General features: G+C 68.1%; 55 protein-coding genes and 1 pseudogene (2 of these 56 running past the window's edge). 14 read left to right on the top strand and 42 right to left on the bottom strand.

What is annotated here, in order from left to right; all coding sequences use genetic code 11:
* The 15 genes and pseudogenes from bioF to EPAKOI_RS00460 all read right to left on the bottom strand — a co-directional run.
* A protein-coding gene (bioF, locus tag EPAKOI_RS00530; RefSeq protein ID WP_423192708.1) for an 8-amino-7-oxononanoate synthase crosses the window boundary here: on the bottom strand, positions 1–416 show its beginning. It extends 805 nt beyond the left edge of the window; 416 of the gene's 1,221 nt are visible here — the first part of the coding sequence; its start codon is at positions 414–416; the stop codon falls past the left edge of the window.
* The gene (gene bioA, locus EPAKOI_RS00525; protein ID WP_423192707.1) at positions 406–1,812 is read right to left on the bottom strand and encodes an adenosylmethionine--8-amino-7-oxononanoate transaminase; all 1,407 of its coding nucleotides are present in this window, start codon (positions 1,810–1,812) and stop codon (positions 406–408) included. The genes bioF and bioA overlap by 11 nt, the downstream gene beginning before the upstream one ends.
* 326 nt (positions 1,813–2,138) lie before the next feature.
* On the bottom strand, positions 2,139–2,924 hold the full coding sequence (locus tag EPAKOI_RS00520; RefSeq protein ID WP_124682703.1) for an enoyl-CoA hydratase/isomerase family protein: 786 nt from the start codon (positions 2,922–2,924) through the stop codon (positions 2,139–2,141).
* A 28-nt stretch (positions 2,925–2,952) separates the two neighbouring features.
* The gene (locus tag EPAKOI_RS00515; protein WP_313838874.1) at positions 2,953–3,879 is read right to left on the bottom strand and encodes a dienelactone hydrolase family protein; all 927 of its coding nucleotides are present in this window, start codon (positions 3,877–3,879) and stop codon (positions 2,953–2,955) included.
* A 58-nt stretch (positions 3,880–3,937) separates the two neighbouring features.
* Complete coding sequence (locus tag EPAKOI_RS00510; RefSeq protein ID WP_124682705.1) at positions 3,938–5,545, bottom strand: carboxyl transferase domain-containing protein; 1,608 nt, start codon at positions 5,543–5,545, stop codon at positions 3,938–3,940.
* A 63-nt stretch (positions 5,546–5,608) separates the two neighbouring features.
* On the bottom strand, positions 5,609–6,034 hold the full coding sequence (locus EPAKOI_RS00505) for a YchJ family metal-binding protein (RefSeq protein WP_423192706.1): 426 nt from the start codon (positions 6,032–6,034) through the stop codon (positions 5,609–5,611).
* Entirely contained in the window at positions 6,031–6,711 is a 681-nt protein-coding gene (locus EPAKOI_RS00500; protein ID WP_423192705.1) for an HAD family hydrolase, read from the bottom strand. Before EPAKOI_RS00500 ends, EPAKOI_RS00505 begins: the two co-directional genes overlap by 4 nt.
* Positions 6,708–7,367 (bottom strand): 2-hydroxychromene-2-carboxylate isomerase, encoded by a 660-nt coding sequence (locus tag EPAKOI_RS00495; protein ID WP_124682708.1) that lies wholly within the window; start codon positions 7,365–7,367, stop codon positions 6,708–6,710. The genes EPAKOI_RS00500 and EPAKOI_RS00495 overlap by 4 nt, the downstream gene beginning before the upstream one ends.
* A gap of 66 nt (positions 7,368–7,433) precedes the next feature.
* Complete coding sequence (locus EPAKOI_RS00490) at positions 7,434–8,564, bottom strand: acyl-CoA dehydrogenase family protein (protein ID WP_124682709.1); 1,131 nt, start codon at positions 8,562–8,564, stop codon at positions 7,434–7,436.
* A gap of 12 nt (positions 8,565–8,576) precedes the next feature.
* Positions 8,577–9,257, bottom strand: coding sequence for an SDR family oxidoreductase (locus EPAKOI_RS00485; protein ID WP_313838867.1), 681 nt, complete (start codon positions 9,255–9,257; stop codon positions 8,577–8,579).
* Positions 9,258–9,291: 34 nt separating this feature from the next.
* Positions 9,292–10,500, bottom strand: coding sequence for an acetyl-CoA C-acetyltransferase (locus EPAKOI_RS00480; protein WP_124682711.1), 1,209 nt, complete (start codon positions 10,498–10,500; stop codon positions 9,292–9,294).
* Positions 10,501–10,608: 108 nt separating this feature from the next.
* Positions 10,609–11,217, bottom strand: a pseudogene (gene can / locus EPAKOI_RS00475) (carbonate dehydratase); the annotation flags it as partial.
* Entirely contained in the window at positions 11,214–13,025 is a 1,812-nt protein-coding gene (aceK, locus tag EPAKOI_RS00470; RefSeq protein WP_423192704.1) for a bifunctional isocitrate dehydrogenase kinase/phosphatase, read from the bottom strand. The gene aceK and the pseudogene can, both read right to left, overlap by 4 nt.
* A gap of 109 nt (positions 13,026–13,134) precedes the next feature.
* The gene (locus EPAKOI_RS00465; protein ID WP_124682714.1) at positions 13,135–14,316 is read right to left on the bottom strand and encodes an isovaleryl-CoA dehydrogenase; all 1,182 of its coding nucleotides are present in this window, start codon (positions 14,314–14,316) and stop codon (positions 13,135–13,137) included.
* A gap of 90 nt (positions 14,317–14,406) precedes the next feature.
* The gene (locus EPAKOI_RS00460; RefSeq protein WP_124682715.1) at positions 14,407–14,832 is read right to left on the bottom strand and encodes a MerR family transcriptional regulator; all 426 of its coding nucleotides are present in this window, start codon (positions 14,830–14,832) and stop codon (positions 14,407–14,409) included.
* 175 nt (positions 14,833–15,007) lie between these two features.
* On the opposite strand from EPAKOI_RS00460, the gene EPAKOI_RS00455 reads away from it, so the two are divergent.
* Entirely contained in the window at positions 15,008–16,084 is a 1,077-nt protein-coding gene (locus tag EPAKOI_RS00455) for an MBL fold metallo-hydrolase (protein WP_423192703.1), read from the top strand.
* A 6-nt stretch (positions 16,085–16,090) separates the two neighbouring features.
* On the opposite strand, the gene EPAKOI_RS00450 is transcribed toward EPAKOI_RS00455, so the two are convergent.
* The 4 genes from EPAKOI_RS00450 to argS form a co-directional block, all read right to left on the bottom strand.
* Positions 16,091–16,921: a helical backbone metal receptor gene (locus tag EPAKOI_RS00450; protein WP_423192702.1), complete on the bottom strand. Its 831-nt coding sequence runs from the start codon at positions 16,919–16,921 to the stop codon at positions 16,091–16,093.
* A 165-nt stretch (positions 16,922–17,086) separates the two neighbouring features.
* Positions 17,087–17,725, bottom strand: coding sequence for a thiol:disulfide interchange protein DsbA/DsbL (locus EPAKOI_RS00445; protein WP_124682718.1), 639 nt, complete (start codon positions 17,723–17,725; stop codon positions 17,087–17,089).
* Between the two features lie 113 nt (positions 17,726–17,838).
* A complete protein-coding gene (locus EPAKOI_RS00440; protein ID WP_423192701.1) occupies positions 17,839–18,567 on the bottom strand; it encodes an SPOR domain-containing protein in 729 nt (242 codons plus the stop codon).
* Positions 18,568–18,621: 54 nt separating this feature from the next.
* Positions 18,622–20,442 (bottom strand): arginine--tRNA ligase, encoded by a 1,821-nt coding sequence (gene argS, locus EPAKOI_RS00435; RefSeq protein ID WP_124682720.1) that lies wholly within the window; start codon positions 20,440–20,442, stop codon positions 18,622–18,624.
* 184 nt (positions 20,443–20,626) lie between these two features.
* On the opposite strand from argS, the gene EPAKOI_RS00430 reads away from it, so the two are divergent.
* Positions 20,627–20,947 carry a DUF1840 domain-containing protein gene (locus EPAKOI_RS00430; protein WP_423192700.1) on the top strand — a complete coding sequence of 107 codons (321 nt, stop codon included), beginning with the start codon at positions 20,627–20,629 and terminating at the stop codon, positions 20,945–20,947.
* Positions 20,948–21,233: 286 nt separating this feature from the next.
* Here EPAKOI_RS00430 and EPAKOI_RS00425 read toward each other — a convergent pair whose 3' ends face one another.
* Both EPAKOI_RS00425 and EPAKOI_RS00420 read right to left on the bottom strand, forming a co-directional pair.
* The gene (locus tag EPAKOI_RS00425) at positions 21,234–21,656 is read right to left on the bottom strand and encodes a DUF883 family protein (protein WP_124682722.1); all 423 of its coding nucleotides are present in this window, start codon (positions 21,654–21,656) and stop codon (positions 21,234–21,236) included.
* 72 nt (positions 21,657–21,728) lie between these two features.
* Positions 21,729–21,893 carry a DUF1328 domain-containing protein gene (locus EPAKOI_RS00420; protein ID WP_124682723.1) on the bottom strand — a complete coding sequence of 55 codons (165 nt, stop codon included), beginning with the start codon at positions 21,891–21,893 and terminating at the stop codon, positions 21,729–21,731.
* A 270-nt stretch (positions 21,894–22,163) separates the two neighbouring features.
* Here EPAKOI_RS00420 and EPAKOI_RS00415 point away from each other — a divergent pair, with 270 nt between their 5' ends.
* Positions 22,164–23,555, top strand: coding sequence for a CHASE3 domain-containing protein (locus EPAKOI_RS00415; protein ID WP_124682724.1), 1,392 nt, complete (start codon positions 22,164–22,166; stop codon positions 23,553–23,555).
* Between the two features lie 86 nt (positions 23,556–23,641).
* Here EPAKOI_RS00415 and EPAKOI_RS00410 read toward each other — a convergent pair whose 3' ends face one another.
* The 5 genes from EPAKOI_RS00410 to EPAKOI_RS00390 all read right to left on the bottom strand — a co-directional run bounded on the left by EPAKOI_RS00410 (position 23,642) and on the right by EPAKOI_RS00390 (position 29,615).
* Complete coding sequence (locus EPAKOI_RS00410; protein ID WP_124682725.1) at positions 23,642–24,046, bottom strand: response regulator; 405 nt, start codon at positions 24,044–24,046, stop codon at positions 23,642–23,644.
* Positions 24,047–24,115: 69 nt separating this feature from the next.
* Positions 24,116–24,748, bottom strand: a complete 633-nt coding sequence (locus tag EPAKOI_RS00405) for a response regulator (protein ID WP_061956399.1) — start codon at positions 24,746–24,748, stop codon at positions 24,116–24,118.
* Between the two features lie 325 nt (positions 24,749–25,073).
* A complete protein-coding gene (locus tag EPAKOI_RS00400) occupies positions 25,074–25,463 on the bottom strand; it encodes a hypothetical protein (RefSeq protein WP_313838858.1) in 390 nt (129 codons plus the stop codon).
* 308 nt (positions 25,464–25,771) lie between these two features.
* Positions 25,772–28,519 carry a methionine synthase gene (gene metH, locus EPAKOI_RS00395; protein WP_423192699.1) on the bottom strand — a complete coding sequence of 916 codons (2,748 nt, stop codon included), beginning with the start codon at positions 28,517–28,519 and terminating at the stop codon, positions 25,772–25,774.
* Between the two features lie 34 nt (positions 28,520–28,553).
* Positions 28,554–29,615 (bottom strand): homocysteine S-methyltransferase family protein, encoded by a 1,062-nt coding sequence (locus tag EPAKOI_RS00390; RefSeq protein ID WP_423192698.1) that lies wholly within the window; start codon positions 29,613–29,615, stop codon positions 28,554–28,556.
* A 207-nt stretch (positions 29,616–29,822) separates the two neighbouring features.
* On the opposite strand from EPAKOI_RS00390, the gene EPAKOI_RS00385 reads away from it, so the two are divergent.
* A complete protein-coding gene (locus EPAKOI_RS00385) occupies positions 29,823–30,215 on the top strand; it encodes a rhodanese-like domain-containing protein (protein WP_124682729.1) in 393 nt (130 codons plus the stop codon).
* Between the two features lie 107 nt (positions 30,216–30,322).
* Here the strand turns inward: EPAKOI_RS00385 and EPAKOI_RS00380 are convergent, their stop codons facing one another.
* The 4 genes from EPAKOI_RS00380 to EPAKOI_RS00365 form a co-directional block, all read right to left on the bottom strand.
* The gene (locus tag EPAKOI_RS00380; protein ID WP_061956410.1) at positions 30,323–30,580 is read right to left on the bottom strand and encodes a BTH_I0359 family protein; all 258 of its coding nucleotides are present in this window, start codon (positions 30,578–30,580) and stop codon (positions 30,323–30,325) included.
* Positions 30,581–30,793: 213 nt separating this feature from the next.
* Positions 30,794–31,624, bottom strand: coding sequence for an alpha/beta fold hydrolase (locus EPAKOI_RS00375; protein WP_423192697.1), 831 nt, complete (start codon positions 31,622–31,624; stop codon positions 30,794–30,796).
* Between the two features lie 47 nt (positions 31,625–31,671).
* Positions 31,672–32,607 carry a DUF3108 domain-containing protein gene (locus EPAKOI_RS00370; protein WP_423192696.1) on the bottom strand — a complete coding sequence of 312 codons (936 nt, stop codon included), beginning with the start codon at positions 32,605–32,607 and terminating at the stop codon, positions 31,672–31,674.
* A gap of 83 nt (positions 32,608–32,690) precedes the next feature.
* Positions 32,691–33,551, bottom strand: a complete 861-nt coding sequence (locus EPAKOI_RS00365) for an IclR family transcriptional regulator (RefSeq protein WP_423192695.1) — start codon at positions 33,549–33,551, stop codon at positions 32,691–32,693.
* 133 nt (positions 33,552–33,684) lie between these two features.
* Between EPAKOI_RS00365 and EPAKOI_RS00360 the strand changes: the two genes are divergently transcribed.
* The 5 genes from EPAKOI_RS00360 to rfaE2 all read left to right on the top strand — a co-directional run bounded on the left by EPAKOI_RS00360 (position 33,685) and on the right by rfaE2 (position 38,217).
* Positions 33,685–34,665, top strand: a complete 981-nt coding sequence (locus EPAKOI_RS00360; RefSeq protein ID WP_423192694.1) for a fumarylacetoacetate hydrolase family protein — start codon at positions 33,685–33,687, stop codon at positions 34,663–34,665.
* A gap of 165 nt (positions 34,666–34,830) precedes the next feature.
* On the top strand, positions 34,831–35,655 hold the full coding sequence (locus EPAKOI_RS00355; RefSeq protein ID WP_124682733.1) for an enoyl-CoA hydratase/isomerase family protein: 825 nt from the start codon (positions 34,831–34,833) through the stop codon (positions 35,653–35,655).
* A gap of 50 nt (positions 35,656–35,705) precedes the next feature.
* Positions 35,706–36,578, top strand: coding sequence for a PhaM family polyhydroxyalkanoate granule multifunctional regulatory protein (locus EPAKOI_RS00350; RefSeq protein WP_423192693.1), 873 nt, complete (start codon positions 35,706–35,708; stop codon positions 36,576–36,578).
* Between the two features lie 180 nt (positions 36,579–36,758).
* On the top strand, positions 36,759–37,604 hold the full coding sequence (locus EPAKOI_RS00345; protein WP_124682735.1) for a ferritin-like domain-containing protein: 846 nt from the start codon (positions 36,759–36,761) through the stop codon (positions 37,602–37,604).
* A gap of 118 nt (positions 37,605–37,722) precedes the next feature.
* On the top strand, positions 37,723–38,217 hold the full coding sequence (gene rfaE2 / locus EPAKOI_RS00340) for a D-glycero-beta-D-manno-heptose 1-phosphate adenylyltransferase (RefSeq protein ID WP_313838847.1): 495 nt from the start codon (positions 37,723–37,725) through the stop codon (positions 38,215–38,217).
* Positions 38,218–38,401: 184 nt separating this feature from the next.
* Here rfaE2 and EPAKOI_RS00335 read toward each other — a convergent pair whose 3' ends face one another.
* The 3 genes from EPAKOI_RS00335 to EPAKOI_RS00325 form a co-directional block, all read right to left on the bottom strand.
* Positions 38,402–39,133 carry an SPOR domain-containing protein gene (locus tag EPAKOI_RS00335; RefSeq protein WP_423192692.1) on the bottom strand — a complete coding sequence of 244 codons (732 nt, stop codon included), beginning with the start codon at positions 39,131–39,133 and terminating at the stop codon, positions 38,402–38,404.
* 114 nt (positions 39,134–39,247) lie between these two features.
* Positions 39,248–40,078 (bottom strand): type III pantothenate kinase, encoded by an 831-nt coding sequence (locus EPAKOI_RS00330; RefSeq protein WP_423192691.1) that lies wholly within the window; start codon positions 40,076–40,078, stop codon positions 39,248–39,250.
* Positions 40,075–40,977: a biotin--[acetyl-CoA-carboxylase] ligase gene (locus EPAKOI_RS00325; protein ID WP_423192690.1), complete on the bottom strand. Its 903-nt coding sequence runs from the start codon at positions 40,975–40,977 to the stop codon at positions 40,075–40,077. The genes EPAKOI_RS00330 and EPAKOI_RS00325 overlap by 4 nt, the downstream gene beginning before the upstream one ends.
* A 141-nt stretch (positions 40,978–41,118) precedes the next feature.
* Between EPAKOI_RS00325 and EPAKOI_RS00320 the strand changes: the two genes are divergently transcribed.
* Genes EPAKOI_RS00320 through EPAKOI_RS00300 form a run of 5 tightly spaced genes read left to right on the top strand, consistent with a single transcriptional unit; the run spans position 41,119 to position 46,126 of the window.
* Positions 41,119–42,249 carry an MlaE family ABC transporter permease gene (locus EPAKOI_RS00320; protein ID WP_423192689.1) on the top strand — a complete coding sequence of 377 codons (1,131 nt, stop codon included), beginning with the start codon at positions 41,119–41,121 and terminating at the stop codon, positions 42,247–42,249.
* Complete coding sequence (locus tag EPAKOI_RS00315; RefSeq protein WP_423192688.1) at positions 42,246–43,094, top strand: ABC transporter ATP-binding protein; 849 nt, start codon at positions 42,246–42,248, stop codon at positions 43,092–43,094. Before EPAKOI_RS00320 ends, EPAKOI_RS00315 begins: the two co-directional genes overlap by 4 nt.
* On the top strand, positions 43,094–44,035 hold the full coding sequence (locus tag EPAKOI_RS00310) for an MlaD family protein (RefSeq protein ID WP_172966010.1): 942 nt from the start codon (positions 43,094–43,096) through the stop codon (positions 44,033–44,035). Before EPAKOI_RS00315 ends, EPAKOI_RS00310 begins: the two co-directional genes overlap by 1 nt.
* Before the next feature lie 56 nt (positions 44,036–44,091).
* A complete protein-coding gene (locus tag EPAKOI_RS00305) occupies positions 44,092–44,790 on the top strand; it encodes an ABC-type transport auxiliary lipoprotein family protein (RefSeq protein ID WP_423192687.1) in 699 nt (232 codons plus the stop codon).
* 49 nt (positions 44,791–44,839) lie between these two features.
* Positions 44,840–46,126: a VanZ family protein gene (locus tag EPAKOI_RS00300; protein WP_124682742.1), complete on the top strand. Its 1,287-nt coding sequence runs from the start codon at positions 44,840–44,842 to the stop codon at positions 46,124–46,126.
* A 12-nt stretch (positions 46,127–46,138) separates the two neighbouring features.
* Here EPAKOI_RS00300 and EPAKOI_RS00295 read toward each other — a convergent pair whose 3' ends face one another.
* The 9 genes from EPAKOI_RS00295 to pxpA form a co-directional block, all read right to left on the bottom strand.
* Positions 46,139–47,035: a T6SS immunity protein Tli4 family protein gene (locus tag EPAKOI_RS00295; RefSeq protein WP_423192686.1), complete on the bottom strand. Its 897-nt coding sequence runs from the start codon at positions 47,033–47,035 to the stop codon at positions 46,139–46,141.
* A gap of 4 nt (positions 47,036–47,039) precedes the next feature.
* The gene (locus tag EPAKOI_RS00290) at positions 47,040–47,951 is read right to left on the bottom strand and encodes a T6SS immunity protein Tli4 family protein (protein WP_423192685.1); all 912 of its coding nucleotides are present in this window, start codon (positions 47,949–47,951) and stop codon (positions 47,040–47,042) included.
* Positions 47,951–48,859 (bottom strand): T6SS immunity protein Tli4 family protein, encoded by a 909-nt coding sequence (locus tag EPAKOI_RS00285; RefSeq protein WP_423192684.1) that lies wholly within the window; start codon positions 48,857–48,859, stop codon positions 47,951–47,953. Before EPAKOI_RS00285 ends, EPAKOI_RS00290 begins: the two co-directional genes overlap by 1 nt.
* Before the next feature lie 4 nt (positions 48,860–48,863).
* The gene (locus EPAKOI_RS00280) at positions 48,864–49,775 is read right to left on the bottom strand and encodes a T6SS immunity protein Tli4 family protein (protein WP_423192683.1); all 912 of its coding nucleotides are present in this window, start codon (positions 49,773–49,775) and stop codon (positions 48,864–48,866) included.
* A gap of 3 nt (positions 49,776–49,778) precedes the next feature.
* Complete coding sequence (locus tag EPAKOI_RS00275) at positions 49,779–51,290, bottom strand: esterase/lipase family protein (RefSeq protein WP_423192682.1); 1,512 nt, start codon at positions 51,288–51,290, stop codon at positions 49,779–49,781.
* Positions 51,291–51,876: 586 nt separating this feature from the next.
* On the bottom strand, positions 51,877–52,527 hold the full coding sequence (pcp, locus tag EPAKOI_RS00270; protein ID WP_423192681.1) for a pyroglutamyl-peptidase I: 651 nt from the start codon (positions 52,525–52,527) through the stop codon (positions 51,877–51,879).
* 10 nt (positions 52,528–52,537) lie between these two features.
* Positions 52,538–53,488: a DUF979 domain-containing protein gene (locus EPAKOI_RS00265; RefSeq protein WP_423192680.1), complete on the bottom strand. Its 951-nt coding sequence runs from the start codon at positions 53,486–53,488 to the stop codon at positions 52,538–52,540.
* Positions 53,489–53,491: 3 nt separating this feature from the next.
* A complete protein-coding gene (locus EPAKOI_RS00260) occupies positions 53,492–54,226 on the bottom strand; it encodes a DUF969 domain-containing protein (RefSeq protein ID WP_124682747.1) in 735 nt (244 codons plus the stop codon).
* Positions 54,227–54,280: 54 nt separating this feature from the next.
* Positions 54,281–54,729: the 3' portion of a 5-oxoprolinase subunit PxpA gene (gene pxpA / locus EPAKOI_RS00255; RefSeq protein ID WP_313838829.1), read on the bottom strand. The gene runs 289 nt beyond the window's last position; only the last 449 of its 738 coding nucleotides appear in the window; its start codon lies off the right edge, out of view; it ends in the stop codon at positions 54,281–54,283.

The following is a 54,729-nucleotide window of genomic DNA, read 5'->3' as shown; positions in this document are numbered from 1 at the left end:
AGCGCCTCGCAGAACAGCGTCGCCCCGGCCGTGCCCAGCGCGGTCAGCACCGCCAGGTTGGCCATGTAGCCGGTGCAGAAGTACAGCGCCTGCGCCTGCGGGATGTGCGGCGCCAGCCAGCGCGCCAGTTCTTGTTCCAGCTGCGCGTGCGCCAGCGAATGGCCGCTGACCAGGTGCGACGCGCCGCTGCCAGCGCCGTAGCGGTGCGCGCCCTCGGCCAGCGCGTGGGCGATCGACGCATGGTCGGCCAGCCCCAGGTAGTCGTTGCTGCAGAACGTCAGCAGCGGCGTGGGCGTGGCGTCGACGGCGCCCACCGACTGATGCGGCGCGCAGGCCGTGTGGGCGATGCGGCGGCGGCGCGTCAGCGACTGCGCCTCGCGCTCGGCGGCGGCGCGCTTCAGGTGGTCAAGCAGCATGGCGAACCTCCTGCGCGGCGCCGATCACCGCGTGCAGCGTGGCACGCAGCTGGTCGCCCAGCCACGCCGCCAGCGCGGCATCGAACACGTACGGGGGCATCACGTACAGCGTGTGGCCAATCGGCCGGACCAGCACGCCGTGCGCGCGCGCGGCCAGGTGGAAGCGCGCGGCAAAGTCGGGGCCGGCGGCGGCCGGGTCGATGTCGGCCGCCCAGATCAGGCCGCGCTGGCGCACGTTCGTCACGCGCGGGTCGGCGGCGATGCCGGCCATGGCGTCGGCCAGCCACTGCGCGCGCTCGCGGTTGCGGGCCAGCACGTCGTCCTGCGCGAACAGGTCCAGCGTGGCCAGCGCCGCGCGGCACGCCAGCGGGTTGCCCGTGTACGAGTGCGAATGGAGGAAGCTGCGCGCGATGTCGTCGGCCACGAACGCGCGCTGCACCTCGGGCCGCGACAGCACCAGCGACAGCGGCAGGTAGCCGCCCGTGATGCCCTTGGACAGGCACAGGAAATCGGGCCAGCCATGCGCCGGCACCGGGTCGCCGCCGCGCGCCTGTTCCCAGGCGAAGAACGTGCCGGTGCGGCCGCAGCCCACCGCGATCTCGTCGGCGATCAGGTGCACGCGGTAGCGGTCGCACAGCGCGCGGGCGCCGTCCAGGTACGACGGGTCGTACATCGCCATGCCGGCCGCGCCCTGCACCAGCGGCTCGACGATCAGCGCGGCGATCTGGCCGGCGCGCTCGCGCAGCAGCGCTTCGAGCGCGGCCAGCGCGCGGGCGGCCACGTCGGCCGGCGTCTCGGCGCCCACGGCCTGGCGCGCATCGGGCGACATCACCACGTGGGCGCGGCGCGTGAGCGGGTCGTAGGCGTCGCGGAAAATCTCCACGTCGGTCACGGCCAGCGCGCCCACCGTCTCGCCGTGGTAGCCGTGGCGCAGGCAGACGAACTCGCGCTTGGCCGACAGGCCCGTGTTGCGCCAGTAGTGAAAGCTCATCTTCAGCGCGATCTCGACGGCCGACGCGCCGTCGGACGCGTAGAACGCGTGGCCCAGCGCGCCGCCGGTCAGCGCCGACAGGCGCTCGGCCAGTTCCACGGCCGGCGCGTGCGTGCAGCCGGCCAGCATCACGTGTTCCAGCGTCTGCAACTGCTGGGTCAGCGCCGCGTTGATGGCCGGGTTGGCGTGGCCGAACAGGTTGACCCACCACGAGCTGATGGCGTCGAAATAGCGGCGGCCGTCGGTATCGACCAGCCACGGGCCGTCACCGCTGGCAATGGCCAGCGGCGGCTCGTTGGCCGATGCGTCGGGACGCAGCCGCGTGCAGGGATGCCAGACGGCGCGCTGGCTACGCGCCGCGAGCGTGGCATCGCCCGTCGCGGATTGGGGGACAGGATGTGTCATGGGACCCTCCTTGGATAAGCCATGACCCGCCACGCCGGGCACGGCAGCGGCTGCCGGGGCGGTGCGGGATCGGGGGAGGCTCATGGTAGGAAGGTCCTTGGACGGTTGGCAAATCGCGTGGCGCTGGCCGTTTGGCGTCGCGTTAGGCGAGGTTGGGCGATGTTCGTGGCGCTGGTGGCGAGTGTGGCACCTGGGTGGGCGGCTTTTGCGTGTAACGTCGGCCAAGATTTCGTGATGACCGGGGGCTTGGCCCTCTCCACCAGCCGCATCGGCATGACTGCCGCTGCCGGCTGACCTGGGAGCGGGCTGGCATCGCCATCACCGGCCTACACCTTCCACGCCGGTGCGCGCTTTTCCAGGAACGACCGCACGCCGTCGCGGCCTTCATCCGAGGCGCGGATGGCGGCGATGCGGTTGGCGGTGTCGGCCAGCAGGTCGCTGTCGATGGGGCGACCGGACACCTCCTGCACCAGGCGCTTGCTCTCGCGCACGGCGTTGGGGCTGTTGGCGGCCAGCGTGGCGGCGATCTCGGCCACTTTCTCGTCCAGGTCCTGCGGCGGCACCACGGCGTGGACAAAGCCCAGGCGCAGCGCCTCGGCGGCGTCGAACCGTTCGGCCGTGATGAAGTAGCGGCGCGCGGCCTGCTCGCCCATCGCGCGGATCACGTACGGGCTGATGGTGGCCGGCAGCAGGCCCAGCCGGGCCTCGGACAGGCAGAAGTTGGCCGTTGCCGACGCCACGGCGATGTCGCACGCGGCCACCAGGCCCATGCCACCGGCGTAGGTATCGCCCTGCACGCGGGCGATCACGGGCTTGGGGCAGATCCAGACCGTGTGCAGCATCTGGGCCAGCGTCAGGGCGTCGGCGCGGTTCTCGTCGTCCGAGTAGCCGGCCATCTTCTTCATCCAGTTCAGGTCCGCGCCGGCGCAGAACGCCGGGCCGTTGCCGGCCAGCACGATGGCGCGCACCTCGGGCGTGTCGCCCAGCGCGCGGAAGGCGCCGGTCAGTTCGGCAATCACGGTCTCGTTGAACGCGTTGCGCACGTCGGGCCGGTTCAGCGTGACCGTGGCAACGTGGCGCTCGGCCGTCACGGTCAGGGTGGTGAATTGCATGGTTCTGTCTCCGGTAGGTCGGTCGTGATCAGGATGCCTGGCCGGCGGGCCGGCCCCGGACCGGCAGCGCCCGCTCGGGCAGTTCGTCGAACGGCAGCCCCAGGTGGCGGAAGAACGCCTCTACCTCGGGCAGCCACAGCGCCACGCCGGCGCGGTTGCTGAACAGCCGGTGCGAGTCGCCCTCGAACTCGCCCACGTCGACAAAGCGCGCATCGGCGGCCGGGCCACGCGCGTTGGCCTTGTAGCTGTTGAACATGCGCTCGGGCAGCGGCCACGGCCAGTAGCTGTCGTTGGCGCCGTAGATCCACAGCGACGGGTAGCGCGCGCCGCGCCCGTAGTCGCCGAACGCGTCGATCAGGTTGTTCTCCCAGCCCACGCAGTTGTCGTTGCGCAGGCCGCCCGCGAAATTGACCACGCCCAGCACGCCGGGGTAGCCGATGGCCGACAGCGCCATGGTCGACAGCCCACCGTGCGACTGGCCCAGCACCACGATGCGCGCCGGATCGACGTAGGGCTGCTGCGCCAGGTAGTCCAGCGCCGCCACCACGTCCTCGGCCTGCATCATGCCGTTGCCGCGCACGTCGCAGCTACCGCCCACGTACTGGCCGCCCGATTTCGAGAAGCCCTGGCGCATGGGCAGCGCCACCACGTAGCCGCGCCGCACGAACTCGGCCGATTGCGCCGCAAAGCGCGCCCGGCCCTGGAACGCGGGCTTGCCCGGCGACTTGCCGTGGTTGATCACCACGAGCGGGAACGGGCCGTCGCCGGCCGGACGGATGATCGTCGTCTCCAGGTCCACGGTGGCCTGCGCGTTCACCTTCGGCACCATCACCACCTGCTCCACGGCCTGCGGCGGCAGCGCGGCCTGGGCGGCGGCGGGGCCGCACCCGGCAAGGCCGGCCAGCGCGGCCAGCGTGGCCAGCGCGCGGTGCAGGGAGGGAACAGCTCGGGACATGACGACGACCAACCTTCCAGTCAAACTCGATGACAAACGTTAAGGGCCATGCCCGGCATCACATGCGGAAGACGCCGAACTTCATCTCGCCGATCGGCGCGTTCAGGCTGGCCGACAGGCCCAGCCCCAGCACCGTGCGGGTCTGGGCCGGGTCGATCACGCCGTCGTCCCAGAGCCGCGCGCTGGCGTAGTACGGATGGCCCTGGCGCTCGTACTGGTCGCGGATCGGCGCCTTGAACGCCTCTTCGTCGCCGGGGCTCCACTGGCCGCCCTTGGCCTCGATGCCGTCGCGGCGCACCGTCGCCAGCACGCTCGCGGCCTGCTCGCCACCCATCACCGAGATCCGCGCGTTCGGCCACATCCACAGGAAGCGCGGCGAATAGGCCCGCCCGCACATGCCGTAGTTGCCGGCCCCGAACGAGCCGCCGATGATCACCGTGAACTTGGGCACCTGCGCCGTGGCAACAGCCGTGACCATCTTGGCGCCGTTGCGCGCGATGCCCTCGTTCTCGTACTTGCGGCCGACCATGAAGCCCGTGATGTTCTGCAGGAACACCAGCGGGATCTTGCGCTGGCAGCACAGTTCGATGAAGTGCGCGCCCTTCAACGCCGATTCCGAGAACAGGATGCCGTTGTTGGCCACGATGCCCACCGGGTAGCCCCAGATCCGCGCGAAGCCGCAGACCAGCGTGGTGCCGTAGCGGGCCTTAAACTCGTCGAACTCTGAGCCGTCGACGATGCGGGCGATGACCTCGCGCACGTCGTACGGCTTGCGCGTGTCGGTGGGGATCACGCCGTACAGTTCCTCCACCGGGTAGAGCGGCTCCACCGGTTCGTGCAGGCGGATCTGGTCCGGCTTGCGGCGGTTCAGGTGCTGGACGATGTTGCGCGCCAGCGATAGCGCGTGGTGGTCGTTCTGGGCAAAGTAGTCGGCCACGCCGGACAGCCGCGTGTGCACGTCGGCGCCGCCCAGGTCCTCGGCGCTCACTTCCTCGCCGGTGGCAGCCTTCACCAGCGGCGGGCCGCCCAGGAAGATCGTGCCCTGGTTCTTGACGATGATGGACTCGTCGCTCATGGCCGGCACGTAGGCGCCGCCGGCCGTGCACGACCCCATCACCACGGCAATCTGCGGAATGCCTTGCGCCGACAGGTTGGCCTGGTTGTAGAAGATGCGGCCGAAGTGGTCGCGGTCCGGGAACACGTCGTCCTGGTTGGGCAGATTGGCACCGCCCGAATCGACCAGGTAGATGCACGGCAGGTGGTTCTGCTCGGCAATCTCCTGCGCGCGGATGTGCTTCTTGACCGTCATCGGGTAGTACGTGCCGCCCTTGACCGTCGCGTCGTTGCAGACGATCACGCATTCCTGGCCGGCCACGCGGCCGATGCCGGTGATGATGCCGGCGCCCGGCGCGGCGTCGTCGTACATGCCGTAGGCGGCAAGTTGCGACAGTTCCAGGAACGGGGTGCCGGGGTCCAGCAGTTGCTGCACGCGGTCGCGCGGCAGCAGCTTGCCACGGCCCAGGTGCTTGTTGCGGGCATCCTCGCCGCCCCCTTCGGCCAGCCTGGCGATTTTCTGACGCAGGTCCGCCACCAGCGCCTGCATGGTCTCGGCGTTGGCCTTGAACGATTCCGAGCGTGCGTTCAGTTTGGTTTCCAGCGTGGGCATGTCTCTTCCTGTGGATGCTTGTTGTCTAGCCTGTTCCTGCCGGGTCCGGGGCGGGCGGTGCGGTCAGTCCGGCTCCCGGACCGTGCCGTCGACGTAGAGCCAGCGTGCCGGCGTGCCCGGCTCGCGCGGCTCGAAGACGAAGCGGCTCAGTTCCTCCAGCCGATGGGCGCGCCCGCCCACCTTGTAGCGCGCCACGAAGGCCACCGTGGCGTGGGTGTCGTCCTGCTGCGCGTGCGAGCGCACCGTCAGCCCCAGCCAGCGCGTGCCCGGATCGGGCGACAGGTCGTCGGGGCAGGTGGACACATGCCAGGTCTGGCGCAGCCAGCCTGCGTCGCCCAGCACGTAGGCGCTGTAGCGCGAGCGCATCAGCGCCTCGGCCGTCTGCGGCATGGCCTCGCCGCGATGAAAGCGGCCGCAGCACGTGACGTAGGCGCCGTTGCCGCACGGGCAAGGCTCGCTGGCGGCGCCGGCCGCGCGCTTCCTGGTCATCCGAGCAGCTCCGGCAGGTCGCGCATGTCGGTGAACACGGTTCGCACGCCGGTGGCGCGCAGCGCGTCGGCATCCGTGCGGGCGGCGTAGCCGAACACGGTCATGCCGGCCGCCACGCCGGCCGTGGCGCCGGTGGGGCTGTCCTCGATCACCGCGCAGCGCGCCGGGTCCACATTCATGGTGCGGGCGGCCAGCAGGTAGACGTCGGGCGCCGGCTTGCTGTGCTCCACCTCGCTGGCCGTGAAGATGTGCTCGCGCGTGTCGTCGGTGAACAGGTCCAGCAGCGCCGTGTGCGTGAGCTGGAGCTTGACCTTGATGCGGTCCGCGCCGGACGCCACGCACACGGGCAGGCCGCGCGCCTTGATCGCCTCGATGGCCTGGCGGATGTGCGGCACGGCCTCCAGTTCCTCGATCAGCGCGGCGTCGCGGCGCACGAACCATTCGGACAGGAAGTTGCGCGGCAGCGGCTTGCCGAGGCGGGCCTCGATGTTGCCGAGTTCGTCGCGCACGGCGCGCCCGAGGAACCATTGCATCGATTCCTCCAGCGTGATCTCGATGCCGAGTTCGTTGAGCACGCGGTTCAGCACGCGATGGACGATCGGCTCGCTGTCGACGAGCACGCCGTCACAGTCGAAGATCACGCAATCGAAACGGGCGGCCTGGTTTGCTGCGGTCATGCGGGTTTCTTTTCCTTGGAAAGTTCGTTGCCGCCGACGGCGCGCAGTTCGGTCTGCCGCCGGCTCTTCAGGTGGGCCTCGACCTGCTCGAAGCGGTCGAAGCCCCAGAACGGCTCGCCGTCGATGATCACGAACGGCGACCCGAACACGCCCTTGGCCATCGCCACGTCGATCTCGGCCTTGAGCTGGTCCTTGATCTGGTAGCTCGTGGCGCCTTCGTTCATCGCCACCGGGTCGATGCCCAGCGCCTCGGCCAGCCTGCCCAGCTCGGCCGGCTCGGCGATGTTCAGGTCGTCGACGAACAGCGCGCGGTACACGGCCTTGGCAAAGCTGGCGGCCAGGTCGGCGCCGTGGTGGTTCTGCAGCCAGAGCATGGCGCGGGCGGCGTGCTGCGTGGGCAGCGGAAAGTGCGTGGGGCGCTTGTACTCGATGCCGTGGAACTGCGCGGTGCGCTCGAAATCGCGCCAGCAGTACTCGCCCTTGAGCGGGATGGACGGCAGCGGCGACGAGCCCGTGGTCTTGAACACCACGCCCAGCAGCACCGGATGCCACAGCACGCCGCGCCCGTACTTCTGCGCGAGTTCGTCGATGCGGGTGCTGGCAAAGTAGCCGTAGGGCGAGGAGAAATCGAAGTAGAAGTCGATGGGGGCGGTCATCGCAGGGGGCTCCGGTTCGGGTACGACGGCGTGGACGGGGACGGTTTCAACGGGACGGCGGGTACATCATCCTAGCGCGCGGGCGATGAGGATCTTCTGGATGTCGCTGGTGCCCTCGTAGATCTGGCACACGCGCACATCCCGGTAGATCCGCTCGACCGGGAAATCGTTCACATAACCGTAGCCGCCGAACACCTGGATGGCATCCGAGCACACGCGCTCGGCCATCTCGCTGGCGAACAGCTTGGCCATGGCGGCCTCCTTGAGGCAGGGGCGGCCGGCGTCCTTGAGCGACGCGGCGTGCCAGACCATCTGGCGGGCCACCTCGATCTGCGTGGCCATGTCGGCCAGCCGGAACTGCACGGCCTGGTGCTGGAACAGCGGCTGGCCGAAGCTCTCGCGTTCCCTGGCATAGGCCAGCGCCGCCTCGAACGCCGCGCGCGCCATGCCGATGCTTTGCGACGCGATGCCGATGCGCCCGCCTTCGAGCCCGGACAGCGCCATCTTGTAGCCGGCGCCCTCCTCGCCCAGCAGGCAGCCGGCCGGGATGCGGCAGTCCTCGAACACGATCTGCGCGGTGTCCGACGAGTGCTGGCCCAGCTTGTCCTCCAGCCGCGCGACGATGTAGCCGGGCGTGGACGTGGGAACCAGGAACGCGCTGATGCCGCGCTTGCCGGCCGCCTTGTCGGTGACGGCCATCACGATCGCCACGTCGGCGTGCTTGCCGCTGGTGATGAACTGCTTCACGCCGTTCAGCACGTAGTGGTCGCCGTCGCGCGTGGCCGTGGTGCGCAGCGCGGCGGCGTCGGAGCCCACGTGCGGCTCGGTCAGGCAGAACGCGCCGAGCATCTCGCCCCGGGCCAGCGGCACCAGCCACTGCTGCTTCTGCGCGTCGCTGGCGAAGGCCATCAGCATGCTGCACACCGGGCAGTTGTTGACGCTGATGACGGTGGACGTGCCGCCGTCGCCGGCCGCGATTTCCTCCAGGATCAGCGCCAGCGACAGGTAGTCGAGCCCGGCGCCGCCCAGTTCCTCGGGCACGGCCACGCCGTAGGCGCCCAGGCGCGCCAGTTCGCGGTGCACGTCCTTGGGAAAGGTCTTGTCGCGGTCCCACTGGGCGGCCTGCGGGGCGATGACGTCCTGCGCGAACTGGCGCACGGCGTCGCGGATCATTTCCTGTTCGGGGGTCAGCAGCATGGGCGTCGGGCCTTACCAGGGGATGGGCGAGCCATCGTAGTTGTGAAAGCTGCCATTGTCGTGATGCGTCAGGCCGGCCAGCGTGCGGCGCATGCCGGCCACGCTCTGCTGCGGCTTCAGGTCGGCGTTGGGGCCGCCCATGTCGGTCTGGACCCAGCCCGGATGCAGCGCCACGCAGATGGCGTGCCGCGCGTCCAGCGACACGGCCTTGACCACCGCGTTGGCGGCGGCCTTGCTGACGCGGTACATCCAGGCGGCATTGCTTTCCATGCCGCCAATACTGCCCATCTTCGACGACAGCACGGCCAGCACCCCGCCCCGGCCGTGGTTGCCGGTCTCGACGAACGGCAGCACCAGCGGCAGCGCCATCATCGGGCCCAGCACGTTGGTGTGCATCACGGCGTCGAAGTCCTGCCGCGACACGGGCTGCGCGCCTTCCGTGCGCGGGCCGATCACGCCGGCGTTGTAGATCGCCACGTCAAAGCTCTCGCCGTCGAGCTTCCAGCCCAGGCCGGCCACCTGGCCGGCGTCGGTCAGGTCCACCTGGTGGGCCTCGGCGCCCAGCGCCGCCAGCGCGGCGACGCCTTCGGCGCTGCGCGCGGCGGCCACCACGCGCCAGCCGTCGGCGCGGTACTGCCGGACGAATTCGAGACCGAGACCCCGGGAAGCCCCAAGGACGAGCGCGGTAGGCATGGCGAGACTCCAGCAGGTTGCGGGAAAGATGCGGTCAGACGATTTCGATGCCGACGGCCGTGGCTTCGCCGCCGCCGATGCACAGGCTGGCCACGCCGCGCTTGCCGCCGGTCTTGCGCAGCGCGCCGATCAGCGTGGTCATGATGCGCGCCCCGGACGCCCCGATGGGGTGCCCCAGCGCGCACGCGCCGCCGTGAATGTTCACCTTGTCGTGCGGAATCTTGAGGTCGTGCATCGCCGCCATCGGTACGACGGCGAACGCTTCGTTGATCTCGAACAGGTCCACGCTGTCGGTGGTCCAGTCCAGCTTGCGGTAGAGCCTGGCGATGGCCTCAACCGGCGCCGTGGTGAACCAGCCCGGCGCCTGGGCGTGCGAGGTGTGGCCCAGCATGCGCGCCAGCGGCTGCAGGCCCAGTTGCTTCGCGGTGGATTCGCGCATCATCACCAGCGCGGCGGCGCCGTCGTTGATCGACGACGAAGACGCGGCCGTGATGGTGCCGTCCTTGGCAAAGGCCGGCTTCAGCGACGGGATCTTGTCCACCTTGATGCGGCGCGGGCCCTCGTCGGTGTCGATCACCGTGTCGCCGCCCTTGCCCGAAACCGTCACCGGGGCGATTTCCCAGCGGAAGTCGCCGGACTCGGTGGCCCGCTGCGCGCGGCGCACCGATTCCATCGCAAAGGCGTCCTGCTGTTCGCGCGTGAACTGGTACTTGGCGGCGCAGTCCTCGCCGAACGTGCCCATGGCGCGCCCCCCGCCTTTCTCGTCACGAATGTAGGCGTCTTCCAGCCCGTCCAGCATCATGTGGTCGTAGATCATGCCGTGGCCGATGCGGTAGCCGCCCCGGCCCTTGGGGATCAGGTACGGCGCGTTGGTCATGCTTTCCATGCCGCCGGCCACGGCGACATCGAACGATCCGGCCAGCAGGCCGTCGTAGACCGACATGGCCGCGCGCATGCCCGACCCGCACATCTTGTTGACCGTCGTGCATGCCACGTCGAGCGGCAGCCCGGCGCCCAGCGCGGCCTGCCGCGCCGGTGCCTGGCCCTGCCCGGCGGGCAGCACGCATCCGAAGACCACCTCCTGCACCTGCTCCGGCCGGATACCGGCCCGCTCCACGGCCGCGCGGATGGCCGCCGCGCCAAGCTGGGGCGCCGTCAGGCTGGCCAGCTCGCTCTGGAACGCGCCCATCGGGGTGCGCGCCGCGGAAACGATGACGATGGGATCGCTGGAAGGATGTTGCATGTCGGTGTCTCCTCGGAGGCCCGGTCCGGGCCTCGACTGGTGGATCAGCGGATCGATGCCTGGGGGGGGCTCGCCGTACTGCTGCAGCGCCGCGGCGGTCTGGGCCTGCAGTTCGTCGTTGTTGCTGGCGGCCATGCCCAGGTCGCGCAGCAGGCCGTCGGACACGCCGTAGATCCAGCCGTGCACGGTCACCTGCTGGCCGCGTGCCCAGGCGTCCTGCAGCACGGTGCTCTGGCAGACGTTGTTGACCTGCTCGATCACGTTCAGCTCGCACAGGCGCGTGTGGGCGTCGTCCTCGCGCAGCACGGTGCCCAGGTAGGCCGCGTGCTTGTCGGCCACGTCGCGCACGTGGCGCAGCCAGTTGTCGCACAGGCCCACGCGCTCGCGCTTGAGCGCCACCTTGACGCCGCCGCAGCCGTAGTGGCCCACCACGGTGATGTGGCGCACCTTGAGCACCTCGACCGCGAACTGGATCACCGACAGCGCGTTCAGGTCGCTGTGCGAGATCACATTGGCGATATTGCGATGGACGAACACCTCGCCCGGGGCCAGGCCCAGGATCTGGTTGGCCGGCACGCGCGAATCGGAGCAGCCGATCCACAGGTACTCGGGCGCCTGCTGGTTGGCCAGGCGGGTGAAGAAGGCCGGGTCTTCCGCGTTGACGCGGTCCACCCATTCGCGGTTGTTGCGGAACAGCTGGGCGATGGCGTCACTCATGCTGCCCTCCTTGCGTGGTCGGTTGTTGCGGCACCGTAGCGGTGGATGAAGCGGATGTGTTGTGGATAGGCAAAGACATCGTGAAAATGGCCGGCCAGCAGCCGGTCCTTGTGTTGCTGCCACATGGCGGCGTCAAAGAAATCGGGATGGTGCCGCAGGAACGCGGCGCGCACGCGGTCATCCCCGAGCAGGAACGTGCGAAAGGTCTCCGGGAAGATGTCGTGCGGACGTACGGTGTACCACACCTCGCCGGACATTTCCTCTTCCTCGTTGCGCGGCTCGGGCACGCGGCGGATGTTGCAGTCGGTCAGGTACTCGATCTCGTCGTAGTCGTAGAACACCACGCGGCCGTGCCGCGTGACGCCGAAGTTCTTGTAGAGCATGTCGCCAGGGAAGATGTTGGCGGCCATCAGCTCCTTGATGGCGTCGCCGTACTCGCGCACGCCGTGGTCCACCTGGGCGTCGGTGCCTTCCTGCAGCCAGATGTTCAGCGGCGTCATGCGGCGCTCGATGTACAGGTGCCGCACGACGATTTCCTCGCTGCCGTCGGGCGCGCGCTGGCGCTCCAGCATCGACGGCACGTGCTGCTCCAGCTCGCGCACCAGCGCCTCGTCGAAGCGGGACAGCGGGAAGGCCACGTCCGAATACTCCAGCGTATCGGCCATGCGGCCCACGCGGTCGTGCCGCTTGACCAGCTGGTACTTGGCTTCCACCTGGGCGCGCGTGGTCTCCTTGGGTGGTGCGAAGGCGTCGCGAATCACCTTGAACACGTACGGAAACGACGGCAGCGTGAACACCAGCATCACCAGCCCCCGGATGCCGGGCGCCACGATGAACTTGTCCGACGAATGCTGCAGATGGTGCAGGAAGTCGCGGTAGAACAGGTTCTTGCCCTGCTTCTGCAGCCCCAGGCTGGTGTAGATTTCGGCGCGCGACTTGCGCGGCAGCAGGTCGCGCAGGAACGTGACGTAGGCCGACGGAATCTCCATGTCGACCAGAAAGTAGGCGTGCGTGAACGAGAACAGCACCAGCAACTGCTCGTGCTGCAGCAGCACCGTGTCCAGCACCAGCTTGCCCGACGCGCCATGGACGACCGGGATCGCCATCGGATAGGTCTGGTCGCCGTTCAGCACCCGGCCGATGATGAACGCCGACTTGTTGCGGTAGAACAGCGACGACAGCGTATGGACCTGGAAATTTGGCGCAACGGCGAAGTCGCCGGCGTGCTCGTCGATGGCGCGCAGCACGTAGCCGATGTCGCGCTTCAGGTCCTCGAACGGCACGTCGAGCTGGAAGTTGTGGACGATCCGCTCGAAACAGGCCGCCATGCCGGCCCGGCTGCCCGGGTAGTAGGCGCGGTAGGTGGGCCGCGTGGGCGATTCCTCGTTCTCGATGTACTCGGTGGACAGCGCCGGCCGCACGAAGATGAAGTCGTTGTTGAAGTACGACCGGTGCAGGATCCGCGTGCAGACCGAATTGAAGAACGTCTCGGCCAGCTCGGGCTGGTGGTGGTTGGTCAGCAGGCCGATGTAGTGGAGCTTGATCTGCTGCCAGATATCGTCGGCGATGTGCCCGGCGTCGTATTGCGCCTGCAGGATCGCCACGGCTTCCTGCACGCGGTCGTTGTAGAACGCGATGCGGTCCCGCTGCAGCTTGCGCAGGCCGTGCCAGTCCGCGGCCTCGAAGCGCGCCTTGGCCTCGATGCCGGCGTCGCGGAACAGCCGGTAGTGCTTGTCGAAGCCGTCCAGCATGGTCCGCGCCACATCGTAGGCAATCTGCGACGACAGCAGCTTGGGAAAGTGGGACATGGCTCTCGAAGGTTCCGGGGCGCGGCGGGAGGGTCTGCAGACGAAATTGTAATGGCGTTCGGGACTTCCCTTCGGGTCGCCCCAAGCGCCGTTTGCGTAACTTCTGTCCTTACATCGTTTCCGCGAACAACTCGCGGCCAATCAGCATGCGACGGATTTCGGACGTACCGGCGCCAATCTCGTACAGCTTGGCGTCGCGCCAGAGCCGGCCCACCGGGTATTCGTTGATGTAGCCGTTGCCGCCCAGGATCTGCACCGATTCGCCGGCCATCCACGTCGCCTTCTCGGCCGTGTAGAGGATCACGGCGGCGCAGTCCTTGCGCACCTGGCGCACGTGGTCGGTGCCCAGCGCGTCGAGGTTCTTGCCCACGGTGTACAGGTAGCTGCGGGCGGCCTGCAGCGTCGTGTACATATCGGCCACCTTGCCCTGGATGAGCTGGAATTCGCCGATGCTCTGGCCAAACTGCTTGCGATCGTGGATGTACGGCGTCACCACGTCCATGCACGCCTGCATGATGCCGACCGGGCCGCCCGACAGCACGGCGCGCTCGTAGTCCAGCCCGCTCATCAGCACCTTGGCGCCGCCGTTTTCGGCCCCCAGAATGTTCTCGACCGGCACTTCGACGTCCTGGAACACCAGTTCGCCCGTGTGCGAGCCGCGCATGCCGAGCTTGTCCAGCTTCTGCGCCACCGAGAACCCCTTCATGCCCTTTTCGACGATGAAGGCGGTCATGCCGCGCGCGCCCAGGTCTGGTTCGGTCTTGGCGTAGACCACCAGCACGTCGCAGTCCGGACCGTTGGTGATCCACATCTTGGTGCCGTTGAGCACGTAGCGGTCGCCCTTGAGATCGGCGCGCAGCTTCATGCTGACCACGTCGGACCCGGCGTTCGGCTCGCTCATCGCCAGCGCGCCGATCCAGTCGCCCGACACCAGCTTCGGCAGGTACTTGGCCTTCTGCGCGGCCGTGCCGTTGCGGTGGATCTGGTTCACGCAGAGGTTGGAGTGCGCGCCGTACGACAGCCCGACCGACGCCGACGCGCGACTGATCTCCTCCATCGCGATCATGTGCGCCAGGTAGCCCATGTTGGCGCCGCCGTATTCCTCGGCCACGGTGATGCCCAGCACGCCGAGGTCACCCATCTTCTTCCAGGCGTCCATCGGGAACTGGTCGGTGCGGTCGATCTCGCCGGCGCGCGGGGCCAACTCGGCCTGCGCCCAGTTGCGCACCGATTCGCGCAGCATCTCGATGTCTTCGCCGAGGTGGAATTTCAGGCCGGGGAGTTCGGTCATGTTTGGGTCTCCTGTTTGTCCGGATATTTTATTGACGTTTACGTAAACGTCAATTGGGGCCGACACGCGGGGCAGCGTGCGGCGGCGCGATCAGGCCGACTGCGTCTTGGGGGCGCCATGATGGCTCGCCAGCAGCGTCTTGCACTGGCGTTCATGCTGGTCGATCTCGGCCAGCTGGGCCTGCAGGTCCTCCAGCTGGCGCTCCAGCGCGCCGCGGTGCTGGGCCAGCAGGTGCAGAAAACGTTCGAGCTGCGGCGCGGTGTCGCGCGGCGATTCGTAGAGATCCAGGATCTCGCGGATCTCGTTGAGAGTAAGCCCTAACCTTTTGCCGCGCAGCGTGAGCTTGAGGCGGGTGCGTTCCCGCCCGTTGTACACGCGCTTGCGTCCGCTGGGGCCTTCGCGGTCGGGCGACAACAGGCCCTGGTCCTCGTAGAACCGTATCGCGCGCGGCGTGATCTCGAATTCACGTGCCAGATCGGTGATCGAGTACGTGGCGGTGGATGGCTGAGCCGACATATGGCGTCCTGCAAAAATGAACGGTCGTTCGCGGATTCGTTGCACGATCAACTTTTTGGACTAAGATGACGTGCAGGGCCGGCGAATTGACGTTAACGTTAGCGTCAACCGTCGCGCCTGACAATCCAGAAGAGCGAGCCCCGCAGCCCGCCGCCTTTTCCACGAGACAAGCCCCATGAACGCACTCGAACATCAGCTTCAATACCCGTTTGGCGATGCCATGCCCGACCCCGGCACGCGCCAGGAAGTGGCGCCGGGCGTGTACTGGCAGCGCATGCCGCTGCCGTTCGCGCTGGACCATATCAACCTGTGGCTGCTGCGCGACCGCATCGACGGCCGTGACGGCTGGACCATCATCGATTGCGGCATCACCAACGACACGATCCAGGCCCACTGGGAAACGATCTTCGCCAACGAGCTGGAAGGCTTGCCCGTGCTGCGCGTGCTGGTCACGCATTGCCACCCGGACCACGTGGGCCTGGCGCACTGGATCTGCAAGCGCTGGGACGTGCGACTGTGGATGAGCCTGGGCGACTACATGTCCGCCCGCGTGATGGCCGGCGGCTCCGGCGTGGGCTCCAACGCCGGCGGCGACTTCGCGGCCAGCCATTTCGCCCGCCACGGCCTGACCGACCCGGAAAACCTGGAAAAGCTGCGCGCGCGCAAGAGCTACTACCCGTCGCTGGTGCCGGACCTGCCCACGCAATACCGCCGGCTGATGGACGGCGATACCGTCCGCATCGGCGCCGATCCGGCCACGGCCGCGTGGCGCGTCATCACCGGCTACGGCCACGCCCCGGAGCACGTGGCGCTCTACAACGCCGCCACCAACGTGCTGATCTCCGGCGACATGGTGCTGCCGCGCATCTCCACCAACGTCAGCGTCTTCGACATGGAGCCGGAAGCCAACCCGCTGCAGCTCTACCTGGACTCGCTGGGCAAGTACGAGGACCTGCCGGCCGACGTGCTGATCCTGCCGTCCCACGGCCGGCCGTTCCGCAACCTGCACACGCGGCTGCGGCAACTGCACGAACACCATGCCGACCGCCTGGCCGAGACGTTGCAGGCGTGCGCCGAGAAGCCGTGCAACGCGCACGACATCGTCGGCGTGATCTTCCGCCGCCAGTTCGACATCCACCAGTTGACCTTTGCGATGGGCGAGGCGCTGGCGCACCTGCACGCGCTCTGGCATCGCGGCGAACTGGTGCGGCAGGTGGACGACGACGGCGTGGTGCGGTTCCGCAAGGCTTGAGCGGGGTCAAACCCCCGCCGCCGCCAGATCGCGCAGGTACCGCACGCCGGCCACCGCGCGGCTGCCGTACCAGGACAGCATCTCGCCATCCACCAGCAGCACCGGCTTGCCGATCTGGCGCTCCAGCGTGTCGGCGTGGTCCTCGGTGAAGCGGTACGGCTCGGTCGACAGCAGCACGGCGTCCAGGTCGCGCACCAGCGCGTCGCTCCAGCGGAACGTCGGGTAGCGCTCGCCGCCCGCGTTCGGCCGGCTGCAATCGCCGTCGACGCAGGCCAGCGGCGTGGCGTCGGGCCACGTGGCCCAGTTCACCAGCGCCAGCATCTGGCTGATATAGGTGTCGTGCGACACGGTCATCCACGGGTCCTGCCAGATCGCGTAGAGCACGCGGCGCGCCGGCCAGGTGCGGTCCTGCAAGGCGTCCAGCGCGGCGCGCAGGTCGTCGCCCAGCCGGGCGGCCTGCGCCTGGCGGCCGAAGATGCCGCCGATCAGGTCATAGAGCGCGAAGTTGTCGGCCGGCCGGCACGGATGGGTGACCACCACATGCGGCACGAAGCCGCGAATCTCGTCCACGGCCTCGCGGCGGTTCTCGTCGATGTTGACGATGACGTGGGTCGGCGCCAGCGCCCGCAGCTTGTCGAGCCTCACGTCCTTGGTCCCGCCCACCTTTTCCACGGCACGCACCGCCGGCGCCGGATGGATGCAGAACCCCGTGCGCGCCACGACCTGCCCGCCGAGCCCCAGGTCGAACAGCAGCTCGGTGATCGACGGCACCAGCGACGCGATGCGCACCGGCCCGCTGGCCGGCGCGTGCGGCTGCCCGAGCGCGTCAGTCCACATCGTGCGGCTGGCCAGCGCTGCCCGAGGCGCCGGGCGGGAAAGGGGTCTGGGAGGTCATGGGCGTCAATATAGCGCTTCCGGCCAGCGCGGGCGCGGCGGCGGCCGGAAACAAAACAGCCCGGGCAGGCGCTGCACCGGGCTGTTTCGAAAGGCGGGGGGAGACGATCAGAGCTTCTTGTCGCGCACGCCCGTGACCAGGAAGTCCATCGCCTGGATCGCGGCGCCCTTGGTGCCGGCGATCGACGGCGACGTCTCGTACTTGCCCTGCACCACCACGGTCGGCACGCCGTCGATCTTGTAGGCGTCGGCCACCTTGTTGGCGCGCTGGGCGTTCGTCGTCACCGAGAACGAGTTGTACGTGTCCAGCCACTGCTTGCGGTCGATGCCGTTGGCGGCCATGAAGTCGGCAATCTCGTTCGTGTCCACCATGCGCTTGCGCTGCTTGTGGATCGCGTCGAACACCTTGGTGTGCATCGCGTCGACCTTGCCCAGCGCTTCCAGCGCGTAGAAGATCTTGGTGTGCGGCAGCAGGTCGTCGCGGAAGGCCACCGGCACGCGCTTGAACACCACGTCCTTGCCCTGCTTCTTTACCCACGCTTCCAGTTCCGGCTCGAAGTCGTAGCAGTGCGGGCAGCCGTACCAGAAGAACTCGGTCACTTCGATCTTGCCAGCGGGCACCGGCTGCGGGGCTTTCAGAACCGTGTAGTCCTTGCCTTCGGTCGGCGCGGCCATGGCGGCGGGCGCGGACATCAGCAGGCCGCTCACGGCGGCAGCGGTGGCGATCAGTGCGGCGATTTTCTTCATGTCAGAAGGGCCTTACGGGTTGTACGCGCTCGGCGAGCGGATGGATTGCGTCTAAGACCGGGCCGGCGGCACTTGGTTCGCATGGCCGGCCCGGTCAGATTTATTTCAACGGATTACTGCTTGGTGAACCGGATCACCGAGGCGTCGAAGCCGGCCGACTGCAGGCGGTCGCGCGCACGGTTCATGTCCTCGATCCGGTTGAACGGTCCCAGTCGAACGCGGTACATCTTGACGCCGTTGACATCGCGGTCGGTCACCTTGGCCTCGAACCCCTGCATGGCCAGGTTGGCCTTCTGGCGGTCCGCGTCGTCCTGCGAGCGGAAGGCGCCCACCTGCAGCAGGTAGCCCACCTTGTTGGCATCGGCCTGGGCGATCTCGGCGATCGGGTCCGCCACCGGCTTCTCGGCCGGGCGGGCGGGCGGCTTTTCGGCGGGCTTTTCGGCCGGCTTGCTGGCCACCGTGCCGTTGCTGGCGCCGGGCACCTCGGCCGGGCGGCTGGTGGCCACGGGCGGCTGCGGGGCCGCCGGCTGCTCGGCCGGGGCCACCGGCTTGGCCGGCGTCTTGCTCCAGAGCGGCTTGTTCGGATCGCTGGGTTCGCCGCCGGGCTGGGCCTGCTGGGCCGGGTTGGGCAGCGTGCTGGACACATTGCCCGGCTCGGTCGGCCGCGGCGCGGGCGCGTTGCCGCCCTTGAACGGCGCCGGGGACTTGGTGATGTACAGCGCGATGACCACGGCAATGGCCAGGCCGACGATCAGCCCGAGCACCAGGCCCAGGAACGTGCCGCCACGCTGCGTCTGGCGATGGCGGACGGCGCGCAGGGCGCGCTTGGCATTGTGTTGCATGTAGTCCTCTTCGGTGATGCCGGGGATTATAGAGCCACTGCCGTGACGCGAAGTTCAGGCCGCCGGGGAATCGGCTTCCGGGGCGCGATCCATCCGTTGCGGCGCCGACACGCCGATCACGGCCAGGCCGTTGCGCAGCACCTGGCGCGTGGCCGCCAGCAGCGCCAGGCGGGCCTGCTTGACGGTGTCGTCGTCCACCAGCACGCGGTCGGCGTTGTAGAACGCGTGGAAGTCGCCCGCCAGGTCGCGCAGGTAGAACGCCACCGCGTGCGGGGCCAGTTCGCCGGCGGCGGCGGCCAGCATGTCCGGGAATTCGGCCAGCCGGCGGCCCAGCGCGATGGCCTGCGGGCTCACGTCCGCGGCCGTCACGGCGGCCAGGTCCACGCTGGCCAGCGCCGGCAGGCGGGCCTGCCAGTCCGCGCCGCCCCAGGCCTCGAAGATCGAGCAGATGCGGGCGTGGGCGTACTGCACGTAGTACACCGGGTTCTCGTCGTTCTGCTTCAGCGCCAGGTCCACGTCGAACACGAACTCGGTATCGGCCTTGCGCGACAGCAGGAAGAAGCGCACCGCGTCGCGGCCGCGCGTGAAGTGGGCCGGCCAGTCGGCCACGCCGCCGTCCAGGCAGCCGCGGATCGTCTCGTCGCCGCCGTTGCTCCACTCGATCAGGTCGCGCACGGTCACGTACGAGCCGGCGCGCTTGGAGATCTTGACCTCCTCGCCGTTCTTCATGACCGTGACCATCTTGTGCAGCACGTAGTCCGGGTAGCCCTTGGGAATGCCGATGTCCAGCCCCTGCAGGCCGGCGCGCACGCGGGCGATGGTGCCGTGGTGGTCGCTGCCCTGCACGTTGATGACCTTGGCGAAGCCGCGTTCCCACTTGGTGGTGTGGTACGCCACGTCCGGCACGAAGTACGTGTACGTGCCGTCGGACTTCTTCATGACGCGGTCCTTGTCGTCGCCGTCGTCGGTGGTGCGCAGCCACAGCGCGCCTTCGTTCTCGTAGGTCTTGCCCTTGCCGACCAGCGATTGCACGGCGGCATCCACGCGGCCGTCGCTGTACAGCGACGATTCCAGGTAGTAGCGGTCGAACTTCACGCCGAACGCCTGCAGGTCGATGTCCTGCTCGTTGCGCAGGTACGTGACCGCAAAGCGGCGGATCGATTCCAGGTCCTCGATGTCGCCCGACGCCGTGACCGGCTCGCCGTCGGAGGCCGCCACGGTCTTGCCGGCCTTGAAGTCGGCGGCGATATCGGCGATGTAGTCGCCGTTGTAGGCCGACTCCGGCCAGCCGGCGTCGCCCGGCTTCAGGCCCCGGGCGCGCGCCTGGACCGAGATGGCCAGCGTGTGGATCTGCACGCCGGCGTCGTTGTAGTAGAACTCGCGGTGGACCTTCCAGCCCTGCCAGGCCAGCAGGTTGGCCAGCGCGTCGCCCAGCGCCGCCTGGCGGCCGTGGCCCACGTGCAGCGGCCCGGTGGGGTTGGCCGAGACGAATTCGACCAGCACCTGGCCGTGCTCGCCGGCCGGGCGGGCGCCGAACTGGTCGCCATCGGCCAGCACGGCGCGCAGCACCTCGGCGCGGGCGGCCGGGCTCAGGCGCAGGTTGATGAAGCCGGGACCGGCAATTTCCAGCGCCGCCACCAGCGCGGACGCGCGCGGGTCGGCCTGCACGGCGGCCACCACCTTCTGCGCCAGTTCGCGCGGGTTGGTCTTCAGCGCCTTGGCCACCTGCATGGCGATGTTGCAGGCCAGGTCGCCGTGAGCGGCGGCCTTGGGGCGCTCGAACGTGACCGCGGGCAGGGTGGCATCGGCCGGGGCGAGCGCGCGCACGGCGTCAGTGAACGCGGCGGCGAGTTGGGAGGTCTGAACAGGCAGCATGGATATCTTGGCCCTGAAAGGCTGGAATGCTTCCGGCTGGGGGCAGGCTCGAAGTGGAGGCCCCGCCGCGCGCGCCGGCAGTCGAAATCGGGAAACGCGGAATTTTATCAGGTGCTATGCTGACATCATGCGACGACCTGTGCGCCCCGCGCCTCCACTGTCGCGTTACGTGAAAGGAAACATCATGCTGATCACCTTCAAATCCCACGCGGCGCAGGACCTGATCATGATGAAGGATCTTGCCATGACCCTGCTTGGCATCATCGGCAAGCACCTGGGCGAACGCGGGGTGATCACGTCCGAGGAGCTGCCGGGCGCCATCCGCAAGCTGGAAGCCGCCGTCCTGGACGCGAAGAAGGTCCACCCCGCCGACACCACGGTCCACCCCGACGTGGATGACGAGCGCGAGGAAGAACCGCTGCACCTGGGCCAGCGCGCCTACCCGTTCCTGGACATGCTGCGCGCGTCGCAGAGGGAAGGCACGGACGTGATGTGGGGCGTCTGAGGCGCCTCCGCTGATTCCGGGCCGCCTTCGGGCCGCCCGGCCCGGTTCCACCCCACCCTGACGGGCGCCGCCACCCCGGCGGCGCCTGTCCACCCCCGCCCCGGGCGCGACGCCGCCCCACCCCCTTCTTCGACACCAAAAAAAAGAACCCGGACACCGCTGGGTGTCCGGGTGTCCCGGATCAGGGATATATCCGGAAAGGGGGTTGCTGCAGGGCAGAGGGGGAGAGACCCTCGGTATTCTTGCGGGCCCGGCTGTGCCGCCGGTGCGTCCCGGGCGCGCCCGGCTATTCGCCGTGGCGGCGCGAGGACGCCAGCAGCAGGCCGACAAAGGCACCCACCAGGGCTGCCACGCCCACCGCCTTGAGCGGGGATTCCACGACGCGCTGGCGTCCGTGGTCGACCGCGACGTCCACCTGCCCGCGCGCCCAGTCCATGCCTTCGCGGCTGCGTTCGCGCATGCGGTCGGTCAGTTCGTGGGCGCGGGCCCGCAGGCGGCGGCCGGCGGCCATGCCTTCGGCGGAACCTTCATGCGCCAGCACGTCGATGGTCTGCTGGAGCTGGGTGATCAGCGCCTTCACTTCGTCGGATACCGGGCCGACGGCGTCGCGGGTGTCGCGGGCCGAATGCCGGATCTGGCGCACGGCGGCATCTGCGCTGTCGTGCAGATGGTTGATTTCCTTCCGGATCTTTGGATTCTGCGTGAGCATGGATACTCCTTTAAGTCCAGTCCTGGCGTGGAGTCCCGCGGTATGCCACCGCGGGCCCCGCGAACCTGGCGCTTAACGTCGGCGCACCAGGCCCATCACGGCGGCCACGAGGGCCACGACCAGGAAGATGAAGAACAGGATCTTCGCGATTTCCACGGCGCCGGCTGCAATGCCGCCGAAGCCGAAGATTGCCGCCACGATGGCGACGATGAAAAAGACGAGTGCGTAGTACAGCATGACCAGTCTCCCGAGGTTAGCGAACGCGCCGTCCTGGCTTTGCGTTCTGCTTGCGCCACGGTGCGCAAGCTCATAGCCTCACTCTAGGGTTCGGCATGTGGACCGCACACCGAAAACAGACCGATTCAGATGTCAGCCGAGTCCTACACCTCACCCCGTCGGGCGCTGGATGCGCGGCCGTGGCGGCCCCGGTACGATTGACCCTGCCAAAATGATGTGATTCCATGTCCGCACGCCCGCGCGGGCGCGTGCCCAACCCGCTGAGTTCCGATGGCCAAGCATTCCCTACTCCTGAGAAATACCCTGCTGCTGGCGGGAGGCATCGTGCTGACGCTGGCCGTGCTGATCGCATCGGAAACGGGCAACCTGCGCCTGCGCCAGGGCTACACCGAGGCCATCCGCTCCCAGCAGCTGCAGAGCGACCTGGGCGCGCTGATCGCCGAACTGGTCAACGCCGAGGCCGGCCAGCGCGGCTTCCTGCTGACCGGCAAGGAAAGCTACCTCGACCCTTACTACAAGGCGCTGCCGCAGATCAACGAGCTGATGGCCCGCGTGCGCCAGCACTACGCGAACGACCCCGAGGGGCTGCGCCAGTTCGGCGAGGCGTCGCAGTTCGTCACGCGCAAGCTCAACGAGATGGCCCTGACGCTGGTCTACGGCAAGCGCGACGTCGACGTGGCGCTGGACCTGATCCGCACCGACTTCGGCAAGCAGACCATGGAAAGCGCGCGGCGCGGCCTGGAGCAGCTGCAGGTGCGCGAATCGGGCACGGTCACGCACAACCTGGAGGCCGCCGAGCATGACCTGCAGTTGTCGCGCTACGGCATCGGCCTGCTGACGGCGATCAACATCCTGCTGCTCGTGGCCGTGGGCCTGGGCCACCAGCGCCGCATGAAGATGGCCGAGGCCGCGCGCGCCCAGCTCGAAGAGGAAAGCGCCCGGCTGGACCGCAAGGTGCGGGCGCGCACGCGGCAGCTGTCGGCCCTGGCGGCCCACCTGCAGCGCGTGACCGAGGACGAGAAGACCCGTCTGGCGCGCGAACTGCACGACGAGCTGGGCGCCATCCTGACCGCGATCAAGCTGGACCTGCACTGGGTGAAGATGCGCGTGCAGGCGTCGCACCCCGACGCGCGGGACAAGATCACGCGCGTCATGCAGCATGCCGACCAGGCCATCCAGATCAAGCGCCGCCTGATCGAGGACCTGCGTCCCACGGTGCTGCTGAACCTGGGGCTGCGCGAGGCCATCATCCAGCACGTGGAAGACGTGGGCGCGCGCAACCAGTGGGAAACCGAGGTGGACCTGCCCGAGTCGCTGCCGCAGTTGCGCGACAACGCGGCCATCGCGCTGTACCGGATCGTGCAGGAATCGCTGACCAACGCCAGCAAGTACGCCGAGGCCAAGCACATCTCGGTGGCGCTGGCCTGCACCAGCCAGCAACTGACGCTGACCGTGCGCGACGACGGCCGCGGCCTGCCGCCCGACTTCGACGCCGGCAGCATCGCCGGCCATCACGGCCTGCTTGGCATGGAACAGCGTGTACTGGCGCTGGGCGGGACGATCCACGTCGACTCGTCGCCCGGCCAGGGCGTGGCCATCCGCATCGAGGTGCCGCTGACCACCAGCGTGCTGGCACCGCCGGAGGAAACCACGGAAGTTTGAAGGGTGTCGTCCGCGATGTCCCGCTCGCCTCTCCCGCCGCGCGGGAGGGACAGCAAACCCATCGGGAGATTTGAGTCAGGGCCGGCTTACGCCGACGTTGCGTAGTCCTCGATCACCCGGAACACCTGCTCCAGCTCCAGGGACTTGTCGAAGAAGTAGTCCGCGCCTGCCTCGGTGCACTGGCGGCGGTACATCGATACCTGCGCGTGGTTGGTGTAGACGATGCGGATGCCCGATAGCTGGGCCTTCTGCATTTCGCGCAGGACGTTGATGCCGTTGCCCTGGCGCAGTTGCAGGTCGACGATGGACACGTCGTAATGGCCCTGGGTGGCCAGCTTGACCGCGCCGCTTTCGGTATCGGCCCAGTCCACCGACTCCACGAACGGGAAGGCGGTCAGGTATTCCAGCAGCATGCCCCGCAAGACTTCGGAGTCCTCGATCAGGAGGACTCGCAGCGAGCGGTTGGGAGAGGCCGAGGCGTGCTCCGGCATGGCGCTAGGCAACTGTCAGGCGAAGGGGTGGACGAGCGAGGGCGCTGGCATGTGCAACGTGATGTCGGCCTATTCCACGAGCCCGTTCTTGATGGCGTAGTAGGTCAGGTCGGCATTGGTCTTCATGCCCATTTTCTCCAGGATGCGGGAGCGGTAGGTACTCACGGTCTTGACGCTGAGGAACAGCTCGTCGGCGATCACGGACACCGACTGGCCGCGCGACAGCTTGCAGAAGATCTGGAACTCGCGCTCGGACAGCGTCTGGTGCACGGGTTGCTCGGTCGGCTTGTCGAGCCCGCCGATCAGCAGGTCCGCCACGGTGGGGCTCACGTAGCGGCGGCCCTGGGCCACCGTACGGATTGCCTTGACGAGATCGTCCGGCGCCGATTCCTTGGTCAGGTAGCCCGAGGCGCCGGCACGGATCAGGTTGATCGCGTACTGGTCTTCCGGGTAGGTCGACAGGATCAGCACCGGCAGGTTGGGCAGGCGCTGACGAATCAGCTTCAGGACATCGATGCCGTTGCGGTCCGGCATCGAGATGTCGAGTACGAGTACGTCGAACTCGCTGTCGCGCAACTGCGCCATCACTTCGTCGCCGCTGGCGGCTTCGCCCGTCACCTTGATGTCGGGTTCCTCTGAAATGAACTGGCGCAGACCGGCGCGCACGATCTCATGATCGTCGGCGATCAAGACGCGAATCATCGGTGTCTCCACGGTGAGGGGGGCGACCCGCGGCCGAAAGGCGGCCCGGGCCGGTTTCCTGCATTGTAGTGCCGACGCGACGCGGAAGCTGTCGGCGTCCGGCTGACATGACGCGCCACGGCGACGGGCGCCCGGCGGCGTGTTGACGCCCATCCGGGCGGTTGGAAATTGGCGCGATTGCTGCGCCGCGGCAGCGGGCGGCCGGGTGCGGCTGGCAGGGACGAAAAAAACGGGCGCCATGGCTGGCGCCCGTTCGTCCATTCGCGGCCGCGGCGGCCGGGGCGGTCTGGAGGGGCCCGCCCCGGGCCTGTCGCGGACAGGCCGCTTACTTCGTCATCGTGCTGGCACCGGCGTCCGCGCCGCCCGTGGCGCCCAGCGTATCGCCCTTCTTCGACTTCGACTTGGCGTGGCCGGAATGCTTGCCCTGGTTCGTCTTGTCGGTCGTGGTCGACGTGGTGGTGTCGTTCTGCGCCTTGGCGCCCAGGCTGGCCTTGCTGCCCGGATCCGCCGAGCTGGGGCTGGCCGGGGTCACCGCGCCGCCCGCCGCGCCACCGGCGTTGAGGCCGGCGTTGGCACCTGCATTCGTGGAAGGTGCGTTCACGGAGGCGCCGACGCCCGCTTGGGTGCCAGCGGTGGCACCGGTGCCTTGCGCCATCGCCATCGACGAGGCAGCGGCAATCGACAGGGCGGACAGGGAGATCAGCAGCTTCTTCATGGGAGAGACTCCTTTACTGAATGCGCCACGGCGAACCATTCGCCTGCGGCATCCACGCGGTGTCACGTGAACTGGTTCCCAGTCTAGGGACGCCCGCCGTGCCGGTCTGTGAGCACTTGTCAGTGTGTGTAAGCAGTCGTGAAGACATTGCGAACATGGGCGCCGCGCCCCGTTTGCCCGCGCCCGGGCGGCGCCAATCGCCGCCTGCCCTTGTGCATCAACGGCTGCCGCGCCCATGAAAAAACCGGGAGGCCCCGCGATACGCGGCCTCCCGGTCATTGCAACTGCTTACAGCTACGCCGAAGCGATTACAGGTTGGGCGCCAGCGCGCGCTCCAGCGTCAGGCGATCCTCGCCGCGGCGCGCCACCATGTCGTCAAGCTGGTCCTGGCCGATCTTGCCCACGCTGAAGTAGGTGGATTCGGGATGCGCCAGGTAGAAGCCGCTGACCGACGCCGCCGGCGTCATCGCCAGTGCCTCGGTGATGCCCATGCCGATCTCGGCCGCGTCCAGCAGCTCGAACATCGGCGCCTTGACCGTGTGCTCCGGGCAGGCCGGATACCCCGGCGCCGGGCGGATGCCCCGGTACGCTTCGGCGATCAACTGGTCGTTGGTCAGCGTCTCGGCGGCGTCGTAGCCCCACAGGTCGGTCCGCACGCGGGCGTGCAGGCATTCGGCAAACGCCTCGGCCAGCCGGTCGGCCAGCGCCTTGAGCATGATCGCGCTGTAGTCGTCGTGGTCGGCCTCGAACTGGGCCTCCTTCTTGTCCACGCCGATGCCGGCCGTGACCGCGAACAGGCCGATGTAGTCGGCTACCCCGCTGGACTTGGGCGCGACGAAATCGGCCAGGCAGCGGTTCGGCCGCTTGACGCCGTCCACCACCGGGCGCTCGCTCTGCTGGCGCAGGTTGTGCCAGGTCAGCGCCACCTTGCTGCGCGACTCGTCGGTATAGATCTCGATGTCGTCGTCGTTGACCGTGTTGGCCGGCAGCAGCGCCATCACGCCGTTGGCCGTCAGCCAGCGGCCCTGGATCAGCCGCGACAGCATGCTCTTGCCGTCCGAATAGACGCGCCGCGCGGACTCGCCGACGATCTCGTCGTTCAGGATGTCCGGGAATTTGCCTGCCAGGTCCCAGGTCTGGAAGAACGGGCCCCAGTCGATGTAGTTGGCCAGCTCGGACAGGTCGTAGTTGCGGAACACGCGCCGGCCGATGAACTTGGGCTTCGGCGGCACGTAGGTGCGCCAGTCCACCGGCGTCTTGTTGGCGCGCGCGTCGGCCAGCGACACCATCGGCGTGGCCTTCTTGTTGGCGTGCTGGTGGCGGATGCGGTCGTAGTCGGTCTTCAGTTCGTCCAGGTAGCGCGCGGCGCCCTCGTCCGACAGCAGGCTCGACGCCACGCTGACCGACCGCGACGCGTCCGGCACGTAGACCACGGGGCCCTCGTAGTTCGGCGCGATCTTCACGGCCGTGTGCACGCGCGACGTGGTGGCGCCGCCAATCAGCAGCGGAATCTTCTTCACGCGGAAGTAGTCGTCGCGCTGCATCTCGGCGGCAACGTAGGCCATTTCCTCCAGCGACGGCGTGATCAGGCCCGACAGCCCGACGATGTCCGCGCCCTCGACCTTGGCACGCGCCAGGATCTCGTTGCACGGCACCATCACGCCCATGTTCACGACCTCGAAGTTGTTGCACTGGAGCACCACCGACACGATGTTCTTGCCGATATCGTGCACGTCGCCCTTGACCGTGGCGATCACGATCTTGCCGCGCGCGCGCACGTCGCCGCCGGCCTCGGCCAGCAGCCGCTTTTCTTCCTCGATGAACGGCAGCAGGTGGGCCACGGCCTGCTTCATCACGCGGGCGCTCTTGACCACCTGCGGCAGGAACATCTTGCCGGCGCCGAACAGGTCGCCGACGATGTTCATGCCGTCCATCAGCGGGCCTTCGATCACCTCGATGGGCCGGCCGCCGCGCGCCGCAATCTGCTGGCGCGCCTCCTCGGTGTCCTCGACGATGTACGTCGTGATGCCGTGCACCAGCGCGTGCGCCAGGCGGTCGCCCACGGACACGGGCGCCTCGGGCGTGCCGCGCCAGGCCAGGTTCTCTTCCTTCTTCTGGCCGCCGCCCTTGAAGCGGTCGGCAATCTCCAGCAGGCGGTCGGTGGCGTCGTCGCGGCGGTTCAGCACCACGTCCTCCACGCGCTCGCGCAGTTCCGGGTCAAGCTGGTCGTACACGCCAAGCTGCCCGGCGTTGACGATGCCCATGTCCATGCCCGCCGCGATGGCGTGGTACAGGAACACGGTGTGGATGGCCTCGCGCACCACGTCGTTGCCGCGGAACGAGAACGACACGTTCGACACGCCGCCGCTGACCTTGGCGTACGGCAGGTTCTGCTTGATCCAGCGCGTGGCCTCGATGAAGTCCACGGCGTAGTTGTTGTGCTCCTCGATGCCGGTGGCCACCGCGAAGATGTTCGGGTCGAAGATGATGTCCTCGGGCGGGAAGCCCACCTCGTTGACCAGCACGTCGTAGCTGCGCTTGCAGATTTCGGTCTTGCGCGCGAACGTGTCGGCCTGGCCCTGCTCGTCGAACGCCATCACCACCGTCGCCGCCCCGTAGCGGCGGATCAGCGTGGCGTGGTGGCGAAACTGCTCCTCGCCCTCCTTGAGCGAGATGGAGTTCACCACGGGCTTGCCCTGCACGCACTGCAGGCCGGCCTCGATCACGTCCCACTTGGACGAGTCGATCATGATCGGCACGCGTGCGATGTCCGGCTCTGACGCAATCAGGTTCAGGAACCGCACCATGGCCGCGCGCGAATCGAGCATCGCCTCGTCCATGTTGATGTCGATGATCTGCGCGCCGTTTTCCACCTGCTGGCGGGCCACGGCCAGCGCCTCGTCGAACTGGCCGTTCAGGATCATCCGCGCGAACGCCTTGGAGCCCGTGACGTTGGTGCGCTCGCCGACGTTGACGAACAGCGTGTCGTCGTCGATCGTGAACGGCTCCAGGCCGGACAGGCGCATCGGACGCGGGGGCAGGTTTTGCTGGCTCATGTGTGGGGTCTCTATGCTTCGTGCGTGCGATGCGTCAGGCGGGCTGCGCGGCGGTCTCGGTGTAGTTGGCCCACGCGCGCGGCGCGCGGCCGGCCACGCGCTGGGCGATGGCGGCGATGTGGTCGGGCGTGGTGCCGCAGCAGCCGCCCACCAGGTTGACCAGGCCCGAGGCCGCGAATTCGTCCACCAGCGACGACGTGACCTCCGGCGTCTCGTCGAAGCCGGTGTCGCTCATCGGATTGGGCAGGCCGGCGTTCGGGTAGCACGACACGGCCGCGTCGCAGATCTTGGCCAGCTCGGCGATGTACGGCCGCATCAGCGTGGCGCCCAGCGCGCAGTTCAGGCCGAACGTCACCGGGCGGGCGTGGCGCAGGCTGTTCCAGAACGCCTCGACGGTCTGGCCGGACAGGATGCGGCCCGAGGCGTCGGTCACGGTGCCCGAGATCATCACGGGCACGCGCTCGCCGGTGTCCTCGAACAACTGGTCGATGGCGAACAGGGCCGCCTTGGCGTTGAGCGTGTCGAAGATCGTTTCCACCAGGAACACGTCGGCGCCGCCTTCGAGCAGCGCCTTGCCCTGTTCGTAGTACGACTGGCGCAGTTCCTCGAAGCTGACGTTGCGCGCGCCGGGGTCGTTCACGTCGGGGCTGATGCTGGCGGTCTTGGGCGTGGGGCCGAACGCGCCGGCCACGAAGCGCGGCTTGTCCGGCGTGCTGTACTTGTCGCAGGCCGCGCGCGCCAGGCGGGCCGCCTCGACGTTCATCTCGTAGGCCAGGTCGGCCATCTTGTAGTCTTCCTGCGCCACGCGCGTGGCCCCGAACGTGTTGGTCTCGATCAGGTCCGCGCCGGCGGCCAGGTACTGCTCGTGGATCTCGCTGATGACCTGCGGGCGCGTCAGCAGCAGCAGTTCGTTGTTGCCCTTGACGTCGACCGGATGGTCCGCGAAGCGCGTGCCGCGGTATTCGGCCTCGCCCAGCTTGTAGCGCTGGATCATCGTCCCCATCGCCCCGTCGAGGATCAGGATGCGTTCGCGGAGCAGCCGGGGCAGGGTGGCGGCCCGGGTGTAGGGGCGGGAGATCGGTTGGTCGGCGCTCATGGTGGGACAGTCAGGTGTCGCGCGCGCGGCGGGGGCGGGCATGCGCGGGGTACGGCCAGGATTCGGCAAGACCGCGATTTTATCAGGTAGATCAAGGGATTGCGGGCGGGCCGCCGGCGTCGCCCGGCGGCGGCCGGGCGCGGTTGTCAGCCGGGGATGCCGCGCCTACACTGGGAGACGTATTCGCCACCGATGTCCGTACCATCCATGCAACACCTGAGCCCTCACGACGCCCGCGCCCTGCTGGACGCCGAACCCGACGCGCTGTTCATCGACTGCCGCAGCGAGATGGAATACCTGTTCGTCGGCCATCCGCAGGGCGCGCACAACGTGCCCTGGAACGACGGCCCCGACTGGGAGGTCAATCCGCACTTCGTGCAGGCGGTGAAGAAGCTGGCGGGTCAGGTATCGGCCCGGCCGGTGCTGCTGATCTGCCGCAGCGGCAACCGCTCGTCGGCCGCCGCGCGTGCGCTGGAAGGCGCCGGCTTTACCACCGTCTACAACGTGCTGCACGGCTTCGAGGGCGACCTTGACGCCCAGCGCCATCGCAACACCGTCAACGGCTGGCGGCACGACGGGCTGCCCTGGGAACAGTACTGACGGGGCCGCCCCCCACACGGCGCCCATGAAAAACGCCCGCTCGGAGCGGGCGCCTGGCGTGGGGAGCCACCGGTACGATCACCCGGCGGCGGCATTTGCGGGCAGCTTCAGTGCATCACCAGCGGGTTGTTCATGACGGTATCGAACTTGCCGAGGAACTCGTCCACTTCCTCCACGGATGGCTCGCTCTCGATCAGACGGGTCACGTCGGCGCGGAAGGTCTCGGCCATATGGCCGCCGAGGAAAATTTCGCGTTTCAGGTTCTTGTCCACGATTTCGTAGCCGCCCGAGGCAAGGGTCGCATGCTCGACATCTGCGCCAAACTCGACAATGCAGTAGTTGTCGCTGTTGTAGATCATTTGCATCGCACTTCCTCCTGGCGTATGGTTGGCGCCCTTCCTACTGCCTTGCCGGGGGCGCGATTTCCTCTCCAAGCTGAGGGTCCCCGTCCGTAATTCAAGTTGTGTGGCCCGGACGGGCCTTGCGTGCCTTTGCTGCCCTCGTACTCTTGGGCATCGGCGCGACGGGCAAGTTTCTTGAGCGCCGTGCACCAGTGTGTTGCGATCTTCCCAATGGCGTTACGGAATATCACACTGCCCGCCACACGCTGCATGCCCCAGGAACGCTTCGAAGATCGCAAGAAAGCGTTCCCGTTGTTCGATAAACGACAGATGCGCGGCGTCCGGCAGCACTTCCAGCTTCGCACCATGAATTTTTCGCGCAATGGAGTGGGCCATCTCCACCGTTGCGCTCTCGTCCTTTGACCCTGTCACCACCAGGGTCGGACAGTGGATGCGGCCGATCGCATCGGCCAGGTCGAACGCCAGGATGGCCTGCGCCACCCCCACGTAGCCCTGCACCGGCGTCGCCGCCAGCATCCGGCCAATCGCTTCCACCGTCTCGGGATGGGCGTCGCGGAACGGCTGCGTGAGCCAGCGCTCCATCGTCGACGACACCATGCCGGCCATGCCATGGGCCTCGGCCTGGCCGATCCGGTTGGCCCACATCGGATGCGCCGTCATGGGCGTGTGGTCGATGGTGTCCACCAGCGCCAGCGACAGCAGCCGGTCCGCATGGCGCACGCCCATGGTCTGGGCCACCATGCCACCCACCGACACGCCGCAGACATGGGCCTGGCCGATGTCCAGCGTGTCCATCAGCGCCACCACGTCGTCGGCCAGCCGCGTCATCGTGTACGCGCCCACGGGCGCATCGCTGCCGCCGTGGCCGCGCAGGTCGAAGCGCAGCACGCGGTAGCGGTCGGACAGATGGCGCGCGGTATCGTCCCACAGCGTCAGATTCGCACCTAGCGCGTGGATCAGGACCACCCACGGCCCTTCGCTGCCATCGATGCGGACCTGGAGCTCGGCATCGCCGGCCCGGATTCGCTGCGCCATTGTGTCAGGCATGTTTCAGTCTCCCGCGTCGTCACTACGTTTCACGACCTGCGTCGGCATCACCGCCCTTCCCTACTACGATAGACGAGATCGATCTGAGTGCCATCGGGCTCCGTCTGACGAAGGCGCGCTGGCATCCAGTTCAGCGACGGCGCGAGCCAGATTTCCACGCGCCGCTTGTCGTTGGCGTGGCGCGGCAGCCGCACAAAGTGCTTGGTACGCACCATCTCGGTGCCGACGTCGATATCCTCGTCGCCCACGTACTGGATCTGCATGCCCTCGATTTCGCGGGTGTCGGCCACGTTGAACGACTCGGTGGCGCCCGGCGTGACATAGCGCTGCGGGTCGCCGCGCGCCCAGCCCACCAGTTGCAGGAAGATGCTGAAGCGGTCCTGAAAGGCCGTGGGCATCGGCGCCTGTCCGCCACGCGTTTCAAACACGACCATGCTTGACGGATGGTCGAAGCGCGCCACCTCCACCTTGCTGCGGCGGGCTTCTTCGTAGCGCGTGGGCGACAGGCCGCGCTCGGTCATGTCGCCGGTGCTCTGGAACGCGAAGCGGAACCACAGCACGCGCGTTTCCACGGCCAGGCGGTAGTGCTGGCCGTCCTGTTCCCAGCGGATGATGCCGTCGGGGTTCTGCACGCCGTTGACGAAGCTGGCATAGCGCAGCGTGACCGAAGGCGGCGCCGCGTAGCGCGGCCCGGGTGCCTCGGCGGGGGCCGGCGGGGCCGCCGGCGCGGCCGAACCCGAGGCGGCGGCGCCCGTGCCGCCCGAACCAGCCGTGGCGGTGGTGTCGCCGCTTTCCGCGGTCGCCAGCGCAGGCGCCGCCGGGTCTGGCGCAGGTTCGGGTACGGGCGCGGGGGCCTGGGACTGGGCGGGCCGGCGCGGGGGTGTGGCCGGCGGGGGGCGGGGCAGGCGGCCGGGGCGGGGGCAGCAGGATCGCGTCCATCGTCGGCGCGGTGTCCGGGTCTGGCAGCGACGGGATCGGAACACGCAGCAGCCCAAGCAGCAACAGCCCGTGCGCGACCGCCACCAGCGCGATCACGGCCATCCAGCGGCGCACGCGCCGCTGGCGCTTACGAGGGGGTGTCGTCCCTTCCGGACGGCTGGCCGTCGCCAAGATAACCAAGTTCCGAGGAAATCTGCCGCGCAATCTCGCGCACGCGGCGGTCCACCGCGCCGCCCCATTCTGCATCGAATACGCTCTGCGCGCCGAGCACGATCAGGCCCATCGCCAGATGGCCGTTGGCGTCGAACACCGGGGTCGAGATGGCGTTGATGCCCGGCAGCACGCCGCCGCGCGTGCGGGCCGCGCCCTGCTGGCGCACGCTGGCGCAGATCGCGTCGTAGTCGGCCAGCGACGCGGGCATGTCCGGCAGCGCCGCGTCGCCGCGCGTGGCCAGTTCGCGCTCGATCAGCGGCAGCGTCTGACGCCGCGACAGATACGCACCATAGAGCCGCCCCGTGGCCGAATTGAGCATCGGCATCACGTCGCCCAGCCGCAGGCTGACGCTGACCGGATGGCTCGATTCTTCCCAATGGACGATGGTCGGCCCGTGGTTGCCCCACACCGCGATGCCGGCGGTCTGGTCGATCTCGTCGCGCAGCCGGGACAGGATGGGCCGCGCCTTGCGCACCAGATCCAGCCGGTTCAGCCCCGCCAGCCCCAGTTGCAGCGCGAACGGCCCGAGGTCGTAGCGCTGGCTCACGGCGTCCTGCGCCACCGCGCCAAGCCGCTGGAAGCTGACCAGGTAGCGATGGGCCTTGGCCGGGCTCATGTCGGCGGCGGCGGCCAGGTCGCGCAGCATCATCGCGCGCGGCGAGGCGGCCAGCGCCTGCAGCAGCCGGAATCCCACCTCGATGGACTGGATGCCGGCGCGCTTGCTGTCGTCGCGCGCATCGTCGTCGCGGGAATCGTCTTCGTCCACAGCGGTCATGCGTGAGTCGGGTATCTGGAATGTGATGCGGCCATTCTATACAAGGCCGCTGCGGCCCCGGCGCGCCCGTGGGCCGGCCAGGGCGGCTCCGGTAGACTACCGCCCATTCCATCCTGCCTACGTTCGATTTCGCATGAAACTCGCCACCCTGAAGGACGGTTCGCGCGACGGCCAGCTCGTCGTCGTCTCGCGCGACCTGAAGACCGCGCACTTTGCCACCGACATCGCCGGCAAGCTCCAGACGGTGCTGGACGACTGGCATTTCTATTCGCCGCAGCTCCAGGACCTGTCCGACGCGCTCAACGCCGGGCGCGCGCGGCATCCGTTCCCGTTCCAGCCCAAGGACTGCATGGCGCCGCTGCCGCGCGCGTACCAGTGGGCCGACGGCTCGGCCTACGTGAACCACGTGGAACTGGTGCGCCGCGCGCGCGGCGCCGAAATGCCGCCCGAGTTCTGGACCGATCCGCTGATGTACCAGGGCGGCTCGGACGACTTCATCGGCCCGCAGGACGACATCGTCTGCCCCAGCGAGGCGTTCGGCATCGACTTCGAGGCCGAGGTGGCCGTGATAACGGGCGACGTGCGCATGGGCGCCACGCCCGAGCAGGCGGGCGAGGCCATCCGGCTCGTGCTGCTGGCCAACGACGTGTCGCTGCGCAACCTGATTCCGGCCGAGCTGGGCAAGGGCTTTGGCTTCTTCCAGAGCAAGCCGGCCACGGCGTTCTCGCCGGTGGCGGTCACGCCCGACGAACTGGGCGACGCCTGGCGCGAGCGCAAGGTGCACCGGCCGATGGTCGTGCACTGGAACAGCCGCAAGGTGGGCCAGCCCGACTGCGGCACCGACATGGTGTTCGACTTCGGCCAGTTGATCGCCCACATCTGCAAGACGCGCAACGTGCGCGCGGGCAGCGTGGTGGGATCGGGCACGATCTCGAACGTCGACCGCAGCAAGGGGTACTGCTGCATCGCCGAGAAGCGCATGCTGGAGACCATCGACGGCGGCAAGCCCGAGACCGAGTTCATGAAGTTTGGCGACGCGGTGCGCATCGAGATGTTCGACGCCGACGGCAAGTCGATCTTCGGCGCGATCGACCAGGTGGTGGCGCCGCGCTGACCGCCCCGTCCGGGCCCCTCACCGGTGCCTGACACACTGGGCGAAACCCGGCTTGCGGCGCGCCATGGCCTTGGGCCTATAATTCCCCGACCACGCGGTCGGGGAATTTTTTGCCCGCCGTCCGCGCCTGTTTCGCCCCCCCCCCCCCCCCAATGGAAGCCGCCCATGACGACCGATGCCAACACGCTGTCCCCCCGCCTGGCCCGCTACCAGGCCCTCACGCTGCGCCGCCACGGCCCGGTGCTCGAAGTGATCATGGGCGCGGCGCAGTCGGCCAACCGGAAGCTGGCCACGGCCGACGCCAATATGCACCGCGAGCTGGCCGAGATCTGGCGCGACGTGTCCGCCGATCCCGACATCCGCGTGGCGCTGATCCGCGGCGAGGGCAAGGGTTTCTCGGCCGGCGGCGACCTGGCGCTGGTCGAGGACATGGCCAACGACTTCGAGACCCGCACCCGCGTCTGGCACGAGGCACGCGACCTCGTCTACAACGTCATCAACTGCGACAAGCCAATCGTGTCGGCCATGCACGGCCCGGCCGTGGGCGCCGGGCTGGTGGCGGGGCTGCTGGCCGACATCTCGATCGCGGCCCGCACCGCGCGCATCGTCGACGGCCATACGCGGCTGGGCGTGGCGGCCGGCGACCATGCCGCCATCGTGTGGCCGCTGCTGTGCGGAATGGCCAAGGCCAAGTACTATCTGATGCTGTGCGAGTCGGTCAGCGGCGAGGAAGCCGAGCGGATCGGCCTGGTATCGCTGGCGGTGGAAGAGGACGAACTGGTGGCCAAGGCATTCGAGGTGGCCAACCGGCTCGCGGCGGGGTCTCAGACCGCCATCCGCTGGACCAAGTACGCGCTGAACAACTGGCTGCGCATGGCCGGCCCCGCGTTCGATACCTCGCTGGCGCTTGAATTTATGGGCTTTTCCGGCCCCGACGTGCACGAAGGCATGGCGAGCCTGCGCCAGAAGCGGCCGCCCGAATTCCAGTAACCGGCCGCCCGCACCGCATGGGCGGCCCCCACGACAGGGAGTGCCGCACCATGTTTGGACAGATTCCCGATTTCGGCAACGGCTTCGAATTCCTGCGCAAGCTCTGGGCCACGGGCAGCGGCATGCCCGGCGGCCTGATGCCGGGGCTCAGCGCCATGACGCCGCCGATGGACCTCGACGAGGTGGACAAGCGCATCCACGACCTCAAGGCCGTGGAAAGCTGGCTGCAGCTCAACACCAACCTGCTGCGCACGACGATCCAGGGCCTGGAGGTGCAGCGCGCCACGCTGGTGGCGCTGCAGACGTTTGGCAACGCGCTGTCGCCCGAGGCCATGCAGAGCGCGATGGAGAACGTCGCCCGTGCCGCCAACGCGCCGAGCGCGCATCCGCCCCAGCATCCGCACCCGTTCGGCACCGGCCAGACCGTCTCCCAGGAGCAGGCCGACGCCGAGAACGACGAGCCCGAGGACGACGGCCCCGCACCGGCCGACATGGCGGGCGACGCGGCCCAGGCCGGCGGCGCCGCGCCGATGCCGCCCAATGCGTCGCTCTGGTGGGACCTGCTCCAGCGCCAGTTCACGCAGATCGCCAGCAGCGCGGCGGCGGCCAGTGCGGCAGCGGCCAGCACCGCGCCGTTCGGCGGCATGGCTGGCTTCGGCGCCCCCGGCGCCGCGGGCGCGGAAGGCGTGGAGCCCGGCGTCAAGGGCGATCCGCCAGCCCGGCGCAAGCCCGCCAACGGCAAGGCCGCGCCCAAGCCCGCACCGGCCGCGAAGGCCAAGGCCACCAAGGGAACGGCCACCAAGCGCACCGCCAAGGGCCCCAAGGCCGGCGCCAAGCGCGCATCGACGGGGGCTCGCCGCGCCAGGGCGGCCACCCCGGACGCCCCGCCCGTACCCGGTTCGCCCGAGGACAACTTCGAGTGACGCCGGAAACCAAGCCCACGGCACAGGCCGTTTCCGGAGTGTCGTAGTTCCGCCACTTTTGGCACCGCCGGGCGCACTGGCGGCCCCGCATCCATCGTCTAAGGGCTAAAACGGAGTAGAGAAAACATTCGAGAATGATTCCTGTCTGGTAGAATCCGCCCGTAATTTCAAAGGCTTAGCATGCTCTACCCCGAACTGTTCAAATCACTGGAAGCGGTCCGCTGGCATATGGACAAGGACATCCCCTGGGATACGTTCGACGCCAGCCTGCTTACCGACGACCAGGCGAAGACCATCCGCATGAATGCGATCACCGAATGGTCGGCCCTGCCCGCCACGGAGATGTTCCTGCGCGACAACCGCCACGATTCCGACTTTTCGGCGTTCATGAGCATCTGGTTCTTCGAGGAACAGAAGCATTCGCTGGTGCTGATGGAGTACCTGCGCCGCTTCCGCCCGGACCTGGTGCCGACCGAGGAAGAACTGCATGCCGTGCGCTTCGAGTTCGACCCGGCCCCGCCGCTGGAAACGCTGATGCTGCACTTCTGCGGCGAGATCCGCCTGAACCACTGGTACCGCCGCGCCGCCGAATGGCATTCGGAACCGGTCATCAAGCACATCTACCGCACGCTGTCGCAGGACGAGGCCCGCCACGGTGGCGCCTACCTGCGCTACATGAAGAAGTACCTGGCCCAGTTTGGCGACAGCGCGCGCTCGGCATTCGCCAAGATTGGCGTGCTGATGGCGTCGGCCCGCCGCACGGAAAAGCCGCTGCACCCGACCAACCTGCACGTGAACAAGGCCCTGTTCCCCAACGACACGGTGCAGTCGCGCCTGCCGGACCCGGACTGGCTGGAGCACTGGCTCGACGAGCAGATCCGCTTCGACGAGGTGTGGGAGAAGAAGGTGATCGAGCGGATCCTGCACAACATGTCGCTGCTGTTCGAGCGCACGTTCGAATCGGTGCAGGACCTGAACCGCTACCGCAAGGAACTGAACGCCAACCTGCAGGCCGCCCAGGCCTGACCCGGCCCCGCGGCGCGCGCCGCCGCAAGGACAAGACCCCATCGGATCGCTACGATGGGGTTTTTCATTGGGGCGCGCCGTGCCGGCCGCCCCGCGTACCCTCCGCCCGGACCGATCCATGAACGCACCCGCCTACGAATCCAAGCTGGTTCCCGCCGACGACACCGCCGCGCTGCACGCCGCCGTGGCCGCCCTGCCGCGCCCGCTGGTCTTTACCAACGGCGTGTTCGACATCCTCCATCGCGGCCACGCCACCTACCTGGCCCAGGCCCGGGATATGGGCGCCGCGCTGGTGGTGGGCGTCAACAGCGACGCGTCGGTGCGGATGCTGGGCAAGGGCGACGACCGCCCGCTGAACCAGGAGGCCGACCGCATGGCCCTGCTGGCCGCGCTGGCGTCGGTAGACCTCGTGGCGATGTTCCGCGAGCAAACCCCGGTGGAACTGATCCGCCTGGTGCGGCCGGACATCTACGTGAAGGGCGGCGACTACGATATCGACACGCTGGAAGAAACGCGGCTGGTGCGCAGCTGGGGCGGCCAGGCATACGCCATCCCGTTCCTGCACGACCGCTCGACGACCAAGCTGCTGACGAAGGTACGCGGGCAGGGGTGAGGGGGGAGGTTGGCTGACCAGTACAGGCTCCCCTCTCCCGCTTGCGGGAGAGGGGTTGGGGGAGAGGGCCAGCGGGTCCATTGCCGACGGGTCGCGATTTGAATCTCAACGCCCTCTCCCCCAGCCCCTCTCCCAAAGGGAGAGGGGAGCAAACCAGCGCAGGTTGAAGCGCCAGTCCCTCGTCCTACCCCGCCACCCCCGTCCCCCGTCCTTCGCTCGCCTGCGTCAATCCCTTGCACGACTGCAGTACCTCGGCGCCGTAGCGCTGGCGGACTTCGTCCATGCGGGCGCGTACCGCGTCGTCGGCGTGGGTCACGCGCAGCCATTGGCGCGAGATGGCGCGCGGTGCGTCGCTGACCTGGGCGGTGCGCACGCCCTGGGCGCGCAGGGTGTCCAGGAAGCGGTCGGCGCGTTCGCGCTCGCGGAACAGGCCCAGCGACACCGTGTACGACTCCGGCTCCGTGGCGCTGACCACCGAGACGTCGGTCACCTTGCGGCGGCGCAGTTCGGCCAGCTTGCGCTCGGCGTTTTCGCGCGTCGGCTGGGCGGGCAGATGGACCCACCAGCGCACCTGCTCGCTGCGTTCGAACTGGTCCAGCGGCAGCGGCGTCCCGGCGGCGATGGCGGCAAGGTCCTGCCTGGCCCGCTCCACGTTCTGCGCCGTGAAGCCACCCATTTCCATGCAGCTATCGGCCGGTGCGGCGGCCAGCGTGAGGTTGCCCGGCGCCGCGCTGCGCGGGGCGCCCGGTGCCGAGGCATCGCCCGGCGGCAGTAGCTGCATGCGCTCGCCGCGCACCTGCTGCTCCACGCGCTGCGGCTCGCGCGGGCTTTCCAGCAGGCCGCCCAGCGGCTGCGGGCCGAAGACGCCCAGCAACGCGGCCAGCAGCAGCACATTGGCGAGCAGCAGGATCAGCAACAGGAGGGTCGGGCCGCGCCGGGACATGGAGTCGGAAGTGTCTGGTGGATGATCGGCGCTTCGGTCGCGGAATCTTTGCAATCTGGCGCGATGTCGGGCCGGCGCGGCGTGCGCTCAGCCCGGTGCCGCCATCGCGTGCAACCCAAGCAGCACGAGATTATCGTGCATCTCGCACGGCATCGCGAGTGCGCCGGCCACGGCGTGGCGCGCCCCGCCCGACAGCAGGCAGCGCACCGGCCCGCGCTCGGCCAACGTGCGCCAGGTTCGCTCGATGGCGCCGGCCTGGGCGGCCAGGCAGCCCGCCGCGATGGCGTCGTGGGTGTTGTCCGCGCCCAACGCCCGCACCGCGCGCGCGGCGCCGCTGCCGGTTTCCAGCACGTCCAGTTCGGGCAGTTGCGCCGTGTTGCGCGCCAGCGTGCCGAGCATCAGTTGCAGGCCGGGCAGGATCAGCCCGCCCTCGAACCGGCCGCCGTCCGCCGTGGCGGTCACGATGTCGAGCGTCGTGGCAGTACCGGCGGTGACGACCAGCAGCGTCTGGCCGGGCACCCAGCGATGCGCGCCGATGCTGCCGACCCAGCGGTCGACGCCAAGCTGCGTCGGCTCCCGATAGCCGTTCACCAGGTCGCCATGCCGCGCGGCGGTGCGCACCCATTGCGGCGCGACGTGGCTGCCGAACGTGTCGGCCAGCAGCGCATCGACCTGTCCGGCCAGCGTTGGCCCGGCGACATTGGCGATCCACACCGCGGGTGCGCCCCGGCTGGCCAGCCCCTGCCACGTCGCGCGCAAGGCGGCGCGCTCGGCGGGCACCGCGTGCGACGCCGCGCCGGCGTGCTGCCACGGCGTTGGCAGGCCGCCGGGGGCCGCGGGCTGGGCAGGAGCCGGCGCCCCGTCGCACCATGCCCACTTGAGCCGCGTGTTGCCGATGTCGATCAGCAGGAGGCTCATGCGCGCTCCCCGTCGGCCGCCGGCAGCGCTCCGCGCAGCGACAGCTCGCCGCTGGCAATGCGCTGCAAACCCTCCGGCGTTTCCAGCAGCAGGTGGCCGTCGCCGTCCACGCCGCGCGCCAGCCCTTCGGCCAGCACCTGCCCGTCGTGCAGCAGCCGTACCGGTTCGTCGCGGAACGCATCGCGCGCCGACCATGCGGCGGCCAGCGGCGCGAAGCCCTGGGCCAGGAACGTGGTGCGCAGCGCCGCCAGCCGCGCCAGCACGGCGGCCAGGATGCGCGTGGGGTCGCGCTGGGCGTCGAACGCCGTCATGGCCTCTGCCACGCCGGCCAGTTCGCGGCCGAGCACCGTTTCCATATGCGTGTCGCGCACCAGGTTGAGCCCGATGCCGATGACCGCCCAGATGCGCTGCGGGCCCGCCGGCACCGATTCGATCAGGATGCCGGCCAGCTTGCGCCCGTCGATCTGCAGGTCGTTGGGCCATTTCAGGCCCACCCGGGCGCCGCACGCGGCGTCGCAGTCTTCCAGCGCCTGCGCCACGGCCAGCCCGACGCCCAGGCTCAGCCCGCTCAGGCGCGCCGGCGGCAGCGCCAGCGGCATGGCCACCGAGAACGTCAGCCCCGCCTGCCCCTTCCAGGGCCGGCCCTGGCGGCCGCGTCCCGCCGTCTGGCGGTAGGCCACGCGCACCTGCACGGCGTCGTCGTGCCATGGGGCGGCGCGGCAGGCGCGCGTCAGATCGGCATTGGTCGAGCCGGTTTCCTCCACCACCTCTACCTGCCACGCCCGGGCCGGGCCGCCGTCCAGCGCCTGGCGCAGCGGGCCGGCGTGGATGCGCCAGGCTGGCAGGGCGCCGGCGTCGATGGCGCGCGCGTCGGAAGCGGGATGGGAAAAATCGGACATGGGGCAGCAGGAAGGGGATGGGGCCGGCCGACGGCGCCGGGTCTGCCGGAATTGTAGCCGCCGCCGTGTCGGCGGACGTCTGATCGCGCCCGCGCGGCGGGTAGCATAGAATCGAGACTCAGCCATCACATCGCCCGCCATTTGGACCGCCTGCCGACGCCCGCCCTCGATATCTCGCGCCAGGACGGCGCCTGCAGCGTCGAGCTGCAAGGCGACTGGACTGCCCTCGCGCTCGCCGGCTGCCGCGAGGCCCGCGGCCTGCGCGCCCAGCTTCACAAGCTGGCCGAGGCGCCCGAAGGCGCGCGCTGGTCGCTGGCCGGCGTCACGCGGCTGGACCACATCGGCGCGCAACTGATCTGGCAGGCCTGGAACGGCAAGATGCCCGAGCACGTGGAAATCAACGACGGCCAGCGCCGCGTGTTCGACCGCATCGCCGGGCTGCGCCCCGAGGGATGGCGCAAGACGATGGTCGACCGTTTCAATCCGGTGGTCATCCTGGGCGCGAGCCTGCTGTCGTTCTTCGCCCAGCTTGCCAACGGCATCACGATGCTGGGCCAGCTTGCCTTCGACCTGCTGCGCTTCCTGCGCGCGCCGCAGCGCGGGCCGTGGCGCGAGATATCCGCGAACATCTACAACGTCGGCTACAAGGCGCTTGGCATCACGGCGCTGGTCGGGTTCCTGATCGGCATCGTGCTGTCGTACCTGTCGGCCAACCAGCTCCGCACGTTCGGCGCCAGCACCTTCATCGTCAACATCCTCGGCATGGCCGTGATCCGCGAGCTGGGGCCCGTGCTGGCCGCGATCCTGATCGCCGGGCGCTCGGGCTCCGCCATCACGGCGCAGATTGGCGTGATGCGCGTGACCGAGGAACTGGACGCGATGAGCGTGATGGGCATCTCGCACGGCTACCGGCTGATCATGCCGCGCGTGATCGCGCTGGCGATCTCGATGCCGCTGCTGGTGGCTTGGACCGACGTGATGGCGCTGGCCGGCGGCATGGTGGCCGCGCGCTATCAGCTCGACATCAGCTACGCGTTCTTCCTGCGCCAGTTGCCGGACGCGGTGCCGGTGGCCAACCTCTGGCTCGGGCTGGGCAAGGGCGTGGCGTTCGGCATGCTGATCGCGCTGACGGCCTGCCACTTCGGGCTGCGCATCAAGCCCAACACCCAGAGCCTGGGCCAGGGCACCACGGCGTCGGTGGTGACGTCGATCACCGTGGTGATCCTGGCCGATGCCATCTTCGCCATCCTCTTCAAGAACGTCGGCCTATGACCATGATCGACCATCCGGCCGTCGGGCGCGACACGCCGCGCGAGGCCATCATCGAGGTACGCAACCTGGTGAAGCGCTACGGCGACAACGTGGTGCACGACGGGCTGGACCTGGACGTGTACCGGGGCGAGGTGCTGTCCATCGTCGGCGGCTCCGGCACGGGCAAGACCGTGCTGCTGCGCCAGATCGTGGGGCTGGAGCGGCCGACGTCGGGCACGATCAAGGTCTTCGGCGAGAACCCGGCGAGCCTCAGCGCCGCGCAGTTGCAGACGCTGCGCAACCGCTGGGGGCTGCAGTTCCAGCGCGGCGCGCTGTTTTCGGCGCTGTCGGTGATCGACAACATTGCGCTGCCGCTGCGCGAGCTGCGCGCGCTGCCGGACAACCTGATCTGCCAGGCGTCGCTGCTGAAGCTGCAGCTGGTGGGGCTGTCCGCGAAGGACGCCGACAAGATGCCCGCCGACCTGTCCGGCGGCATGATCAAGCGCGTGGCACTGGCGCGCGCGCTGGCGCTGGAGCCGGAGCTGGTCTTCCTGGACGAACCCACGGCGGGGCTGGACCCGATGGCGTCGGACGACTACGTCGCGCTGATCCAGGAACTGCGCCGCGAGCTGGGCCTGACCGTGGTCATGATCACGCACGACCTGGACACGCTCGTGGCGCTGTCAGACCGCGTGGCCGTGCTGGCCGACCGCAAGGTACTGGCCGCCGCGCCGCTTGCCGAGGTGGTGCAGGTGGACCACCCATTCATTCGCGAATACTTCCTGGGCGAACGCGCCCAGCGCGCGCTGCAGGCGCTGCCGGCCCTTCGCGGCCCGGACGGCGGCGCGCAAACCGGAGAAGCCTGATGGAAAACAAGTCAAACGCCTTCCTGGCCGGCGTGTTCACCATCGGACTGGCGGTCCTGGTGCTGTTCTCGCTGTTCTGGTTCAGCAGTGACCATGCCGTGCGCGTGCCGTACGACCTGATCACGCGCTCCACGGTGAACGGGCTGGGGCCGCAGGCCGATGTGAAATACCGGGGCCTGGACGTCGGCAAGGTGGTGTCGATCAAGTTCGACCCGCAGGTGCCGGGCCAGATCATCGTCCGCATCAACGTGAACCAGGACACCCCGATCACCCGCACCACCTACGCCACGCTGGGCTTCCAGGGCGTGACCGGCATCGCCTACGTGCAACTGGACGACACCGCGCGCGAGGAAGGCGCCAACACCAGTTCCCCACCGCTGCGGACGTCGGCGCGCGAGCCGGCGCGCATCGTCATGCGGCCGGGCTTCTTCGAGGAACTGGAAAAACGTGGCGATTCGCTGCTGACGCAGACCGAGACGCTGATGGCATCGCTCAACGAGATGTTCCAGACCACCAACCGCGACGAGCTGATGGCGGCGATCAAGTCGGTGCACCAGACCGCCGAGGACTATTCGCAACTGGCCAAGACGCTGCAGCCGGCCGCCGCCCGCCTGCCGCAGGCCGTGGAGAACCTCAACGCCACGCTGGCTTCCACGCGGCGGCTGGCCGACGACCTGGCCAATCCGAACGGCACGGTCATGAGCACCGTGAACCGCGTGGGTGTGAACATGCAGGCGGCCGCCGATTCGGTGCAGCAGGCGGCCGGCATCTTCACGCAGGAGACCCTGCCGCAGATCAACGGCCTGGCCCGCGACGCCCGCCAGACCGCGCGCAGCATCGACCGCGCGGCCGGCACGTTCAACGACCAGCCCACCAGCGTGCTGTTCGGCGGGCCGTCGCCGACGCCGGGACCGGGCGAGCCCGGCTTCCAGTCGCCATGATCCACGCCGCCCTGCCCCCTCACCCCATGCGCCAGAACCTTCGACGGGAATCCTCCATGAGAACCGCTTCCGCCCTTGCCACGCTGGCCCTGCTGCTTGTCCTGTCCGGCTGCAGCGTGCTGTCGCCGTCCAAGCCGAGCACCACTTTCGATCTTGGCCCGCTGGCCGCTGCGCCGTCCCAGCCGCCCGCACGGCTGCCCAAGCTGCGCGTGGCGCAGACCGACGGCCCGACGTGGATGGACGGACGCGGCATCTACTACCGGCTCCAGTACACGCAGGCGCAGCGGCTGCAATCGTATTCGACGCAGCGCTGGGTCGACGCGCCGACGCGGCTGTTCGACGACCGCCTGCGCGACGCGGTGTCGTCGCGCGGCGAACTGACGTGGTATGGCGACACCAGCGTGCCGGCGATCAAGGTGGACCTGCTTGGCTTCGAACAGGTCTTCGATTCCGCCACCAGCAGCCGCGGCGTGGTGCGCGCCCGGGCCACCGTGTTCCATCGGGGGCTGATCGGCCAGAAGACGTTCGTGGCCGAGCAGCCGGCGCCCAGCGCGGACGGCGCGGGCGGCGTCAAGGCGCTGTCGACCGGCAGCGACGCGGTGATCGCGGCAATCCTGGACTGGGCCGCCACGCTGCCGCTGGAGGCCGCCGCCGCGAGCGGCCCGGCCCAGCTTCCGCGCGAGAATCCGCCCGGCCGGGACACGGTGCCGCTGTCGCCGGACGCCACGCCCAAGCCCAACCCGCCGCGCCAGTGAGGCGCGGAGCGCCTATAGTGCGACTGAGGTCACAAGGTTTCCCGTAGTCATGACCACGGTCAATCCACCCCCGCCTGCCCCGCCGCAGACTCCGGTACAGCCCGAACTCGACGGCTGGCTGCCCCGCCATTCGCCGCTGGCGCGCGTGGGGCTGGTCTGCTTCACGCTGCTGGTGGCCTACGCCAGCCTCTATCCGTTCTCCGGATGGGTCAACAACGGCATCTCGCCGTTCGCGTTCCTGACCGCGCCCAAGCCGCGCTACATCACCGATTTCGACCTGCTGACCAACGTCATCGGCTATTGCCCGTTCGGTGCGCTGGTGGTGCTGTCGCTGCATCCGCGCGTATCCGGCGCGCGCGCGACGCTGATCGCGCTGATCGCCGGCGCGCTGCTGTCGTCGGTCATGGAGGCGCTGCAGACGTGGCTGCCCACGCGCATCCCGTCGAACATCGACCTGATCACCAACGCGCTGGGCGCCATGCTGGGCGCCGCCGTGGTGGCACCGTTCACCGGCGCACTGATCGACCGGGGCACGCTGACGCGGCTGCGGCTGGCGTGGTTCGAGCCCCACGCCAGCTTTGCCATCGTGCTGATCGTGCTGTGGCCGTTCGCGCAGATCTTTCCGCAGGAGCACCTGTTCGGCATGGGCGGCATCGTGCGCGAATGGCTGACCGATCCCGATTCCTGGCCGATGGCCTGGGTGCAGGCGTACTTTCCGGCGCTGGTGGCGTGGCAGGACAGCATCAACCTGCGGCCCGACGACCTGCAGAACCAGTTGCTGCTGGAAACGCTGGTGACGGCGTCGAGCTGGATCGGCACGGGCCTGTTCGCGTCCGTGGCAATGCGCCGCTCGGCGCCGATGCTGCGCATCCTGGCCGGCCTGCTGGCCGCCGCGCTGATCATCAAGGCATGCGTGGCCGAGCTCCAGTTCCCCGACGACAACGCATTCAACTGGCTCTCCGAAGGCGGACGCTTTGCGCTGCTGACCAGTTCGCTGGTGCTGGTCCTGCTGCTGCGCCTGCCCCGCTGGCTGCGCGCCGTACTGGCCGTGGTGGCGCTGGTCGGCCTGGTCGTGCTGACCAACATCCTGCCGCCGAACCCGTACGCGTGGATCTCCGAACAGGGCTGGCGCATGGGCCGCTTCGTGCACTTCAACAGCCTGGCCCAATGGCTGGGCTGGCTATGGCCGTTCCTGGCGTTCTTCTACGTGGTCTGGCGCTTCGAGCAAATCACGCTGCGCCGCCGCCTGCAGAAACGCGCCCAGCGCCGCGCAACGGCAAGAGCCGTGGCGGCGGCTACCGAGGGACGGCGGGAGAGCAATCGACCGCAATCCTGACCAGTCGCACGGTCACACCGCACCCGGCCGCAGCCGGATCGAGTCGACAAGCCGATCCCAGATCTCCAACGCTTCCGCGTCGTCGGCAAAGGAGGCTTCGTTGGTGGTGTAGTCGCTCTCCGTGACGTTCATGGAGACGTTGATATGGGGGTCGCCCAACTCGTACGCCTTACCCGGCGACTCCCACTTGAAGGCGTAATGTCGTTTGCCAGCTTCGGTCCCCGCCACCAGGATTTCGTGGGCCGCAATCGGTCCCACATCGTGCGCCTGATTGCGCAGCTGGTGCATGCCGGCGACGGATCGGAGCAGGCTGGGCAGTATCCCGCCTGCCCGCTCTCGCAACCCGGGGCGATCCACGCTTCGTGCGTAGGTGGCGATGCGCAGGGCAACGTCGGGCTTGCCGGCAAGGCGGATGGCCAGGGTCCAGCTTTCGGGGTTGAAGGCAGTCCGCGCCAGCAGCACGTTCCGTGCGACGAATCCCGCGTCCTGCGGGGGCGTGCCATCTTCGATCAAACGCCAACTCTGGCTTAGCGCGTCACGCGTTTGCCGCGCAACCTCCAGTCGATCCTCGGTAACTTCGCCGGAGTACAGGATGGTCTGGTTACCAACTCGAAAGTAGGTATCGAAAAGATACACATAGGTATCGCTTGCCTCGGGCCACGAAACCAGCGTCACGCTACGGTTGGCATGCGGCACGCGCCGCACGAACAGCGAGTCGTACTTGTCGTGCTTGCCTGCTCGCAATACCCTCTCACGCTCATTCACCATCTCGTCGAATTGCGCATCGGTCCGAACGTCATCGGCGAGGTTTATAGCCACGCCGTTGTACTGCCATTGAGGGATGACGGTAGCGTTGCCGGGTACGTCAACCAGATGACGACCAATCGCCAGGGTCCTCCAACCTTGCACCCCCTTACTCCTGCGGCCCCACGGCACCCGGCCGCAGCCGGATCGAGTCGACAAGCCGATCCCAGATCTCCAACGCTTCCGCGTCGTCGGCAAAGGAGGCTTCGTTGGTGGTGTAGTCGCTCTCCGTCACGTTCATCGAGACGTTGATGTGGGGGTCAGCCAACTCGTACGCCTTACCCGGCGACTCCCACTTGAAGGCGTAATGTCGTTTGCCAGCTTCGGTCCCCGCCACCAGGATTTCGTGACCCACAATCGGCCCCACATCACGCGCTTGGTTGCGCAACTGATGCATGCCGGCGATCGAACCCAGCAAGCTGGCGAGCAGTCCGCCCGATCGCTCTCGCAGCCCGGGGCGATCCACGCTTCGTGCGTAGGTGGCGATGCGGAGGGCAACGTCGGGCTTGCCGGCAAGGCGGATGGCTAGGGTCCAGCTTTCGTGGTTGAAGGCGGTGTTCTCCAATATGGTGTTTCTAACCACGAAGCCAGGTCGCTCGGGAATTGTCCCCGGAACGATCTCCCTCCAGCTCTGGCTCAGTTCATCGCAAACGGCGATGGCACTGTCGCGTAAATCGACAGTTACCTCGCCGGAGTAGATGACAGTCTGACCACCGGCCCGGTAGAACGTATCAAAAAGATAAACGTACTTGCTGAATGGCTCACGCCACGAAACAAGGGTTACGCCACGATTTGCGTGCTGAACGCGTTGCACAAACAGCGTGCCATGCTTGTTGTGCTTTGAAGCTCGAAGTACCCGTTCGCGGTCGTCGACCATCTTGTCGTACTCAGCGTTAGTCCTGATCTCGTCCGCCAACTCGATCTGCACCTCGTTGTGTCGCCACTGCGGGATGACGGTTGCAGTGTCAGGCACGTCGACCAGATGGCGACCGATCGCAATGGTCTTCCAGACCTGCATCATCACTCCCCCGGCCCCACGGCACCCGGCCGCAGCCGAATCGAGTCGACAAGCCGATCCCAGATCTCCAACGCTTCCGCGTCGTCGGCAAAGGAGGCTTCGTTGGTGGTGTAGTCGCTCTCCGTGACGTTCATGGAGACGTTGATATGGGGGTCGCCCAACTCGTACGCCTTACCCGGCGACTCCCACTTGAAGGCGTAATGTCGTTTGCCAGCTTCGGTCCCCGCCACCAGGATTTCGTGGGCCGCAATCGGTCCCACATCGTGCGCCTGATTGCGCAGCTGGTGCATGCCGGCGACGGATCGGAGCAGGCTGGGCAGTATCCCGCCTGCCCGCTCTCGCAACCCGGGGCGATCCACGCTTCGTGCGTAGGTGGCGATGCGCAGGGCAACGTCGGGCTTGCCGGCAAGGCGGATGGCCAGGGTCCAGCTTTCGGGGTTGAAGGCAGTCCGCGCCAGCAGCACGTTCCGTGCGACGAATCCCGCGTCCTGCGGGAGCGTGCCATCTTCGATCAAACGCCAACTCTGGCTTAGCGCGTCACGCGTTTGCCGCGCAACCTCCAGTCGATCCTCGGTAACTTCGCCGGAGTACAGGATGGTCTGGTTACCAACTCGAAAGTAGGTATCGAAAAGATACACATAGGTATCGCTTGCCTCGGGCCACGAAACCAGCGTCACGCTACGGTTGGCATGCGGCACGCGCCGCACGAACAGCGAGTCGTACTTGTCGTGCTTGCCTGCTCGCAATACCCTCTCACGCTCATTCACCATCTCGTCGAATTGCGCATCGGTCCGAACGTCATCGGCGAGGTTTATAGCCACGCCGTTGTACTGCCATTGAGGGATGACGGTAGCGTTGCCGGGTACGTCAACCAGATGACGACCAATCGCCAGGGTCCTCCAACCTTGCATCCCCTTACTCCTGCGGCCCCACGGCACCCGGCCGCAGCCGGATCGAGTCGACAAGCCGATCCCAGATCTCCAACGCTTCCGCGTCGTCGGCAAAGGAGGCTTCGTTGGTGGTGTAGTCGCTCTCCGTCACGTTCATCGAGACGTTGATGTGGGGGTCAGCCAACTCGTACGCCTTACCCGGCGACTCCCACTTGAAGGCGTAATGTCGTTTGCCAGCTTCGGTCCCCGCCACCAGGATTTCGTGACCCACAATCGGCCCCACATCACGCGCTTGGTTGCGCAACTGATGCATGCCGGCGAATGATCGCAGCAGGCTTGGCAGTATCCCGCCTGCCCGCTCTCGCAACCCGGGGCGATCCACGCTACGCGCATAGGTGGCGATGCGCAGGGCGACGTCGGGCTTGCCGGCAAGTCGAATGGCTAGGGTCCAGCTTTCGTGATTGAATAGCGTCCTCGCCAACATCACGTTGCGCGCGATGTATCCCGCCTTGTCAGGAACTGCTTCGTCCTCGATCAGTTGCCAGAATCGGCCTCGCTCTTCCTCAGCACGTAGCACTGCCTCACGCAGGTCGTCGGTCACGTCGCTGGAGTAAATGACCGCCTGAGCTCCAACCCGATAGAACGTCTCAAAAAGGAAAACGTACTGGCTGGTTGGCTTGCGCCAAGAAACCAGTGTTACCCCGCCGTTCGCATGTTGCACGCGCTGGACAAACAGCGTGTGGTGCGTGTCGTGCCTGGACGTTCGCAACACCCGTTCGCGTTCGTCGATCATCTTGGCGTATTCCGCATCGGTCCTGATTTCATCGGCCAACTTTATGAACGCATCGTTGTACTTCCACTGCGGAATAATGGTGGCACTGTACGGGACATCAACCAGATGGCGGCCAATGGCGACGGTCTTCCAGTCCTGCTTCATTTCCTATTTCTCCTCGTTCGACGGATACCAGTCAGCCTGCTGAGCGATCTTGATAATGGCGTAGAGCGTCGCAAACAGCGCACGCTCGTCGTTGTAGCTGTCTTGGTGGTCATAGCCGAACATTGCATTGCGCGTTCCTGGATTCTTATGACCGTGCGCAAATGACATGACGACACCTGGGCATCCAATCGGCGCGGCGGCAGATTCGAGGGGCACAGTTCCGTCGCCCGGCGACTGTGGCGGGGCAATGCGCATCCATATGCCGTCGGTGGTGCGGAGTTTTCCGTTTCCGTCATCGACTGCGATAGCTACGCTGTCGGGATTTACCACGCCTACGTCCAGTGCTTCCCAGGCGACTTCGCCCCACGCAAATCGGTCCATGGCCGCCATGAATCCGGTGTCGAAAACGCCTCCTCTATTCAGCTTCTTATCCCGTTCAGCTTGTGCGCCATAGTGAACGTACGTCCTGTTCATGTAGCGGCGCTCGATTGAGTTGTGGAATGCCTTAACGTCGACGATCCGATCAGAAAGTTCTCGCCGGGGCGACTGCGCCTTTTGTTCAGTGCTGATGCTCGATGCATCTGACGCGATCCGCTTCTTACCCAACGACAACATCCCCTCGTTATGCTCGGGCACCAGCCCATACCAGGCCGACGTCTGATAGATCTCCGAGTACGGGTCACCGTGCTGGGGCAGCGCCAGCACCGGCGGATGTTGGGCTCCCTGCCCTACCTTTCGCTCTCGCACGAAGAGCCATGGCTTTCCGTCGTTGTAGTCGGCTGTCGGCAGCAGTTCCAGAGCGCCGGGTGATTGCGCGGATACGGCCGTCACCTCTGCCGCGTTGCTGCCCAGGATGATCTGTTCCTTGCCTTCGAAGCCGGCCCGCATTCGCTTGTACGCGGCCGGTGCGCCGGTTGCCGGCTGTACGCCGTGCGAGACGCCCAGTACCTTGTCGCAGCCGTGGATTTCGGTCAGGGCGCGGCTCACCAGGCCGCCCATCGAGTGCGTGACGATGATCACCTTCTCCGCCACCACGCGTGATGGCCGCCTGCGGACCATCGTCGCTTCGTCCTTGCCCTTGCCGTCGGGGGTGCCGGTGACCCGGATCGTGCGGCCCTGGTTGTAGAACGGGAGCATCTGGTTTTCGATGAAGTCCTTGATCTGCTGGCCCGAATCGCGATTGCTCTGGATCCAGTTGTAGCCACCGGCCCAGACGTCGAACTTGTACCGCGCCGCGTGCAGGATTTCCTCGCGCGTCAGCGGCTCGCCGGTCTCGCTGCCCCAGTCGGTGGGCGATTCCGCGCCGGTCTCGTGGGCCCATTCCTTGAAGTCCACCTCGTTGCGCTCGAAGTCGTACAAGGCCAGGTTGTTCAGGTAGAACTCCAGATTGGCCATGAACGGGTGGTAGCTGGACCGCATCAGCGCGCCCCAGCCGCGCGCCTTGAGTACGTTCTTTGGCAGGCCGCTCCTGCCGGCGTCGATGGGGCCGCTGGGGTCCACCTCCACCCGGTCCATGGCCAGGGGTGTCCGCCCGTTCCTCGGCTGACGTGAAGGCGTAGACGATCAACTGCAGGAAGGCGTTCGGCAGTCCCACCAGGTCGGTGTTGGGCGGGCGCCAGGCCTTGCTGCCGTCGGTCTTGTTGCGCAGGTTGGTGCCCATGATGCCGGGCAGGAACAGCACGGGAATGATGCATGGCTTGAGGAGGACGATCTTCTCGATGTTCTCCTCGACGGGGCTCATCGTCGAGACGGTGTACGGCTGGCCGTCGTCGTCGATGAGCGTGGGCGGGATGACGATCCTCGGCGGGCTCATATCGCGCCCCGCACCGGACGACCAGCATGGCGGCTGGCTGACTGAAAGCGCATTGACCTGCGGCGTCTCCCGACTTTCCACATGTTGCACGGCTCCATTCGACGTGGCATGCCCGACGCATGCACATGGCGCCTCACACTACGTGAGCCGATACGGACCAGCTTTGGCTTAGGTCAAGGACGACTTGCCGACGCGGAGCCCTCGCGCGGGCCGCGGAACCACAAGGCAAACAGCCCTTCGGCCGTGCAGGCGGAAGGGCTTCGGAAAATGCCTAGGGAGAGTCAGTGCCTAATGCAACTGCCCGCCCTGCTCGCGGATATCGGTCTCGGTCGACAGCGTCGTTGCCACCGCCACGCGCAGGCCGGCGATCAGCGTGTCCAGGGCCAGGCTCGGTGCGCCGGGATGGCGGGCGGCCTGCTCAGGCAGGTAGGGGATATGGATGAAGCCGCCGCGCACGCCGCTCAGGCCGCGCTGGGCCAGCGTGTGCATCAGGCCGTAGAACACGTGGTTGCAGACGAACGTGCCGGCCGTCTGCGACACCATGGCCGGCACGCCGGCCGCGCGCAGGTCGCGGACGATGGCCTTGATGGGCAGCGTGGAGAAGTAGGCGGCGGGGCCGTCGGGGGCGATGGCGAGGTCCACGGGTTGCGCGCCCGCGTTGTCGGCGATGCGCGCGTCGTCCACGTTGATGCCGACCCGCTCGATCGACAGTTCCGTGCGGCCCCCCGCCTGACCCACGATCACCACGTCCGGTTGCAGCGACGCCACCAGCCCGGCCATCGCGTCGATGGCCTTGCCGAACACGCACGGCAACTGCCGCGCCACCACCACGGCGTCGCCGAAGCGCGCGCCGTCCAGCGCCCGCACCGCTTCCCATGACGGATTGATCGGCTCCTGCTCGAACGGCTCGAAGCCGGTCAGTAGAACGGTACGGGGCATGGTGGTTTCCTTACATCAGGAAGTAGAGCAGGAAGATGTTGGCCACGAGGATGGCCACCGCCGACGGCACCTGCGCGCGGATCACGGCGTTCTTGTCGTCCAGTTCCAGCAGCGCGGCGGGCACGATGTTGAAGTTGGCCGCCATCGGCGTCATCAGCGTGCCGCAGTAGCCCGAGAACATGCCGATGGCCGCCATCACCGCCGGGTTGGCGCCGAACACGCCCACCAGGATCGGCACGCCCACGCCGCCGGTCATGACCGGGAAGGCCGCGAAGCCGTTGCCCATGATGATCGTGAACAGCGCCATGCCCACGCAGTACACCGCCACGGCCACGAGCTTGAAGTCCATGTTGATGTACGACGTGGTCAGGTGCGCCACGGCCTTGCCCACGCCGGCGTCGGCAAACACCAGGCCGAGCATGGCCAGCATCTGCGGCAGCACCAGCGCCCAGCCCAGCGACTCGATGAGCCGGCGCGACTCGCGCATGCCCTGCGTGACGGTGTCGCGCGTCAGCCAGCAGACCACGAACAGCGACACCAGGCAGCCGATGCCCAGCGACACGAACGTCACGTTCTTGGGATCGAGCAGCGGCAGCCCGGCGATCTTCACGTCCTTGAACAGCACCGTGCCAAGCACCGTGATCAGCGGAATCAGCAGCGCCGGGATGAACAGCCGGGTGCCCAGGCGCCGCGCGCTGGCGCGCCGCTCGGCCTCGGGCAGCGTGCCGTGCTTGCCGATGCCCACGCCGCCAAACCCGGCGATCAGCGCCATCACCACCGCGGCCACGCCCACGATGGCCGGCGGGATCTTGTCGCCGACGAGAAAGATGACCGCGTAGAGCAGCCAGAACAGGCCCGTGGACAGCCGGCGCGGATGCGCCTTGTCCGTGAACGTCATCAGCGACGTGATCAGCAGGACAAAACCGGCCAGCCAGTACAGGTATTCGATCGAGACGATCATCGCTCACTCCCCCTTCGCGCCGGCGGTGGCCGGAGTGCCGGCGGCCTGCGGGCCACCGAGTTCGCGCTCCAGCCAGCCGTCCAGCCGCTTCAGGCGCACCGCGTGGATCAGGAACGCGCAGATCGCGGTGGGGATGCCCCATACGGCAATGTGCAGCGGTTCCACGTCGATGTTCGACGACAGCAGGAAGGTGTGCATCAGCGCGATGGCGCCGAACGCCACGAAGATGTCCTCGCCGAAGAACAGGCCCACGTTGTCGGTGGCGGCGCAGAACGCCAGCACGCGCTGGCGCACCGGCTCGGGCAGATGGCCGAAGCGGTTCTCGGCCGCGCCTTCGGCCATCGGGGCCAGCAGCGGCCGCACCATCTGCGGATGGCCGCCCAGGCTGGTCAGGCCCACCGCGGCGGTCAGCTCGCGCACGGCCAGGTAGACGATCAGCAGCCGGCCCACCGTGGCCGACGCGATGCGCGAGATCCACGCCTGCGCGTGCTCGCGCAGCCCGTGGCGCTCCAGCAGGCCGATCACGGCCAGCGGCAGCAGGATGATCAGCGGCAGGTTGCGCGCCTTGACGAACGCGGTGCCGATCGCCGTGAAGATCTGTTCGAGCGGCATCGACGCGGCCAGCCCCGTGACGATGGCGGCTGCCGCCACCACCATCATGGGATTGAACCGCAGGACAAAGCCAAGGATGATGACACCGACCCCCAGCAGGGGCCAAAGGTTGACAGCCGGTTGCATAGGACTTACCTGAGTGCGGAGTGGAGCAAAGCCAGCGCTGGCGGGGTTGGCCCGTCAGCTGGCCCGGATGGCGATGCCTTCCGCGCCGAGCCGTTCCCGGATGCGGCGTGCAAAGGCAAGCGCGTGGGCGCCGTCGCCGTGCAGACACACGGTTTCGGCGCGAATCGGTACCCAGGTGCCGTCGATGGCGCGCACCTGCCGGTCGCGGATCATCGACAGCGTCTGGTTCAGGGCGACGTCCTCGTCGTCGTGCAGCGCGCCCGGCGTGCCACGCCTGACCAGCGTGCCGTCGGGGTTGTAGCCGCGGTCGGCAAAGACCTCTTCCTTCACGCGCAGCCCGGCGTCGCGGGCCATCGTGATCATCTGGCTGTTGGCCAGGCCGAAGAAGACCAGGCTGGCGTCGTAGTCGCGCACGGCGCGGATGATGGCGTCGCACAGCCGGGCATCGCGCACGGCCATGTTGTAGAGCGCCCCGTGCGGCTTCACGTGGGCCAGCCGGCCGC

Source organism: Cupriavidus sp. H18C2 (assembly GCF_049393795.1).
Taxonomy (GTDB): Bacteria; Pseudomonadota; Gammaproteobacteria; order Burkholderiales; family Burkholderiaceae; genus Cupriavidus; species Cupriavidus pauculus_C.
Note: the sequence above shows the minus strand (reverse complement) of the source record. Positions and strands in the feature narration are given on the sequence as shown.

What these genes read in the sequence shown, in the direction of transcription:
- EPAKOI_RS00300 (WP_124682742.1), top strand. Translation starts at nt 44,840, where the DNA reads ATGACCACGGTCAATCCACCCCCGCCTGCCCCGCCGCAGACTCCGGTA.
- bioA (WP_423192707.1), bottom strand. Translation starts at nt 1,812, where the DNA reads ATGACACATCCTGTCCCCCAATCCGCGACGGGCGATGCCACGCTCGCG.
- EPAKOI_RS00345 (WP_124682735.1), top strand. Translation starts at nt 36,759, where the DNA reads ATGCTCTACCCCGAACTGTTCAAATCACTGGAAGCGGTCCGCTGGCAT.
- EPAKOI_RS00375 (WP_423192697.1), bottom strand. Translation starts at nt 31,624, where the DNA reads ATGCCTGACACAATGGCGCAGCGAATCCGGGCCGGCGATGCCGAGCTC.
- argS (WP_124682720.1), bottom strand. Translation starts at nt 20,442, where the DNA reads ATGCTGCCTGTTCAGACCTCCCAACTCGCCGCCGCGTTCACTGACGCC.
- EPAKOI_RS00260 (WP_124682747.1), bottom strand. Translation starts at nt 54,226, where the DNA reads ATGCAACCGGCTGTCAACCTTTGGCCCCTGCTGGGGGTCGGTGTCATC.
- EPAKOI_RS00500 (WP_423192705.1), bottom strand. Translation starts at nt 6,711, where the DNA reads ATGACCGCAGCAAACCAGGCCGCCCGTTTCGATTGCGTGATCTTCGAC.
- EPAKOI_RS00510 (WP_124682705.1), bottom strand. Translation starts at nt 5,545, where the DNA reads ATGCCCACGCTGGAAACCAAACTGAACGCACGCTCGGAATCGTTCAAG.
- EPAKOI_RS00360 (WP_423192694.1), top strand. Translation starts at nt 33,685, where the DNA reads ATGAAACTCGCCACCCTGAAGGACGGTTCGCGCGACGGCCAGCTCGTC.
- EPAKOI_RS00310 (WP_172966010.1), top strand. Translation starts at nt 43,094, where the DNA reads ATGGAAAACAAGTCAAACGCCTTCCTGGCCGGCGTGTTCACCATCGGA.
- EPAKOI_RS00505 (WP_423192706.1), bottom strand. Translation starts at nt 6,034, where the DNA reads ATGACCAGGAAGCGCGCGGCCGGCGCCGCCAGCGAGCCTTGCCCGTGC.
- EPAKOI_RS00285 (WP_423192684.1), bottom strand. Translation starts at nt 48,859, where the DNA reads ATGCAAGGTTGGAGGACCCTGGCGATTGGTCGTCATCTGGTTGACGTA.
- EPAKOI_RS00490 (WP_124682709.1), bottom strand. Translation starts at nt 8,564, where the DNA reads ATGCTGCTGACCCCCGAACAGGAAATGATCCGCGACGCCGTGCGCCAG.
- EPAKOI_RS00445 (WP_124682718.1), bottom strand. Translation starts at nt 17,725, where the DNA reads ATGAAGAAAATCGCCGCACTGATCGCCACCGCTGCCGCCGTGAGCGGC.
- EPAKOI_RS00465 (WP_124682714.1), bottom strand. Translation starts at nt 14,316, where the DNA reads ATGACCGAACTCCCCGGCCTGAAATTCCACCTCGGCGAAGACATCGAG.
- EPAKOI_RS00400 (WP_313838858.1), bottom strand. Translation starts at nt 25,463, where the DNA reads ATGAAGAAGCTGCTGATCTCCCTGTCCGCCCTGTCGATTGCCGCTGCC.
- EPAKOI_RS00460 (WP_124682715.1), bottom strand. Translation starts at nt 14,832, where the DNA reads ATGTCGGCTCAGCCATCCACCGCCACGTACTCGATCACCGATCTGGCA.
- EPAKOI_RS00365 (WP_423192695.1), bottom strand. Translation starts at nt 33,551, where the DNA reads ATGACCGCTGTGGACGAAGACGATTCCCGCGACGACGATGCGCGCGAC.
- EPAKOI_RS00305 (WP_423192687.1), top strand. Translation starts at nt 44,092, where the DNA reads ATGAGAACCGCTTCCGCCCTTGCCACGCTGGCCCTGCTGCTTGTCCTG.
- EPAKOI_RS00265 (WP_423192680.1), bottom strand. Translation starts at nt 53,488, where the DNA reads ATGATCGTCTCGATCGAATACCTGTACTGGCTGGCCGGTTTTGTCCTG.
- EPAKOI_RS00330 (WP_423192691.1), bottom strand. Translation starts at nt 40,078, where the DNA reads ATGAGCCTCCTGCTGATCGACATCGGCAACACGCGGCTCAAGTGGGCA.
- EPAKOI_RS00440 (WP_423192701.1), bottom strand. Translation starts at nt 18,567, where the DNA reads ATGCAACACAATGCCAAGCGCGCCCTGCGCGCCGTCCGCCATCGCCAG.
- EPAKOI_RS00410 (WP_124682725.1), bottom strand. Translation starts at nt 24,046, where the DNA reads ATGCCGGAGCACGCCTCGGCCTCTCCCAACCGCTCGCTGCGAGTCCTC.
- EPAKOI_RS00350 (WP_423192693.1), top strand. Translation starts at nt 35,706, where the DNA reads ATGTTTGGACAGATTCCCGATTTCGGCAACGGCTTCGAATTCCTGCGC.
- rfaE2 (WP_313838847.1), top strand. Translation starts at nt 37,723, where the DNA reads ATGAACGCACCCGCCTACGAATCCAAGCTGGTTCCCGCCGACGACACC.
- EPAKOI_RS00415 (WP_124682724.1), top strand. Translation starts at nt 22,164, where the DNA reads ATGGCCAAGCATTCCCTACTCCTGAGAAATACCCTGCTGCTGGCGGGA.
- EPAKOI_RS00455 (WP_423192703.1), top strand. Translation starts at nt 15,008, where the DNA reads ATGAACGCACTCGAACATCAGCTTCAATACCCGTTTGGCGATGCCATG.
- EPAKOI_RS00390 (WP_423192698.1), bottom strand. Translation starts at nt 29,615, where the DNA reads ATGAGCGCCGACCAACCGATCTCCCGCCCCTACACCCGGGCCGCCACC.
- EPAKOI_RS00420 (WP_124682723.1), bottom strand. Translation starts at nt 21,893, where the DNA reads ATGCTGTACTACGCACTCGTCTTTTTCATCGTCGCCATCGTGGCGGCA.
- EPAKOI_RS00515 (WP_313838874.1), bottom strand. Translation starts at nt 3,879, where the DNA reads ATGTCCCGAGCTGTTCCCTCCCTGCACCGCGCGCTGGCCACGCTGGCC.
- EPAKOI_RS00325 (WP_423192690.1), bottom strand. Translation starts at nt 40,977, where the DNA reads ATGTCCGATTTTTCCCATCCCGCTTCCGACGCGCGCGCCATCGACGCC.
- EPAKOI_RS00405 (WP_061956399.1), bottom strand. Translation starts at nt 24,748, where the DNA reads ATGATTCGCGTCTTGATCGCCGACGATCATGAGATCGTGCGCGCCGGT.
- EPAKOI_RS00385 (WP_124682729.1), top strand. Translation starts at nt 29,823, where the DNA reads ATGCAACACCTGAGCCCTCACGACGCCCGCGCCCTGCTGGACGCCGAA.
- EPAKOI_RS00495 (WP_124682708.1), bottom strand. Translation starts at nt 7,367, where the DNA reads ATGACCGCCCCCATCGACTTCTACTTCGATTTCTCCTCGCCCTACGGC.
- EPAKOI_RS00430 (WP_423192700.1), top strand. Translation starts at nt 20,627, where the DNA reads ATGCTGATCACCTTCAAATCCCACGCGGCGCAGGACCTGATCATGATG.
- pcp (WP_423192681.1), bottom strand. Translation starts at nt 52,527, where the DNA reads ATGCCCCGTACCGTTCTACTGACCGGCTTCGAGCCGTTCGAGCAGGAG.
- metH (WP_423192699.1), bottom strand. Translation starts at nt 28,519, where the DNA reads ATGAGCCAGCAAAACCTGCCCCCGCGTCCGATGCGCCTGTCCGGCCTG.
- EPAKOI_RS00380 (WP_061956410.1), bottom strand. Translation starts at nt 30,580, where the DNA reads ATGCAAATGATCTACAACAGCGACAACTACTGCATTGTCGAGTTTGGC.
- EPAKOI_RS00485 (WP_313838867.1), bottom strand. Translation starts at nt 9,257, where the DNA reads ATGCCTACCGCGCTCGTCCTTGGGGCTTCCCGGGGTCTCGGTCTCGAA.
- EPAKOI_RS00450 (WP_423192702.1), bottom strand. Translation starts at nt 16,921, where the DNA reads ATGTGGACTGACGCGCTCGGGCAGCCGCACGCGCCGGCCAGCGGGCCG.
- EPAKOI_RS00355 (WP_124682733.1), top strand. Translation starts at nt 34,831, where the DNA reads ATGACGACCGATGCCAACACGCTGTCCCCCCGCCTGGCCCGCTACCAG.
- aceK (WP_423192704.1), bottom strand. Translation starts at nt 13,025, where the DNA reads ATGTCCCACTTTCCCAAGCTGCTGTCGTCGCAGATTGCCTACGATGTG.
- EPAKOI_RS00520 (WP_124682703.1), bottom strand. Translation starts at nt 2,924, where the DNA reads ATGCAATTCACCACCCTGACCGTGACGGCCGAGCGCCACGTTGCCACG.
- EPAKOI_RS00280 (WP_423192683.1), bottom strand. Translation starts at nt 49,775, where the DNA reads ATGAAGCAGGACTGGAAGACCGTCGCCATTGGCCGCCATCTGGTTGAT.
- EPAKOI_RS00275 (WP_423192682.1), bottom strand. Translation starts at nt 51,290, where the DNA reads ATGGACCGGGTGGAGGTGGACCCCAGCGGCCCCATCGACGCCGGCAGG.
- EPAKOI_RS00290 (WP_423192685.1), bottom strand. Translation starts at nt 47,951, where the DNA reads ATGATGCAGGTCTGGAAGACCATTGCGATCGGTCGCCATCTGGTCGAC.
- EPAKOI_RS00315 (WP_423192688.1), top strand. Translation starts at nt 42,246, where the DNA reads ATGACCATGATCGACCATCCGGCCGTCGGGCGCGACACGCCGCGCGAG.
- EPAKOI_RS00425 (WP_124682722.1), bottom strand. Translation starts at nt 21,656, where the DNA reads ATGCTCACGCAGAATCCAAAGATCCGGAAGGAAATCAACCATCTGCAC.
- EPAKOI_RS00480 (WP_124682711.1), bottom strand. Translation starts at nt 10,500, where the DNA reads ATGCAACATCCTTCCAGCGATCCCATCGTCATCGTTTCCGCGGCGCGC.